42 protein-coding genes and 1 pseudogene are annotated in these 48,447 nt (G+C 73.6%); 24 read left to right on the forward strand and 19 right to left on the reverse strand.

All coding sequences use genetic code 11. The annotated features are described in order from the left end of the window. Nucleotides 1–418: 418 nt before the first annotated feature. Nucleotides 419–922, forward strand: a complete 504-nt coding sequence (locus ACIQF6_RS22925) for an AAA family ATPase (protein ID WP_400897848.1) — start codon at nt 419–421, stop codon at nt 920–922. On the opposite strand, the gene ACIQF6_RS22930 is transcribed toward ACIQF6_RS22925, so the two are convergent. The 7 genes from ACIQF6_RS22930 to ACIQF6_RS22960 form a co-directional block, all read right to left on the reverse strand. After that, nucleotides 903–2,024 carry an IS630 family transposase gene (locus tag ACIQF6_RS22930; RefSeq protein ID WP_400897850.1) on the reverse strand — a complete coding sequence of 374 codons (1,122 nt, stop codon included), beginning with the start codon at nt 2,022–2,024 and terminating at the stop codon, nt 903–905. The genes ACIQF6_RS22925 and ACIQF6_RS22930 overlap by 20 nt on opposite strands. A gap of 188 nt (nt 2,025–2,212) precedes the next feature. Further along, complete coding sequence (locus ACIQF6_RS22935; protein ID WP_400897852.1) at nt 2,213–3,061, reverse strand: LLM class F420-dependent oxidoreductase; 849 nt, start codon at nt 3,059–3,061, stop codon at nt 2,213–2,215. A 271-nt stretch (nt 3,062–3,332) separates the two neighbouring features. Continuing rightward, complete coding sequence (locus ACIQF6_RS22940) at nt 3,333–3,584, reverse strand: hypothetical protein (RefSeq protein WP_400897854.1); 252 nt, start codon at nt 3,582–3,584, stop codon at nt 3,333–3,335. A 396-nt stretch (nt 3,585–3,980) separates the two neighbouring features. Beyond that, nucleotides 3,981–4,208, reverse strand: a complete 228-nt coding sequence (locus ACIQF6_RS22945; RefSeq protein ID WP_400897856.1) for a DUF6213 family protein — start codon at nt 4,206–4,208, stop codon at nt 3,981–3,983. 206 nt (nt 4,209–4,414) lie between these two features. Then, a complete protein-coding gene (locus tag ACIQF6_RS22950; RefSeq protein WP_400897858.1) occupies nt 4,415–4,675 on the reverse strand; it encodes a hypothetical protein in 261 nt (86 codons plus the stop codon). Nucleotides 4,676–5,532: 857 nt separating this feature from the next. Further along, nucleotides 5,533–5,922, reverse strand: a complete 390-nt coding sequence (locus tag ACIQF6_RS22955) for a peptidase inhibitor family I36 protein (RefSeq protein ID WP_400897860.1) — start codon at nt 5,920–5,922, stop codon at nt 5,533–5,535. A gap of 217 nt (nt 5,923–6,139) precedes the next feature. Continuing rightward, nucleotides 6,140–6,559: a hypothetical protein gene (locus ACIQF6_RS22960; RefSeq protein ID WP_400897862.1), complete on the reverse strand. Its 420-nt coding sequence runs from the start codon at nt 6,557–6,559 to the stop codon at nt 6,140–6,142. A gap of 211 nt (nt 6,560–6,770) precedes the next feature. On the opposite strand from ACIQF6_RS22960, the pseudogene ACIQF6_RS22965 reads away from it, so the two are divergent. The 4 genes and pseudogenes from ACIQF6_RS22965 to ACIQF6_RS22980 form a co-directional block, all read left to right on the forward strand. After that, nucleotides 6,771–7,210 (forward strand): annotated as a pseudogene (locus tag ACIQF6_RS22965) (IS5/IS1182 family transposase); the annotation flags it as partial. 80 nt (nt 7,211–7,290) lie between these two features. Beyond that, nucleotides 7,291–8,283: a hypothetical protein gene (locus tag ACIQF6_RS22970; protein WP_400897864.1), complete on the forward strand. Its 993-nt coding sequence runs from the start codon at nt 7,291–7,293 to the stop codon at nt 8,281–8,283. Nucleotides 8,284–8,716: 433 nt separating this feature from the next. Continuing rightward, a complete protein-coding gene (locus tag ACIQF6_RS22975; protein ID WP_400897866.1) occupies nt 8,717–9,877 on the forward strand; it encodes an AI-2E family transporter in 1,161 nt (386 codons plus the stop codon). A gap of 106 nt (nt 9,878–9,983) precedes the next feature. Next, complete coding sequence (locus ACIQF6_RS22980) at nt 9,984–12,095, forward strand: HEAT repeat domain-containing protein (protein ID WP_400897868.1); 2,112 nt, start codon at nt 9,984–9,986, stop codon at nt 12,093–12,095. A 71-nt stretch (nt 12,096–12,166) separates the two neighbouring features. On the opposite strand, the gene ACIQF6_RS22985 is transcribed toward ACIQF6_RS22980, so the two are convergent. From ACIQF6_RS22985 to ACIQF6_RS22995, 3 genes are all read right to left on the reverse strand, one after another. Further along, nucleotides 12,167–12,445, reverse strand: coding sequence for a hypothetical protein (locus tag ACIQF6_RS22985; protein ID WP_400897870.1), 279 nt, complete (start codon nt 12,443–12,445; stop codon nt 12,167–12,169). A gap of 49 nt (nt 12,446–12,494) precedes the next feature. Then, nucleotides 12,495–12,884 (reverse strand): hypothetical protein, encoded by a 390-nt coding sequence (locus ACIQF6_RS22990; protein ID WP_400897872.1) that lies wholly within the window; start codon nt 12,882–12,884, stop codon nt 12,495–12,497. A 98-nt stretch (nt 12,885–12,982) separates the two neighbouring features. Further along, nucleotides 12,983–13,573, reverse strand: coding sequence for a TetR/AcrR family transcriptional regulator (locus tag ACIQF6_RS22995; RefSeq protein WP_400897874.1), 591 nt, complete (start codon nt 13,571–13,573; stop codon nt 12,983–12,985). 85 nt (nt 13,574–13,658) lie between these two features. Here ACIQF6_RS22995 and ACIQF6_RS23000 point away from each other — a divergent pair, with 85 nt between their 5' ends. From ACIQF6_RS23000 to ACIQF6_RS23035, 8 genes are all read left to right on the forward strand, one after another. Beyond that, on the forward strand, nt 13,659–14,561 hold the full coding sequence (locus tag ACIQF6_RS23000; protein WP_400897876.1) for an alpha/beta fold hydrolase: 903 nt from the start codon (nt 13,659–13,661) through the stop codon (nt 14,559–14,561). A gap of 962 nt (nt 14,562–15,523) precedes the next feature. Further along, entirely contained in the window at nt 15,524–16,519 is a 996-nt protein-coding gene (locus ACIQF6_RS23005; RefSeq protein ID WP_400898342.1) for a SigB/SigF/SigG family RNA polymerase sigma factor, read from the forward strand. Nucleotides 16,520–16,598: 79 nt separating this feature from the next. Next, a complete protein-coding gene (locus ACIQF6_RS23010; RefSeq protein ID WP_400897878.1) occupies nt 16,599–16,871 on the forward strand; it encodes a hypothetical protein in 273 nt (90 codons plus the stop codon). Nucleotides 16,872–16,882: 11 nt separating this feature from the next. After that, a complete protein-coding gene (locus tag ACIQF6_RS23015) occupies nt 16,883–17,389 on the forward strand; it encodes an ATP-binding protein (protein WP_400897880.1) in 507 nt (168 codons plus the stop codon). Nucleotides 17,390–17,609: 220 nt separating this feature from the next. Next, the gene (locus ACIQF6_RS23020) at nt 17,610–18,035 is read left to right on the forward strand and encodes an SRPBCC family protein (RefSeq protein WP_400897882.1); all 426 of its coding nucleotides are present in this window, start codon (nt 17,610–17,612) and stop codon (nt 18,033–18,035) included. A 66-nt stretch (nt 18,036–18,101) separates the two neighbouring features. Further along, entirely contained in the window at nt 18,102–18,971 is an 870-nt protein-coding gene (locus ACIQF6_RS23025) for a Rieske 2Fe-2S domain-containing protein (RefSeq protein ID WP_400897884.1), read from the forward strand. Continuing rightward, nucleotides 18,968–19,570, forward strand: coding sequence for an endonuclease (locus ACIQF6_RS23030; protein ID WP_400897886.1), 603 nt, complete (start codon nt 18,968–18,970; stop codon nt 19,568–19,570). Before ACIQF6_RS23025 ends, ACIQF6_RS23030 begins: the two co-directional genes overlap by 4 nt. Before the next feature lie 190 nt (nt 19,571–19,760). Next, complete coding sequence (locus ACIQF6_RS23035; RefSeq protein WP_400897888.1) at nt 19,761–21,227, forward strand: MFS transporter; 1,467 nt, start codon at nt 19,761–19,763, stop codon at nt 21,225–21,227. Between the two features lie 165 nt (nt 21,228–21,392). On the opposite strand, the gene ACIQF6_RS23040 is transcribed toward ACIQF6_RS23035, so the two are convergent. Continuing rightward, nucleotides 21,393–22,679: a ricin-type beta-trefoil lectin domain protein gene (locus tag ACIQF6_RS23040; protein WP_400897890.1), complete on the reverse strand. Its 1,287-nt coding sequence runs from the start codon at nt 22,677–22,679 to the stop codon at nt 21,393–21,395. A gap of 450 nt (nt 22,680–23,129) precedes the next feature. Between ACIQF6_RS23040 and ACIQF6_RS23045 the strand changes: the two genes are divergently transcribed. Next, on the forward strand, nt 23,130–24,491 hold the full coding sequence (locus ACIQF6_RS23045; protein WP_400897892.1) for an FAD-dependent oxidoreductase: 1,362 nt from the start codon (nt 23,130–23,132) through the stop codon (nt 24,489–24,491). 100 nt (nt 24,492–24,591) lie between these two features. Here ACIQF6_RS23045 and ACIQF6_RS23050 read toward each other — a convergent pair whose 3' ends face one another. Then, complete coding sequence (locus tag ACIQF6_RS23050) at nt 24,592–25,179, reverse strand: histidine phosphatase family protein (protein WP_400897894.1); 588 nt, start codon at nt 25,177–25,179, stop codon at nt 24,592–24,594. Nucleotides 25,180–25,509: 330 nt separating this feature from the next. Between ACIQF6_RS23050 and ACIQF6_RS23055 the strand changes: the two genes are divergently transcribed. Genes ACIQF6_RS23055 through ACIQF6_RS23065 form a run of 3 tightly spaced genes read left to right on the forward strand, consistent with a single transcriptional unit; the run spans nt 25,510 to nt 26,734 of the window. Next, complete coding sequence (locus ACIQF6_RS23055) at nt 25,510–26,349, forward strand: hypothetical protein (RefSeq protein ID WP_400897896.1); 840 nt, start codon at nt 25,510–25,512, stop codon at nt 26,347–26,349. 14 nt (nt 26,350–26,363) lie between these two features. Continuing rightward, on the forward strand, nt 26,364–26,534 hold the full coding sequence (locus ACIQF6_RS23060) for a hypothetical protein (RefSeq protein ID WP_400897898.1): 171 nt from the start codon (nt 26,364–26,366) through the stop codon (nt 26,532–26,534). Then, complete coding sequence (locus tag ACIQF6_RS23065) at nt 26,525–26,734, forward strand: hypothetical protein (protein WP_400897900.1); 210 nt, start codon at nt 26,525–26,527, stop codon at nt 26,732–26,734. The genes ACIQF6_RS23060 and ACIQF6_RS23065 overlap by 10 nt, the downstream gene beginning before the upstream one ends. A gap of 144 nt (nt 26,735–26,878) precedes the next feature. Here the strand turns inward: ACIQF6_RS23065 and ACIQF6_RS23070 are convergent, their stop codons facing one another. After that, nucleotides 26,879–27,277 carry a VOC family protein gene (locus ACIQF6_RS23070; protein WP_400897902.1) on the reverse strand — a complete coding sequence of 133 codons (399 nt, stop codon included), beginning with the start codon at nt 27,275–27,277 and terminating at the stop codon, nt 26,879–26,881. A 93-nt stretch (nt 27,278–27,370) separates the two neighbouring features. Here ACIQF6_RS23070 and ACIQF6_RS23075 point away from each other — a divergent pair, with 93 nt between their 5' ends. Further along, nucleotides 27,371–28,360: a helix-turn-helix transcriptional regulator gene (locus ACIQF6_RS23075; protein ID WP_400897904.1), complete on the forward strand. Its 990-nt coding sequence runs from the start codon at nt 27,371–27,373 to the stop codon at nt 28,358–28,360. Nucleotides 28,361–28,423: 63 nt separating this feature from the next. Beyond that, a complete protein-coding gene (locus ACIQF6_RS23080; RefSeq protein ID WP_400897906.1) occupies nt 28,424–29,620 on the forward strand; it encodes a helix-turn-helix transcriptional regulator in 1,197 nt (398 codons plus the stop codon). Here ACIQF6_RS23080 and ACIQF6_RS23085 read toward each other — a convergent pair. Continuing rightward, nucleotides 29,611–30,585: an SDR family oxidoreductase gene (locus ACIQF6_RS23085; RefSeq protein WP_400897908.1), complete on the reverse strand. Its 975-nt coding sequence runs from the start codon at nt 30,583–30,585 to the stop codon at nt 29,611–29,613. The genes ACIQF6_RS23080 and ACIQF6_RS23085 overlap by 10 nt on opposite strands. A 208-nt stretch (nt 30,586–30,793) precedes the next feature. On the opposite strand from ACIQF6_RS23085, the gene ACIQF6_RS23090 reads away from it, so the two are divergent. Then, a complete protein-coding gene (locus ACIQF6_RS23090; protein WP_400897910.1) occupies nt 30,794–31,510 on the forward strand; it encodes a DUF6338 family protein in 717 nt (238 codons plus the stop codon). After that, on the forward strand, nt 31,458–31,682 hold the full coding sequence (locus ACIQF6_RS23095) for a hypothetical protein (RefSeq protein ID WP_400897912.1): 225 nt from the start codon (nt 31,458–31,460) through the stop codon (nt 31,680–31,682). Before ACIQF6_RS23090 ends, ACIQF6_RS23095 begins: the two co-directional genes overlap by 53 nt. An 11-nt stretch (nt 31,683–31,693) precedes the next feature. Here the strand turns inward: ACIQF6_RS23095 and ACIQF6_RS23100 are convergent, their stop codons facing one another. After that, entirely contained in the window at nt 31,694–36,592 is a 4,899-nt protein-coding gene (locus tag ACIQF6_RS23100; RefSeq protein ID WP_400897914.1) for a CHAT domain-containing protein, read from the reverse strand. Then, the gene (locus ACIQF6_RS23105) at nt 36,589–40,110 is read right to left on the reverse strand and encodes a right-handed parallel beta-helix repeat-containing protein (protein ID WP_400897916.1); all 3,522 of its coding nucleotides are present in this window, start codon (nt 40,108–40,110) and stop codon (nt 36,589–36,591) included. The genes ACIQF6_RS23100 and ACIQF6_RS23105 overlap by 4 nt, the downstream gene beginning before the upstream one ends. Before the next feature lie 246 nt (nt 40,111–40,356). Here ACIQF6_RS23105 and ACIQF6_RS23110 point away from each other — a divergent pair, with 246 nt between their 5' ends. Further along, entirely contained in the window at nt 40,357–41,988 is a 1,632-nt protein-coding gene (locus ACIQF6_RS23110; RefSeq protein WP_400897918.1) for an AMP-binding protein, read from the forward strand. A gap of 85 nt (nt 41,989–42,073) precedes the next feature. Continuing rightward, the gene (locus ACIQF6_RS23115; RefSeq protein WP_400897920.1) at nt 42,074–42,940 is read left to right on the forward strand and encodes a DMT family transporter; all 867 of its coding nucleotides are present in this window, start codon (nt 42,074–42,076) and stop codon (nt 42,938–42,940) included. Between the two features lie 25 nt (nt 42,941–42,965). Here ACIQF6_RS23115 and ACIQF6_RS23120 read toward each other — a convergent pair whose 3' ends face one another. The 3 genes from ACIQF6_RS23120 to ACIQF6_RS23130 all read right to left on the reverse strand — a co-directional run bounded on the left by ACIQF6_RS23120 (nt 42,966) and on the right by ACIQF6_RS23130 (nt 47,372). Beyond that, nucleotides 42,966–45,167, reverse strand: a complete 2,202-nt coding sequence (locus ACIQF6_RS23120) for a M4 family metallopeptidase (RefSeq protein WP_400898344.1) — start codon at nt 45,165–45,167, stop codon at nt 42,966–42,968. Nucleotides 45,168–45,645: 478 nt separating this feature from the next. Further along, the gene (locus tag ACIQF6_RS23125) at nt 45,646–46,416 is read right to left on the reverse strand and encodes a sigma 54 modulation/S30EA ribosomal C-terminal domain-containing protein (RefSeq protein WP_400897922.1); all 771 of its coding nucleotides are present in this window, start codon (nt 46,414–46,416) and stop codon (nt 45,646–45,648) included. A 143-nt stretch (nt 46,417–46,559) separates the two neighbouring features. Further along, nucleotides 46,560–47,372, reverse strand: coding sequence for a DedA family protein (locus ACIQF6_RS23130; RefSeq protein ID WP_400897924.1), 813 nt, complete (start codon nt 47,370–47,372; stop codon nt 46,560–46,562). 125 nt (nt 47,373–47,497) lie between these two features. Here ACIQF6_RS23130 and ACIQF6_RS23135 point away from each other — a divergent pair. Next, nucleotides 47,498–48,447, forward strand: a 950-nt coding sequence (locus ACIQF6_RS23135) for a TerD family protein (protein ID WP_400897926.1), incomplete at its 3' end; no start/stop codon positions are given.

Consider the following 48,447-nt stretch of genomic DNA (forward strand, 5'->3'; position numbering starts at 1 on the left):
AGGGCATCAGGCCATGAGCCCGGCCGCGCTCCGGACCCGGTGATCGGTGCACGTTCGCCTGTACCAGGCTGCGCATCTTCATGCGTACGCCGACAGGCCTCGGCGCCGCCGAGGACAGGGCCGACCCTGATGGTTCTGCAGACACGGATAGCCTGGTTGACCACATGCGAGTGGCAAGCATGCCGCCGACTGCCCGCTACCCGCTACCAGTTACCGGTTACCGGTATGCCTGCGGCGGGCGGCCCTCACGGGCTGATTCGGGGCCAACGTTGCCTGACGCGGCACCAGTTGAGGCGGCCGGGCTCTCTAGTGCTGTGACCATGAAGGTTCGCCGGGTTGGTCGGGCTGCGGCGGGGACCGCTCCAGCGGACGCGCTTCTCGCCGCAGAGACTGCGTGTTTCGGCGCTAACGTGACTCCGTGACGCAGCGAACGAGCACGGTGGTGCTGATGTGTGGTCTTCCGGGAGCGGGCAAGACCACCTATGCGATGGAACTGGTGCGACGCGGTTACGCTCGGCTCTCGATCGACGAGGCGGTCTGGCAGCGGCTTGGGCAGCGCGACGCCGGCCTGGTGCTGGAGACGGAGGCGTTCGACCAGCTCAAGGAGGAGGTCCGCCGCCAGCAGCGGCAGGAACTGGTCGAGCTGATGTTGGCTGGGCGTGACGTGGTGGTGGACTACAGCTTCTGGAGTCGCGCCGCCCGCGATGATTACAAGGCACTGGTTGAGAGCCACGGTAGCCGTTGGGAACTGGTCCATCTCAAGGCCGACCGGACGACGCTGGAGCGTCGCCTCGCGGTCCGGAACGGTGAGGAGGGCGCCAACTCCGTCACTGTGGATGAGAAGCTGCTCAACCGCTACGTGGCCAACTTTGAAGAGCCGAATGGAGAGGGCGAGCGGGTCTTCATGCAATCTTGGAGTTGAGGACCTGAAGCTGTGCGGCGGGGAGGGGACGCCCGCCCCAGCGCAGGCCCTTCTCGCTGCGGATGCGGGCGCGCTCGCGGCGTTGGGCGGCGAGGACATCGGGGTGACGGGCGTTGGCGTTGCGCCAGCGCAGGTAGGTGTGCAGCGCCCGGGTCTGGACGGTGTGGTTGGAGTTCGCGAGGGTGAACTGCCGCAAGGGTCCGAAGTGTGCCTCGATCGGGTTGGCCCAGGAGGCGTTGGTCGGTGTGAAGCACAGGTGGACGTTGTTGTTCCTGGCCCATCGGAGGATCTTCTTGCCGTTGTGGGCGGAGAGGTTGTCCAGGATCACGTAGACCGGGGCACCGTCCGGGCGGGCGGCTCGGATTGACTTGAGCGCGGCCAGGGTGTTCGCGGTGCCCTTGCGGCGGCGGTTGACGCCCCACAGGGTGTCGTCGCCGATGGAGTAGCAGCCGTGGAAGTAGGTCACGCCGTGGGTGCGCTTGTAGGTCGCCGGGAGCCGGTCCGGCTTGCCCTGCTTGGCCCAGCAGGCGCCGGCGGTGGGACGGATGCCAAGCGGGCCGAACTCATCGAATGCGAATGTCCGGTCGGGGAAACGTCGAAGAACATCCTCGATCCGGTCGAGCTTGGCGTCGTAGTCGGGGTCGTTGGACTCCTTCCAGGTCTTGGTGCGTTGGAAGGTGATGCCTCGTCGGGTGAGCAGACAGCGCAGGGCCTCGCGGCCGATCCGGATCACCCGGCCATGGACCCGGCGGAGGTAGGCGAGCAGCTTGCGGATGGACCAGCGGGTGAAGGGCCGGCCGAGCTTGGCCGGTCGGGTGGTAGCCGTCTGGACGACGAAGTCCTCGTCATCAGGACTGAGTAGGCGGGGACGGCCTCCCGCCCAGCGAGGGTCCAGGCAGGCCAGACCGATCTCGTTGAACTTGTGGATCACGTCCCGCACTGTGTCCTCGTCGGCCTGGACCAGCTGGGCGATCACCGGTACTCGGTTGCCGCCGGCTGAGGCCAGCAGCATTATCGCCCGCCGGTAGCGCACCGTGTTCGTGCTGCCCCGGCGCACGATCCGCTGTAACTGCTGGCCCTCCTGATCGGTCAATCGACGCATATTGACCGGCTCCGCCGCCCCTGCCTCCCCCACCAGATCGGATGTCCGCTCACATCCAATCGGTTCAGGCGCTCCTGCCGCCAACCCGGTGAACCTTCTCGGTCACCGCACTAGGCCGTTGCCCGCTGGACACGGTAGTTCCAGCGGGCGAGTGACCTGACGGCGGTTTCGGCACCGATGGGGGTGGGTCAGCGGGGGAGGTCGGCGTGGTGCTGGAGGAAGGCCTCGACGTCGGCCGGGTCCTCCAGTGGCAGGGGGTAGAGGAGCAGGCGGTCGACGCCCAGGGCGGCGTAGTGTCGGGCGTCGTCCGGGGTCACCTCGACCGGGTCGATCTGCATGAAGTTGATCTCCAGTCGGCCCAGGTGGGCGGGGCGGGGCACCTCCGCCGCGGCCTTGCGGAGTCCGTCGAGGTGGCGGGTCAGATCCTGCGGGCTGTGGCCGTTGCCGATCCAGCCGTGGCCCCTGGCGACGGCCCGGCGGTAGGCGGCGGGACTGTGGCCGCCGATCATGACGCGCGGGCCGTCCGGCCGGACGGGGCGCGGGTGTGCGTCGACGTGGGTGAAGTCCGCGTAGCGGCCGTGGAATTCCGGCTCGGGCGCGCTCCACAGTTGGCGCATCGCGTCCAGGTACTCGTCGGTGCGTCCGCCGCGTTCGGAGACTCGCACGCCGACCGCGGCCATCTCCGGCTCCAGGTAGCCGGGGGCGACGCCGAGCAGCAGCCGGCCGCCGGACAGCACGTCGAGGCTGGCGGCCTGCTTGGCCAGCACCACCGGGTTGCGCTGCGGCAGGATCAGGATTCCGGTGCCCAGTTCCATCTGCTCGGTCAGCGCCGCCACGAATGACAGGTGCACCAGCGGATCGAGGATCGGGTCGGTGGGCGCCATCGGCGACTCTGGCACCCGCGGACTGGGCAGCACCACGTGGTCGCCGACCCACCACGACCGGTAGCCCCACTCCTCGGCCCGGCGCGCCAGCCGCGCCGTATCGGCCGGACCCAGCGTCGCCTTCGCGCTCAGCCCGTACACGCCCAGTTCCATGATCGACTGCCCTCCGTTCAGCCCCGGTGTGCGACCTGTGGCACCAGGGGCCGGTGTCTGCGCCCGGACTCCTCGAACGCTAGTCGAGCAGGTTCGTGCGTGTGGTTCGTTCGGGTGAGGACGGGAACTTACGGTCCGTCAACTGCCGGGTGGTTCATCGGAGGTCGGTAAGCGCTTTCCTGTTGGTGGCTGGGGCGGTGTGTGCAGCGCTGCGGCCGCCTCGCGGACGTGCCTCGGGGACGTCGTGGGGGCGAACGTGGGCTGATGTCGTTTACAGCCCGGGGTCGTCCGGCTCCGGGAGTTCCAGATCGTCGATGGGACGGGGGTGGGGGGAGCGGGGGAAGGGGCGGGGCAGGTCGGGGTTGGGCTCGGTCTTCGGGCGGTTTTCGGGGAGTTGATCGATCGACGGGTCGGGCAGGCCCTGCCTGCGGGCGCGGGCGCGGGCGCGGGCGCGGGCGCGGGCGTGGGCGTGGTTGCGGTTGCGGTTGGTGGGAGGGGGAGCGGGGATTGCGGGGTCGGCCATGGGGTCGGGTCCAAACCGGAGGGGGAGGGTCGACGACTGTCCCGGGCAGGGCAGTGGGGAAGGGCTGCACGGGACCGGTTGTCGGGCTTCGTCGGGGGACGGGTCGACCAGCGTCTGCACCGGAGTCGCGGGCACCAAACCCGAGGGTGCGGTGGGGTCGGCGGTTCGGTGGCGATCTCGGTGGCCAGGCGCGTTGCCGAAAACCGGTCCGATCAGCGCCGGCAGTCACCGCAGGAACAGGGTGGCCGAGCGTCGGACGGTGAACGCGCAGCACGGTACTTGCGGAAGAGGACCGAATGCGCGGCCGGGTCCCGCGCGGTGCGGAACCCGGCCGTCGGCCGGTCGTGTCCGGCCCGGTCATACCCGGTCATGCCCGGTCCGGGTCGGATTGGTCGTTCAGCGTGTGCTGGCGATCTCGATGCAGGCCAAATCGATCTGGTCGGCGAGCTGGCGGACCAGGTCGGCGAGCGCCGAGGTGGTCACCGGGTCGAGCACGTTGTCGTCGCGCTCCGCCCACTCCTGCCACTCTGCGGGCAGCGCCCGCAGCAGTTCGACCACCTGCTGGGCGGGTATGGCCAGATCGCCGGAGAGTCCGCAGATCACCGGAACGCTGAGCCGCCCCATGGTGTCCACCTCCTTCTGCCGTGCGCTTCTGCCTCTCTGCTCATCCGACTTCTGCCCGGGAACGGGTGGCGGAAACGGCTGCGCCGAAGGCGATGGTCCGGGGCGCGGAGGGGCGTGCCGACGGTGGCCGGCGTTGCACAGCAGGTAGCGGCGGTGGGGTGGTGGAGACGGTGACGCGGACGGGCGTGCCGGCGGTGGCAGCCGTTTTACAGCAGGTAGCGGCGGCGCGGGCACCGGTGCGGGTCCCGCCGAATCGCGGTCGTGTGGGCGCGCGAGCAGGTACCGGTCGGTGCCCAGGTGGGATGGCCCGCTTCCAGGTCGGCGACGTCGCGGAGGGTGAGGACGTGGTCGGGCGCGGGCGCGGCTACGCCGTCACCGAGGGGGTCGAGCAGGAACGCGCCGTGGTCGCCGTTCTCGGCCCGGCCGACCACCCGTCCGGCGAAGCGTGCCGCCGAGTCTGCCGGCACCGGTGCGCCCGTCGGCCTCGGACGCCGTCCCGCCCGGGTGGACGTGTCGACCCGGTCCCCGTATTCGCCGCCGAACAGTGCTGTCGGCACCCGCCCCGTGCCGTCCGGCGGCAGCACGTGTACAGCCGACGCTCGCGCCCCGGAATGCCACCGGAAGGTGCGGTTGGCAGGCGACGGCACGGCCGCACCGCGAACCGCGACGGGCGGATCGAGCGCTGCGACCCGAATCCGACCAGGTGTGACGGAGGGCGCCGGTGGCACTGCTCGGATCGGGGGCCCGGAAAATTGATCTCTCCGGACCGCCGGGTTCCGCTAGCCTCCGGGGGTGACTGGGACTGGTCGGTATCGGTGGCGCACTCGCGTGCGCGGGCGCCTGCCTTGGTGGCTTGTCAATCGGGGCTTCTTCGGCAAAGGCGCGCAAGACTGCGGATCGCACGAGTGGTACAACCACGACAACCGCGTTGCCCGGTGCTACCACTGCGAGGTCGGCGCGCGGCCCTGGGCGGTGACGTCCGACAAGTCGGCTCCTTCCCAGGACAGTTGATACGGCTGCGCTCCTAAACAAGCTCTCTCCGAGAGCGGATCTTGGAGGTGGCCGTGGCCCGCCGTCCGGGAGTGTCCGTCCGGCCGGTGAGCGTGGAGGGGGGCCGGCGGCTGCGGCGGATCGGACGGACCTCGAAGGGTCCGGTGGCGGAATGCTGGAGTGTTCGAGTTCCCGCTGGAGGACGCGATCGCCGGGGAGGCGTAGCGGGGCGAGGTGGATCTGTCGCTGGGATACGGATCCTGGATGTGCGTCGGCCCGCCGGGCGAACTGGCGGGCCGACGCGCATTCAGGATCGATGTCGACAATCCGCGGTTCAGCAAACGCGCATGGAGCCCAGGTTGTCCTTCGTCCCGCTGCCGAAGTCGAAGGACTGGGTGTCGGTGCCGGCGATCCAGCCGATCTGGTTGTTGTAGTCCGTGCCGCTGTAGAGGCACCAGTTCTTGCCGGTGCGGTTCCAGTACGACTGGTTGTTGTGGTAGACGCCGCCGCCGTCGTAGCTGTTGAAGTTCGAAACGTCCGACGTAATGCCGTAATAAGCGCCACGGGACAGCGTGATGGTCCAGATGCAGAACTTTCCGGATGAACACTGACCGGTGCTCTGCGGGTTTATCACGACGTCGGACGAATCCGCGGCGAACGCGGCGTTCGGGCTGATCAGCGCGGCGAACACTGCAGTTGCTGCGAGCATCGTCTTGACGCGCATCAGGACCCCCCTTGGGTTGTTGATTACCTTCCTTCAATCTAGCGACGGCGGCTCCCTGTGACATGACCATGCGTCAAATGTGATCATGGTCACCATGTGCTGGCGGCTGCGGCTGCGGCTGCGGCTGCGGCTGCGGCTGCGACGGGGTCGGGTACGACGTGGCTCCGGCCGCTGCTCTCCGGTGGGCCGTCCGATGGTTCTGCGGGCAATGTGCCGGTCAACCCAGTCGGCAGGGGGGAGTGGGAAGCGGGGGCACAGTGACCAGGAGCCAGCGTCCCTCCTTCTTGGTCAGGCCCCATACGGTGCAGCCTGCTTCAGCGTTGGGGTCGGTGCTGACGATCAGGGCGCGATCTGTCTCTCGTACCTCAACGGACTCCGGCGGGACGCTGCCAAGACTTGCCAGCCACGCCTCGGCGTAGTGATCGCCGGTAGTCTCCTTGGAGAAGTACTCCTGGAGTGCTTTGCTGTCGCCCGCCTTCACTGCGCGCATGACTTCTGCGGAGAGCTCGTTCTCGCTGGATGCGCCCGGGGGTGTGGTCGTGGAGATCGCCACCACGACGTAAGTCATCCAGGCGGCAACCACCGCCCCCAGAAGTATGAAGGGCAGTCGACCGGACGGCTTGGCAGCAACAGGCATGGTGATTCCTCCCTATGGGCCCCGGGATTCCGCAGGGCGGTTCTTCCGACGGGCTGTCAGGTGAGCGAGACCTGTCTTTGGCTACCGGGGGCTCCGATCGGTCGGCCCCCTGCTCCTGTCTCGGCCGACAGTGATTCTCCGGTCGGCCACTCTAGCGGGTCCCTTCCGGAGCGGGGGCGAGGTCTCGGGCCACAGTCCTGCTGGCGGAGGGAATCTGATGGTGCGACAGGTCGCGTCACTGTTCGGGATCTTGAAGTCCGCCGCGGACCGAGTGCTGGACGGCCTTGCGTCGCTGCTGGCGATCTCGCTCGCGCGGCGGCTGCGGCAAGGCGTCGTACTGATCGTGGACGGGGCCCTGGCGGCCACCCGCGGCAGGACGATCGCTGCCTCCGGCAAGAACCACCGGTAGTCGACCAACTGGCAGGGGGTGATCGACGCCAACGGCCGATCGGTCGTCGCCGTCGGCCTGTCCCTGCCCGGCAACCGCAACGCCCCCGCGCGCCTTCACGCATCGGTCGTCGACCGCGTCTGTCGGGCGCCCCGGTCCCGACGGGCGGCGGCTGTCGGGGAATCGGCGCCCTGACTCCGCACCGGCGCCGACGCGGACTGGAACACCTCACCCCTCGGCGCGAAGCCGACAACACCGGCCACGGGCTGTTGCCTTGAGGTGCCGTCAGGAGGACCCGCAACCCCGGGCTGAAGGGGGCCGTCCGGATCCGTATCATCTGCGCATGCCATCTGCCGCAACGCCGTCCGGGCCCGTTTACGACCTGTGTCGAGCTGTTCCCGAACTCCACCGACTGCGGGCCGCCGCACAGGCCGGGGACTGGGCAGCGATCCGCGCGGGTTTCACCGCACTGAAAGACCAGGATGACACTGCCGCAGCCGCGCGGATTGTCGCCGAAGTTCCCCAAGTGGACGCCATGTTGAAGGCGGCGATCAACGCGGCAGGTGACAGTCCGGACGGAATCCTGCCCCGCACTCTGCTGGCCTACCATCACATCCGGATCGGCTGGGCCATCCGAACCGGCTACCGTGCCAGATATGTCTCCGCCTCGAAGTTCGCGCGCTTCCATGAGCACCTGCGCCAGGCAGAGCGGCTACTCACCGACGTGCTCGTCCTGGACCAGCACTCCACCCTGGCCCGGCACCTGAGCCTGATGACAGCCCGCGGCCTGCAGCTCGGCCAGGCCGAGGCCCGGCACCGGTACGACCACATCGCCTCCGTGAGCCCCGGCCACTACTACGCGCAGAGCCAGTTGCTCCAGCAGCTTTGCCCGAAATGGAGCGGCAGTTGGGAGGCCGCGCACGCCTTCGCGGACGAGTGCCGAGAGGCTGCGGTTCCTGGCGGGCTCGGTGCCGTGATCACCGTGGAGGCGCACCTGGAGCACTGGATGGACATCAGCGGCGGCCGGCGCCTTCTGTACTGGCGACGGCCCGGCGTGCGAGACTCCCTGATCGCGGCAGCCGAGGCGTCCGTGCTGCACCCGGCACATCGGCCGAACTTCAGCCGGATAGCCGTGCACTCCGTGTTCGCCGCTGCCTTCAGCGTCGCCGGGCTCCGCTCGCGCGCCTTCCGCCACTTCGAGGAACTCGGCGAGTTCAGCGACCGGCAACCGTGGGGGAGCATGTTCACGCTGCCGGCCGACGAATGGCTCCGCCGCCGCGCCGCTGCCCGCCGGGCCGCCCGGCGGGCCGAAATCTTCGGCCGGCGCCCCCGCTGACCGCTGCCGTTCGGCGGCCCCCGGGGCGGCGCTGTGCAGTGCTCCGTGGGGCCGTAACGGGTGGCGTCGCGGGCGGGGCGGCGCGATGGTCGCGGGAGGGGGCGGGGCCTGGTGTGCCCGTACAAGTGGGGGGCGAACGACGAAGGACGGACAGGGCAGGAGGTGGAAACGGAATGTGCGCCGGCAGGCACAGAACGTGGCGTGGCGCGGCCCGGACGGGTGCGGGGCGCGGGTGCGGCCCGCACGGTTCGGGCCGGACCGGGCGTGGCGGGCGGGCGGTGGTGCCGGGCGGGCGGTCCGGGAGGCGGGGCGGTCGTACGGCGTGTCGGCAGGTCCGGCGCGGAGCGGGCGGCGGGCTGGGTCGGCGGAGCCGGACTGCGCCGTGTGCCGGGGTGGCGTCGGCCGGGCGGACGTGGCGGCGGGAGGGCGGACCGTGAAGCCCGGACGCGGGGACGGCAAGGTGCGTGCGCCGCTCGGCAGTCGGCAGGCCAGGACGCGGCGGCGGGCGGCGCTCGCGCGCGGCACCACGGTGCCCGTGCGGCGGACCGGGCTGGAGCGGCTGGCCGGCCGGGCCTGGCGGCTGCTCGCCGTCGCGGTCGCCGGTTACGCCGGGTACCTGATCGTCAGTCGGCTGCTGCTGCCGGTGGTGGCGGTGTTCGTCGCCCTGATCGTCACCGCGGTGCTGCGCCCGCCCGCCGACCTGCTGGCCCGGCGGATGCCGCGTGCGGTGGCGGTGCTGCTCACCGTGCTGGGCTCGTTGCTGCTGCTCGCGGGGCTGGGGACGCTGGTCGCGATGGTGATCCGCTCCCAGTCCGGGCAACTCGGCGGGCAGGTGCGTGGCGGCCTGGACCGGCTGGAGCACTGGCTGGAGGGCCCGCCGTTCCACGCCCGCGCGGGCACCCTCGGCGACCTGCAGCACCGGCTCGGCCAACTGCTCAGCACCCACCGGGAGACCGTGCTGTCCACGGCCGTCACCGGCGCGGGCTGGGTGGTCGAGGCGGCTGCCGGGGGCGCGCTGGCGCTGTTCTGCGCGGTGTTCTTCACGCACTCGGGCGAGCGGATGTGGGGCTGGGGGACGTCCCTGCTGCCCGCCCGCCCGGCCGGCGTGTGGCGGCGGGCCGGCCGCGCCGCGTGGCGCACGTTCGCGGGCTACACCCGGGGCCTGTTCCTGGTCGCGGGCACCAACGCCGTGGTGGTCGGCGTCGCACTGGCCGCGCTCGGCGTGCCGCTCGCCGTGCCACTGGCCTGCCTGGAGTTCGTGGCGGCGCTGATTCCGCTGATCGGCTCACCGATCGCCCTGGCCGTGGCCTCGCTGGTCGCGCTCGCCACCCGCGGGCCGGTGACCGCCCTGGTGGTGCTCGCCATGATCGTGCTGGTCGGCCAGCTGGAGGGCCACGTCCTGCAACCCCTGGTGATGGGCTGGGCGGTCCGCCTGCACCCCGTCGCGATCGCCCTGGCCGTCGCCGTCGGCGGCACCCTCGGCGGAATCGTCGGCGCGGCCGTCGCGGTGCCGGTGCTGTCGGTGGGATGGGCGGTGTTCCGTGAGCTGCGCCCACCGGCGGGCGAAGCACCGAGCGAGCCCGGGGGCGGATGAGGGGGGGGCAGGCGGGGCGCGGGCGAGGGGGCGTGTGCCCGGGTAGGACGGTCCGGTCGCAGGCGCGCGGTCTCGGCCGTCAGTGGCGGTGAGCAGAATGTCGATCATGTTCGACGGACTTCACGACATCGACTGGTCGCAGATGGAACACGCCTACGGCACCGCGGAGGAGGTGCCGGGGCTGCTGCTCGGGCTCGCCTCACCGGACGAGAAGGAGCGGCGCGAGGCGCTCGGCGAGTTCTACGGCGCCGTCCACCACCAGGGGGACGTCTACCGGTGCACGGCCGCCAGCGTCCCGTTCCTGTTCGAGCTGGCGGCGGACGTCGGTGCGCCGGGCCGGGCGGCGGTGATCGAACTGCTGGTCAGCATCGGCCGGATGGCCGTCGAGTCCGGCGCGACCGAGGAGGACGACGGCTGGGACGAGTCGGGCCACTACCGGGCCGCGGTGGCGATGCGGGAGCGGGCCGGGACGTTCGTCCGGTTCGTCGCGGATCCCGACCGGCTGGTGCGGCAGGCGGCGATACCCGCGCTCGGGCTGTTCGTCGACGACGCGGAGCGCGCCGTCGCGGTGCTGCGGGAGCGGCTTCCCGGCGAGCCGGGGGTGGTCGAGCGGCTGCTGCTGGTGGAGGCGATGGCCACGCTGGCCCTGCGCCGGCCCGAGGCGGTGGCGCCTGCGCGGGAATGGCTCGCCGCGCTCGCCGAGGACCGTGCCGTCGATCCGAGCACCCGACTGGCGGCGCTGGTCCAACACGCCAGGTGCACACCGGAGTTCCGCGCCGAGGAGACCACCCGCGCCGCGATCGCCCTGCTGCGGGAGAGCGTGGCCCCGGCCGACGACCGGTTCCGCGCCCCCGCGCCGGCCACCGCGGCGCCCGCGGCCGGGCAGGTCGGTGTGCCGGCCCACGTCATCGCCGCCTTCGAGGACCTCAAGCGGGAGTCCGAGGTCCACTCGCCGCTCACCGACCTGCTGCGCGCCTTCCACGAAGTCCTGGGGGACCGGGTCGCCGAGCGCACGATGCTGCTGACGGAGCAGCTGCGCAGCGGCGACCCGGGTGCCCGGCTGGACGCCCTGCGGATGAGCAGGACCGTTGTCGGGAACTGGCGCGGCGACCACGGCCCACTGGTCGCGCTGCTCGGCGACCGGCTCACCGACCCGCACCCGGAGGTCGTCGCCGAGGCCGCGGCCGTGCTCAACGCCTGCCATCCCGTCGCCGAGCCGGCCCGCCCGGCGCTGGCCGCGCTCGTCGCCGCCCAGCGGGCGCAGCACGGGCCGCAGGCGTGGGACCAGCCGCAGCCCGACCTGCGCCGGGCCCACCAGGAGGCCGTGCTCGCCCTGGCGCAGCTCGGCGACGAGCGGGCGCTGCCGGGTCTGCTGGCGGCGCTGGACGGGGGAGCCGATGCCTGGCGGGCGGTCCAGGTGGCGGGCTGCCTGCCCGGCGCGGCAGGGCAGTTGGCGCCCAGGGTGGCCGCGCGGCTGCTCGGCTTCGACCAGGAACAGGAGTGGATCGGGACGGAGGTGGGCGCGGCCCTCCGGGCACTGGGGAGCCTCGGCGGCCCGGCGGCGCTCGCGGCGGTCGGGGAGGTGCTCGACCGGGCGGTGTGGGGGAGGAAGTGGGACATCGTCTGTTCCGCGCTCGCGGCGTTGCAGCAGTTCGGCCCGGCGGCGGCGCCCGCGCTGCCGACGATCCGCCGGCTGGCGACGCTCGACGCGGCCGTGGACCTCCGGGTGGCGCCCGCCGCGGTGGCCGCGCTCCAGGCGGCCGGGGCGGACCCGGACGAGGTGCTGCCCCTGCTTCTCGACCTGCTGGACAGCGGCAGCTCGCACCGGGTCAACGCGGCCGTGGACGTCCTCGCCGCGGTCGGACCGGCGGCGACGGCCGCGCTGCCGCGCCTGCGCGAACTCCTGGACGACGACTCCGAATGGGTCCGGGTGCGCGGTGCGACCGCGCTCTGGGCGATCGGCGGCGAACCCGAGGCGCCCGCCGTCCTCGGCGTCCTCCTCCCGGCCTGGGAGAAGAACTCCGCCGTCGGCACGCATGTCGCGCGCTGCCTGGACCGGATGGGCCCCGCCGCCGCCCCGGCCGTTCCGGCGCTGCGCGCACAGCTGGACCGGCCCGCACGCAACGACCGCTGGTTCGGCGGTATCGAGGCGGACGAGACCCTTCAGCGCATCTGCCGCGCGGTGCTCGCCCGGCTCGCCTCACCCGGGACGGTGTGAGACCCCGGCTGCCAACGCCCTGAGCCCGGCCGTCGGCCTCGCCGGTGGCCACCGACCGACCGTCGTCGGCCTCACCGGCGGCCACCGCCCGGCCGCCGTCGGTCGCGCACCGGGCCGTGCGGCGGGGTGCGTGCCGGGCCGTGCAGCGGGGTGCGCAGCGCCGGCAGGCGGCACACGGCGGACAGCAGGGTTCGGCAGACCGGGCCGAGGGCGGTGCGGATCGGGTGGGAGCGCATGGTGCGCAGGCGCAGGTCGAGCTCGACGTCGACCCGCAACTCGGCCTCCAGGACGGCCAGCAGCTGCCGTTCCCTGGGTGAGAGAGCCGCACCGTCCACCGTTGTCACCGCCACTCGTCGGACTGTTCCGGGCCCGCCCCGGCCGTTCCGGCCGGTGTCGCGGTCAGTGCGTGAAGCGGTGGCGTGGCCGGCCGCGCGGCTGCCCGGCGGCGGTGGAGCCGCTCGGGCCGGTGGTGCCAGTGCCGGTGCCGGCGCCGGTGCCGGTGGTCGACGGGTCGGCGGCGGCCCGCTCGTGGTGGTGGTGCCGGTGGTGCCGGTGCGTGGCGGCACGTATCAGGAGCAGGCCGGCGCAGAAGATCAGGGTCAGCGCGATTCCGGCGAGGAACGCGCCCAGGGTGCTGATCGTGGCGATGTGGTTGCCGAGCACCGTCACGCTCGTCTCGGGTCCGCCGCCCAGATTGTCGGAGATCAGCAGGCCGACGAACGCGCCGGACGCGGCAAAGAGGAGGAATCCGAGCAGCAGCAGCATGGTCAGTCCTTTCGCTCGCTCCATTGCTCCGTTGCATGCGGCGTCTGCCCGGTGCGCCTCCGCCCAATCAGCGGCCTGCGGAATGGGGGCATTCCGGGCAGCCGCCGCGCGGACGTCCCGGCTCAGGGCGTCCGGAACAGACGGCCCAGGTGGTGGCGCAGGACGGCGGTGGCGGCGTCGGGGGTGCGCTGGGCGAGCAGGACGCTGAGGCCGAGGCCGGCGGAGAGGGAGAGCAGGACGACGGCCTCGTACCGGGGATCGGGGACGTCGGCGGCGGTGAGGTGGGCGACCAGGAAGGCCTCCATCTCGTTGGGGGCGGCCAGGAAGGGCTGGCCGGCGAGGGCCGGGTCGGTGACGGAGAGGACGGCGTACGCGGTGTAGACGAGGTGGAAGGTGCGGCTCTCCTCGTCGGTGGGGACGGCCTCCAGCAGGACCGCCTCGACGATGTCGCGCGGGGAGGGCGGCGCGGCCGAGGTCGCGGCCCGGACCCGGTCGCGGACGCGCTCGCCCATCCGGACCCCGAGGCGGGTGAGGGCGGCCAGCAGCAGCTGTTCCTTGGTGTCGAAGTAGTACTGCACCAGGCGGACCGAGATGCCCGCCTCCTGTGCGACGGAGCGCATCGTGACGGCGTGCAGCCCCGTCTGCGCGGCGGAGCGCAGCAGGGCGTCAATGATCAGGGCCCGCCGTTCCTCGTGGTCGACCAGCTTCGGCATCCCGGCCCCTTCGAACGTTTTTGTGGTACAACCATACCATCAAGGCCTGCTGCGATGCGGCCGCTGCGTCATCCGGGAGGGGCTCATGACCAGGACCAGCGTCGGACACTTCGTCAGCGAGGAGGCGCGTACGGCGTTCCTCGACACCTACGACCGGGCGATGGAGCTGTGGCCCGCCCCGCACCGCGCCCTCGACGTCGAGACCTCGTACGGCACCGTCCACGTCCACCGCTACGGGCCCGAGACCGGCGACCCCGTCGTCCTGCTGCACGGCCACGCCGGCCACCCCGCCAACTGGCACCCGCAGATCGCCGCACTCGGCGCCCAGCACCCCGTCTACGCGATCTCCACCCTCGACGACCCCGGCCGCAGCGTGCAGCGCGCCGTCGCCTCCGGGCCGGCCGAGAACGCCCAGTGGCTCGGCGAAGTCCTCGCCGGGCTCGACCTGGAACGCGTGCACCTGGTCGGCGTCTCGTACGGCGGCTGGCTGGCCCTCAACCAGGCGATCCATGCACCCGAACGGCTGGCCTCCGTCGCCCCGCTCGACCCGGGCGGCATCGAGAAAGTCCCGGCCCGGTTCTACGCCCACATGGTCGCCGGCCTGTTCGGCATGCTCGCCCCCCGCCGCCTGCGCCCCGCCCTCGCCCGCCTGCTCGCCAACCCCGCCCTGGTCGCCCCGCCCGAGATGCTCGCCCCCCTGATGCTCGCCATGCGCACCTGGAAGCCCGCCGCCCGCCCCGCCGCGCCCCCGTTCGCCGACGACGACCTGCGCCGCGTCGCGGTCCCCGCCCTCGTCCTGATCGGCGCCCGCAGCGCGCTGTTGCGCCCGAAGCGCGTCCTGGCCCGCGTCAACGCCCTGCTCCCGTCGGCACACGCCGAAATCGTCCCGGGCACCGGCCACGGCCTCACCCTGGAACGCCCGGAGCTGGTCAACGCCCGGCTGCTCGACTTCTTCGCGGCCACGAAGGCGGAGCACGCCGCGAGTTGACGCATACTCAGCCGGTCCGTCGGTCCGTCGGTCCGTCGGTCCGTCGGTCGGTCGATCCGTCCGGCCGCGGAGGGTTGGGCGACGAGGACGTTGCCGTGCGCGCAGGCGTCCAGACAGACCGCTCTGATCATCTGCTTTTCGCCTCGGCCCGGCCCCGTGTGCCGTCCACGGTGGCGGGTGTCCCGGCTACCCGCCGGGTGGGGGAGTGGCGGGTTCGGGTTCGGGTGTGGGCTCCGGCTCGGGGTGGCCGGGGTCGGGGCGGCCCGGGCTCGGGGGTTGCGGGGGCTGGGGCTCGTACGGGACGGGCGGGGAGATCGGCGGGTCCGGGTCCGGCGGGAGGGGGGAGGGGCCGAACGGGCCGGGCGGGTCGGTGGGGCGCGGGGGGCTGTCCGGCGGCTCGGGCGGCCTTACGTCCGGGTCGACGGGAATCGGCATCGTCATCGTGATCACCGCCCGAGGGCGTGCTCCAGCTGGTGCTCGTTCGTCTTCGGCCGGCCCCGGACGCCTCGTCGTGCAGTTGGTCCTCGGCCGGCCCCTGCGCCCCGCCGGCGCCACGCTTCAGCAGGCTCCACCCGAGGTGCTCGTCCCGGGGCTCCCGCGTGGGGGCTCGATCCGGCGGGCATGACTGCGCTCCTTTCGTTGCCGGGCGGTCACGTCGGCGCATACCCGGATGGATCGGAACGAATCGGGTCCGGTGCGATTCAAACGCGGCCGATCGGGTACGAGTGGGGCGTCGCACCGGGCGTACCGTCCGGCGCGGCCGACCCGCAAGGTCGCCAGCCACGGCAGGCGAGCCGCGTGCCGGGAGCCGCCACCTGGCTGAAGAGGCCGGGTGTCATGGTTCTCCGCCCGCCGCCCCGTACGGCCGCCGACGGTCGGATGCCGTTCGTCCGACGGGACGCCGGCCAGGGGTGTCGCAGCGGGCCTGCGCCGTCCCCGGGAGGTGACTCCCAGTGACCACCATGACCCAACGCCACCCGTCGGCCCGCCGCACCGGCGACCGACCGACCGACGAGCCCCCGCGCGCCACGACCGGCCGCGACATCAGCCCGACGCCCGACACCCCACCGGTGTACGAGATCGACCTGATGTACCGGCCGACCCGGCGCGAGATGCGCGCCATGGGCAAGTTCGAGGCCCGTGAACTCAGCGACGCACTGTTCCGTCGGCTGGCCGAACTGCCGCCCGAGGACCCGAAGTCCAGCTACGTGCGCGGCACCGTGATCGAACTCAACATGCCGCTGGTGCGATTCGTCGCCGCCCGGTTCCGGCACCGCCCCGAGGAACTCGACGACATCCTGCAGGTCGGCACGATCGGCCTGATCAAGGCGGTCGACGGGTTCGACCCGGACCGCGGCGTCGAGTTCGTCACCTACGCGATCCCGACCATCTCCGGCGAGATCAAGCGGTTCTTCCGCGACACCTCGTGGCCGGTGCGGGTCCCGCGCAGCGTGCAGGAACGCTACCTGGCCGCCGCCCGCGCCTCCGACCGGCTCGAACAGGACCTCGGCCGGCTGCCCGACACCGCCGAACTCGCCGAGGAACTGCACGTCTCCGAGGCCGAGGCGGCCGAAGGGCTGGACGCCGGACGGCTGTGCCGCTGCGACTCACTGGACTCGCTGCGCGACGAGGACTCCGACGACACCGGCAGCGCGCTGATCAACCGGCTCGGCGCCTGCGACCCGGAGCTCGAAATCGCCGAACTTCGAGTCGCCGCAAGGCCGTTCCTCAGCCGACTGCCCGAGCGGGAGCGCACCGTGCTGCTGCTGCGGTTCTGGGGCGGACTCACCCAGAGCGAGATCGCCCACGAGATCGGCGTCTCGCAGATGCACGTCTCGCGGATTCTCGCCGCCACCCTGACCGGGCTGCGCCAACAGATAGAGGGCGAGGCGGAGTTCGAGACGGACGCCGCCTCGGACCCGGAAGCGGACGCCGCCCCGGACACCGCGGGTGATTGAGCCTCGCCAGGCCGGGTAGCCGCGCGGACCGAGACCCACTGGTGGAGAGCCGCACCGCTCGGCAGGAGGTGTTCGTACCGTGGACCCGCAACCCGCCGCCGGTGCCGCCCCCACCGACCTGCCGCTGCTGCGCGTCCACGCCGCCGCCGAACAGGCAGGATTCCCAGGGCTGTTGGCCACCCCGGGCCGGACGGCGCGCCGGATGCCGGAGACCGCCGGCGCGGACGAGACGCCGACCGTCCGGGCGACCGGCGGGGATGCGGATGCCGGGAACGCAACCGTGCGACCGGATGCCATGCTCCCGGACGGGACGTTCCCGGGCGGTACGGAAGGGGCGGGCGAGCCGCGATGAGGAGCCGGCCCGTGCCAGGGCCCGTGGAAGGTCGCACCGAGCGTCGCCGCCTGCCGTTGGAGACCGAGTCCGGGGCGGTCGCGCGCAGTCGCGAGTTCACCCGCCTCGCCCTCCAGGCGTGGGGTTGGCTGCCCGCGCGCGACGCCGACGGGCGGGCGGCGGCCGACGACGTGTTGCTGATGACCAGCGAACTCGTCACCAACGCCTGCCAGCACGCGGTCGGCCCCTACGCGCTGGAACTGACCAGGTGCGGACCGCTGTTGCGGGTCTCGGTGCTCGACCGCGACGACCGGATGCCGGTGCTGGGCGCCCCGTACGCCCGCGCCCGGCCGGGCGGCCACGGGCTGCGGGTGGTGGACCGGCTGGCCGCGGCATGGGGCAGCGAACCGGTGCCCGGCGGCGGCAAACGCGTCTGGCTGGAGACGCTCCGCCCTCCGGCCGAACCCACGACGGGACGGCGCCACCGCGGACAATTGGGGCCCCTCCCCGTCCGTCGGCCCCGGTCCCGACCCCGCTGACCGGGGGCGAGGCGGTGGGCACGCGGACAGCGCACCCGACCCGGGTGTTTGCCCCCTTCCCCAACCGGTCAGACGCCCGGCAGGCCCGAACCGGGCCGCGCCCCGCTTCCTCGCCGGCCGCACCGGGAGCCGCTCCCGCCGGCCCCAGTGGCAACGCGGCGCAGCGAGATGACGAAGCGACGCGGCGAAGCGACGTGACGAGAGACGGAGGAGAGAACGCATGAGCATGATCCAGGAGACCGTCGAGGTGGACGTCCCGCTGCGCACCGCGTACGACCAGTGGGCGCAGTTCGAGGAGTTCCCCCAGTTCATGGACGGCGTCGAACAGGTGACCCGGATCGACGAGCGGCACAGCCACTGGCGCACCAGGATCTCCGGCGTCCAGCGCGAGTTCGACACCGAGATCGTCGACCGGCAGCCCGGTGAGAGGATCGCCTGGCAGACGGTCGGCGGAGACGTTCGGCAGAAGGGCGAGGTCAGCTTCGCCCGGCTGGACGACGGCCGCTGCGAGGTGCGGCTGGCGATGGACTACGACCCGCAGGGGATGGCCCACCACGCCGCCGACACCATGGACGTGATCGACCGGCGGGTCCGCGGCGACCTGGAGCGGTTCAAGTCCTTCGTCGAGGAGCGCGGCACCGGCTGATCCGGGTTCGAGCCCCTCCGCAACGGTCCGGGTTTGAGCCCTTCCGCAACGGACAGCCGCCCCCACATGGAACACCTTCACTCAGGCCCCGCCGACTGGCTGGACGTCCCCGGGCACTGGACGTTCCTCGACCCGGTCACGGAGCGCCTCGCCGACTTCATCCAGGCCCTGCCGCTCGGCCGTGCCCGCGACGTCCTGCACGGCGTCCCGCTGGGCCACCCGCTGCACCCCGCGCTCGTCCCGACCCCGATCGGCTGCTGGCTGGCCGCCGGACTGCTCGACCTCACCGGCGGTGACCAGCGGGCCGCCCGCCGGCTGACCGCGGCCGGGCTGGTCAGCCTGCCGCCCGCGCTGTGGGCCGGCTGGGTCGACTGGTCCCGGCTGCCGCCGCTCCAGCGCCGCACCGGACTGGTGCACGCCGCGAGCGCCGCCACCGGGGCCGTGCTGCACCTGTGCTCGCTGCGCGCCCGCCGCCGCGGCCACGGCGTGCGCGGCCGGCTGCTCGGCCTGAGCGGCACCACCGTCGTCGGTCTCGCCGCCGCGCTCGGCGGGCACCTGGCGTACCGTCAGGCCGCCGGCGCCGCCCACGCGGAGGCCGAGTTCCGGCTCGCCCCGTCCGACTGGCAGTCGCTCGGAGAGACCGCCGGCTTCCCTGCCGACGTGCCCGTGCGCGGCCGGCTCGGCGAGGTCGCCGTGCTCGTCGTGCACGGCTCCGACGGCAGCTGGACCGTCCTCGCCGACCGCTGCACCCACATGGCCGGCTCGCTCGCCGCGGGCGAACTGATCGACGGCTGCGTGCAGTGCCCGGTGCATCAGTCGCGCTTCCGGCTCGCCGACGGTCACCCCGTGCAGGGCCCCGCCACCGCTCCGCAGCCCCGCTTCGAGACCCGCATCCTGGACGGCCACCTGGAGGCCCGGCCGCCGCTCGGCCCATGACCGCCCTCGACGACCTCCTCGACCGCTGCGGCACCACCTACGCCGAACAGGCCGGCATCCGGCTGCGCGACACCCCCGCGCCGCTGTACCAGCTGCTGGTCCTCACCCAGCTGTGCGCCGTCCGGATCCGCGCCGACACCGCGGCCGCCGCCGCCCGCGAACTGTTCGCCGCCAAGTGGCGCACGCCGCGGGCGATGGCGGAGTCCGGCCGGCAGCAGCGGATCGACGCGCTCGACCGCGCCCAGTACGTCCGCTACGACGAGAGCACCGCCACCGCACTCGTCGAGGGCGCCGAACTCGTCCGGCAGCGCTGGCGCGGCGACCTGCGGCGGCTGCGCGCGGAAGCCGGACGCGACCCGGACGCCATCGGCCGGCTGCTGCGGGAAGTCCCCCGGATCGGCCTCGTCGGCGCCGACGTCTTCCGGCGCGAGGCCCAACTGCTCTGGCCCGAACTGCGCCCGTTCTTCGACCACCGCGCCCTGGACGCCGCCGCCCGGCTCGGCCTGCCCCGAACCCCCGACGCGCTCGCCGAACTGGTCCCCGCCCGCGACCTGGCCCGCCTCTCCGCCGCGCTCGTCCGCAGCTCGCGGACGGGTTGAGCCGATCGGCGGTTGCCCGTCCGCAGCGCGCGGACCGGTTGGGCCGATCGGCGGTTGCCCGTCCGCAGCGCGCGGACCGGTTGGGCCGATCGGCGGTCGGCCAGGTGTGCGCCACCTCCCGAGCTGGGCAGACGCGCTGACGGTGCGTTCGGAAACCGCCGGGTGCACGGCTCTTGCGACGGAGGCGAAGATGGCCGCACCGCAGCGCCCGGGGGGCACGACCGTGGAGACCGACGTCCCCGGCAGACTGGACCGGCTGCCGTGGTCGCCCTGGCACTGGCGGATCCTGATCGGCCTCGGCACCGTCTGGATCCTGGACGGCCTGGAAGTCACCATCGTCGGCAACCTGGCCACCCGGCTCGCCGAACCCGGCAGCGGCATCACGATCAGCACCGCCCAGGTCACCACCGTCGCCGCCGCGCTGTACGTGGCCGGCGCGTGCTGCGGTGCGCTGTTCTTCGGCTGGCTCACCGACCGGCTGGGCCGAAAGAAGCTGTTCATGGTCACCCTCGCGGTGTATCTCGCCGCGACCGCCGTCACCGCGCTCTCCTGGACCGCCTGGTTCTTCTTCCTGTGCCGGTTCTTCACCGGCTTCGGCATCGGCGGCGAGTACGCGGCGATCAACTCCGCCATCGACGAGCTGATCCCCGCCCGGGTCCGGGGCCGGATCGACCTGATCGTCAACGGCAGCTTCTGGATCGGCGCCGCGATCGGCGCGTTCGCCTCGATCGCGCTGCTCGACACCGCGCTGTTCGCCACCGACATCGGCTGGCGGCTGGCCTTCGGCATCGGCGTGGTGCTCGGCCTGGTCATCCTGCTGGTGCGCCGGCACGTCCCCGAGAGCCCGCGCTGGCTGTTCACCCACGGGCGCACCGAGGAGGCCGAGGAGATCGTCACCGAGGCCGAGCAGATCGTCGAACGGGAGACCGGCAAGCCCCTGCCGCCGGTCGACGGACCGCCGATCCGGATCCGCGAACGCGGCCCGATCGGCTTCGTCACCATCGCCCGCACCCTGGTCTCGCACTACCCGCGCCGGACGATCCTCGGCCTGGCGCTCTTCATCGGCCAGGCCTTCCTGTACAACTCCGTCACCTTCGGGTTCGCCGTGATCCTCACCAAGTTCTTCGACGTCCGCACCGGCGACACCGGCTACTACTTCGCGGTGATCGCCGTCGGCAACTTCCTCGGCCCGCTGCTGCTCGGCCACCTCTTCGACTCCGTCGGCCGCAAGCCGATGATCGCCGGCACGTACATCGGCTCGGGCGTCCTGCTGTTCGGCACCGCCTGGCTGTTCCACCGCGGCTCGCTGAACGCCACCACCATGACCGCCTGCTGGACGGTTGTGCTGTTCTTCGCCTCCGCCGGGGCCAGCGCCGCCTACCTCACCGTCAGCGAGATCTTCCCGCTGGAGACGAGGGCGCTGTGCATCGCCTTCTTCTACGCCGTCGGCACCGCCGCCGGCGGCATCTCCGGGCCCCTGCTCTTCAACGGCCTGGTCTCCAGCGGCCAGGTCGGCGACGCCACCCTGGCGTTCTGCATCGGTGCCACCCTGATGACCCTGGCCGGCCTGGTCGAGGCCCTGATCGGCGTCAAGGCGGAACGCCGCAGCCTGGAGTCGCTGGCCGCCCCGCTCAGCCAGATCCCGTCCGAGCCCTGACGGTGCGTCAACACTGCGCCAATTGGGGATACCCTGCGAGCGGCGGCTCCCTGACGGCGTTCCGGATCGGGACCGACGACCAGGCCTTCGACGACGCGAGCCTCGGCACCGCCGGTCGGCCGACCGTCGAGGTCACCCCGACGGGGTCGGTGATCCGGCGGATCGTCAGCCCAGCGTCCACTGCTGGGCGGGCGAGCCGTTGCAGGTCCACAGTTGGAGCCGGGTGCCGTCGGCGGACGAACCGTTCGGGGAGTCCAGGCACTTGGCGGAGCCGGTGTTCACGAAGGCGCGGTTGCTGCCGTACGACCACTGCTGGGCGTCCGTCCCGTTGCAGGTGTACAGCTGGATCACCGCGCCGTCGCTGTGCGAGGCGGCGTCCACGTCCAGGCACTTGCCGAGCGCGCGGACCGTCCCGTCGGCGCCGACCGTCCACTGCTGGGCGGCGTTGCCGGTGCAGTTGTGCAGCTGGATCGGGGTGCGGTCGGCGCTGGAGGCCCCCGCGACGTCCACGCACATGCCGCCCGGGCCGCTGATCTGCCCGGTGTACGGCACCGGCCCGCTGCCCGACGTGGTGACGTGCACGTAGTCGACCACCATGCTCTGCGGGAACGTCGACGACCCGTCGGGGCTCCCCGGCCAGTCGCCGCCGACGGCCAGGTTGAGGATCATGAAGAACGGGTGGTCGAACACCCAGCGGTTGCCGCCCAGATCGGCCGGGGTGCGGGTCTGGTAGGCGTGGCCGTCCACCGACCAGGTGATGGCGGACGGGCTCCAGTCGACGGCGAACACGTGGAAGTCGTCCGCGAAGGCCTGCCCGGCGGGCAGTGAGTACGGCGCGCCGAGGCCGCCCGCACCCGAGTAGCCCGGCCCGTGGATGGTGCCGTGCACCGTGCCCGGCTCCCGCCCGATGTTCTCCATCACGTCGATCTCGCCGCTGTTCGGCCAGCCCGCCGTGCCGATGTCGTTGCCGAGCATCCAGAACGCCGGCCAGATCCCCTGCCCGCGCGGGATCTTGATCCGCGACTCGAAGTGCCCGTACGCCTGGGCGAAGCTGCGGGAGGTGTTCAGCCGGGCCGAGGTGTACTGGCAGGTGCCGTACCAACACGCCAGCCCCGCATCGGAGTTGCGCCTGGCGGTGATCACCAGGTGCCCCTGCCCGTCCAGCGCGGCGTTCGCCGCCCCCGCCGTGTAGTACTGGAGCTCGTGGTTGCCGTTCCCCGAACCCCCGGTCTCCACCGTCCACTTGGCGGGGTCGACCGCCGCCCCGGCCGGTCCGTCGAAGTCGTCGCCCCAGCTCTGTGCGGCGGCGGGCTGCGTGGCGGTCGACTGCGTGGTGGCGGGCTGCGCGGCGGCCGACTGCGCGGCGGCCGGGGCGGCGCCGAACAGTGCGGCGGCCAGGAGGAGTGCGAGGCCGGCGAGGGGCCGACGGCGGGTGGGCGGGGCAGAAGTCATGGGCGAACCTGCTTCCTGCTGGCGCTCGTCGACGGCGATCCGCCGCCGGTAGGCCGATGGTACGAACGCGTACTCGCCATGGCAATGTCAAGGGAGGGCTTGTCGCGGCCCGGGGCGTTCGGTACGACCGGAGCACGGGCGGCGGGACGCGGTCCCGGGGCGGACCGGCGCCGAACCGGGAGCCGGCGGCAGGGATCCCGGGCGCGAGCGGGACGGCGGGCCGGGGGAGCGGCGGGCGGTGCGGCGCCCGGGCGCATTCCGCGCCGAGCCCGCCCCGGTCGCCAACTGCGCGCCGGTGGCTGCCGGGTGTGAGCGGTCCGGGTCGTGGGCACGGGCACCCTGGTGCGGTCGCACCGTCGAACTCGGACCTCGACCTGCCGTCGCGGCCGCAGGGAGCGGCGGGCGGCCACCTGTTCCCTCGCGGGGCTCTCTCGTAGAACGGATCCGACGGTGAACCTGGCACGCCGCAGTACGGAGACGGGCACCGGCCACGCCCTGGTGCTGGGCGCCGGCATCAGTGGCCTCTGCGCCGCCCGGGCCCTCTCCGAGGTGTTCGACCACGTCACCCTCGTCGAACGGGACACGCCGGCAGGCGACGGCGCGACCCGGCGGGGCGTTCCGCAGGGGGCGCACGTGCACTCGCTGACGGTCCGTGGGGCGAACGTCCTGGAGGGGTTCTTCCCGGGCTTCGTCGACGAGCTCGCCGCCGACGGCGCCACCCTCGTCAACGCGCTGAGCGAGGTCGAGATCGTGTTCTTCGGCTCCCTGCTGTGCAAAGTGCCGCTGGGCACGGTCCTCCAGGCCAGCCGCCCGTTCCTGGAGGACCGCCTGCGGGCGAAGGTCTGCGCGGCGCCCAACGTCACCCTGCTGGACGGCCGGGAAGCGACCGCCCCGCTCACCACGCCCGACCGCAGCAGGGTGACCGGAGCCCGGGTGGTGGTTCCGGGCGTGCCCGGAACCACCGAGGAGATCGACGCCGACCTCGTCGTGGACGCCATGGGCCGCGCCGGCCGGGGCGCGACCTGGCTCGGAACCCTCGGCTACGGCAAGCCCGTCGAGCAGCGCCTGCGGGTCGACGTGGCATACGCGAGCCGCCGCTACCGGCTCCCCCCGGGCGCGATCGGCGCGGACAAGGCACTCCTCGTCGGCGCGACCCCGACGCGCCCGCGCGGCCTGGTCCTCACCCGGCAGGAGAACGACATCTGGGTGCTCTCCCTGTACGGATTCGGCGGCGGCCACCACCCGCCGACCGATCCGGACGAATTCCTGCTCTTCGCCCAGGAGTTGGCCACCGTAGGCGGGTGGGAGGCCCTCCGGCGCGCCGAACCGGTCACCGACGTCGCCGCGTTCGCCTACCCCCACTCCGTACGCCGGCACTTCCATCGGCTGCGCCGCCTCCCCGACGGCCTGATCTCCATCGGCGACGCGATCTGCAGCCTCAACCCGATCTACGGAGCGGGCATGACCGTCGCCGCCCTCCAGGCCGCGGCCCTGCGCGGGTGCCTCGTCGGCGGCACCCGGAACCTCCCCCGGCGCTTCTACCGGTCCGCGGCGAAGTCCCTGCAACTCTCCTGGCTGTTCTCCACCCTCGCCGACAGGTCCATGCCGCAGGTCCCGGGCACCCGCCCCGCCCTCGCCGCCCTGCTCGCCACATCCTTCCGAGCCACCATGCGGGCCGCCGCCACCGACCCGGAGATCGCCGCCGCCGTCTGGAACGCCGTCAGCCTCACCGGCTCCCCGGCCGAACTCGCCCACCCCCGGGTCCTCGCCGGGACGCTGCGCAACTGGCCCCGCCGACGATCCGTCAGGTGACGGCGGCGGCCGGCGGCGCCGCCCCGCGCCGGGTTCCGGGTCGGGCGAAGGACGGCCGGCGGGCGGCGGGCCGGCTGGGCCGGTCGGGGTGGGGCGATGCCTACGGGACGTTCCAGGCGGAGAGCACCGGTCGGCCGTGCTCGGTCGCCAGGACGGCGAGGGTGCCGGGGTCGGGGTGGCCGAGCAGGCCTGCGGCGGACGGGTCGAGGCCGAGCCAGCGGACGGCGAGGATACGGGCCAGGTGGCCGTGCGCGACGACGGCGACGTCACCCTCGGCCAGCAGGGGGCGAATGCGGCCGAGCGCGGCGTCCGTCCGGTCGGCCACCTGCTGGAGCCGCTCGCCGGGGTGCGCCGCGTCGCCCGGGACGACGCCGTCGCGCCACAGGTCCCAGCCGGGTCGGGTCTGTTCGATCTGATCGGCCGTCAGGCCCTCGTAGCCGCCGTAGTCCCACTCCAGCAGGTCGGGATCGGGCGTGACGCCGGTCAGGCCCGCCAGCTCGGCCGTCCGCAGGGCCCGGCCGAGCGGGCTGCTGACGACGGCGACCGGGCGGCGGGCGGCGAGCCGCGGGGCGAGCGCCCGGGCGGCTGCCTCGCCGGCCGCGGTCAACGGGACGTCGGTGCGGCCCGCATGACGGCCCGACAGGCTCCACTCGGTCTGGCCGTGTCTGATCACTATCAGTTCACCCATGGCCGTGCAGGTTAGCCGATGAGATGCCCGGCGGCTGTGGCGCACCGGGCCGGTCCGGGTGCGGGCGGCGATTCCGTTCGATCGGGCCGGCACAAGGGCGGCGGAAATTCCTTTTGCCAACGGAGGCCGGGGGATCGGGCCGGTCCCGGGCCCGCTGGGCCGGCCTACGACCTTCGTCCCCGATCCGCTGCGGAGCGGATTTCCGAATGCCGCGGTGCGGCGGTCGACTCCCGTGCCAGGACTGGCGGATACGCGTCAACGGGGGTGTTCTCCGGCGGTGGGGGCATCGGGCTTTCCCTTGTCGGTGACGAACACTAGGGTCTGGGGGCTGTGACCACGAAAGAGCCCGGTGACGACCTGTGGGAAGAGTTCGTCAGGGAATTTGCGAAGAACAACGCCCCGCACGAGCCCAGTGCCGTCGAACGTGCTCAGCAACAGCAACAGCAACAGCAACAGCAGCAGCAGAACCGGGCGCGACGGCGGCCGGGGCGGTGGCTGGTGCTTCCGGCGGCGGCGGTTGTGCTGGCGGCGGTGGGCGGGGTGGCGTACCTGACGCGGCCGGCGGAGCGGGGGGCGGCCGTCGCGGCCGATCCGGTTCCGTCGGTGACGGTCTCGGCCCCGGTGTCGACGGGCCGTCCCTCGACGGGTACCCCCGCGGCGGCGGCGTCGGCGGGCGTGGTGGCCGGGGCGCCGACCGCCGCGATACCCCTGTCGGTCTTCCCGGAGAAGGTGCAGGGGTACGCGCTGGTGGCGAAGGCGGCGAACCCCAGCTGCACGGGCGACAACATCGTGGGGGCGACCCTCGCCGACCTGATCGCCCACGGGCACGGCTGCCTCGGAGTCGACCTGGCGCTGTACAAGGACGCCGACGGCAACCAGTACAACCTGGTGCTGTTCACCATGAAGGACCAGACCGATGCCGTCCTTCTGATGTCCGTGCTGGCCAGCAATGCCGACATCTACCAGGTCGCCGTCCAGCTCCCGCCCGACGACTCCGGCCTGCGTCCGCTCCCCGCCGACAGCGGGATGGTGCAGAACTTCGCGCTCGCCGGCCACGGCCTGCTGGTCGGCATGGCCCAGTGGTCCGACGGCCGCACCGCCGACTTCGACAAGCTGTCGGCCCGGCTCGCGCCGCTGACCGACGCCGTCATGCGAGACATTCCGGCCTGACGGGAGGGTGGGGCATGCGACCGGTCGGCGACCCCGAGTACCGCGAGATCGACGCCGAAGGCACGGCGGAGGAGCTCTCGGCGCCGGCGGCCGCGGTGGCGGCGAGGCAGGGGTGTCTCGGCGTCGAGGGAGGGCAGTTGGCCGGGGTCGAGGTGGTCGGGACGGACGGTCCGGGGTGCTGCTGAAGGTCGATGCCGGGCGGCGGGTGCCGGTGATAGGTGGGGACACGGCCGGGCGGGAGGCGCTGGCGGGGGAACTGCGCGCCATGGCGTCCATGGCGGACGGCGGCCACCTGCACCTCGACCACTACCCCGGGCACTGGCCGGCCGAGGGCTCGGTGGCGCTGGTGATCAACAGCCCGCACGGTGAAATGCCGCGGCGGTGACCGACCGTCAACTCGGCTGAACCGCAGGCCGGGTGGCGCCCCGCCAGGCCGCTTCACCGGGAGCCCCGGAGCCCCGGAGACGGGAAGACCCGGAGTTCCGGAGTTCCGCGGTTCCGGGCTTCCCGGTGAAGCCGTTGGGTGGCGTCAGCGGGCGAACTTTTCGACGGCCTCCGGGGTGACGGGGGTGAAGAAGTTGACGAGGTTGCCGTCGGGGTCGCGGAACAGCAGCGACCGGTTGCCCCAGGGCATCGTGGTGGGCTCGTTGACGAAGTCGGTGACGAATCCGGTCAGGTTCCGGTGGACGCGGTCCACGTCGTCGACGAGGAACTCGATGATCACGCTGTGGTTGTCCGCCGGGCGGGCGGAGCCGGGGGCGAACAGCGGGACGGTGCGGGTGCCGGCAATCGCGAGGGTCGCGCCCGCCGTGGTGAGTTCGGCGAAGTCCTCGGTGACCCGCTTCGCCGGTGTTCCGGTGGCGCGCTCGTAGAAGTCGACGAGGCGGGCGACGTCGCCGGTGATGATGCGGATCGAGACGAATTCCATGGAAATCTCCTTGGCCGTGCTGAAGGCGTGCACGTCGCAGGCTAGGAGAAATAGTGGACAGAATCGGTCCGGTATTCGAGTTAGGCTGCGGACATGTCCCGACCCACCGGCCGCGTGCTGACACTCCTGGAGCTGCTGCAGTCGGGCGGCACCCGCACGGTGGCCGAGCTCGCCGACCGCCTCGGCGTCGAAGGGCGCACCGTGCGGCGCTACGTGGACCAGTTGATCGACCTGGACGTGCCGGTGGAATCGGTGCGAGGCCGCTACGGCGGGTACCGGCTGGCGCCCGGGTACCGCCTGCCGCCGCTGATGCTCGGCGACGACGAAGCGCTGGCGGTGCTGCTCGGCCTGGTCGTGGGCCGCCGGGCGGGGCTCGCGGCGGCGGAGCGCACGGCGAGCGAGACGGCGTCGGCGAAGATCCGGCGGGTGCTGCCCAAGCACGTCGCCGGTCGGCTCGACGCGCTTCTGGAGACTCTCGCCTTCACGGACGGGCCCGGCGAGCCGGAGCACCCCGACGCCGGGATCCTGCTCACCGTCGCCGACGCGGTGCGCCACCGCCGACCGGTCTCGATCCGCTACACCGACCGTGACGGACGGCGCAGCGAACGCGTCCTGCACGCGTACGGGATCGTCGCCCACTCGGGCCGGTGGTACGTCACGGGCCGGGACGACGGGGCCGGCGAGGACCGGACCTTCCGGCTCGATCGCATCGCGGCCGCGAGGACCCTGCCCGGCTCGTTCGAAGCGCCGGCCGGGCCGGACCCGGTCCGGCGGGTGCTGTCGGGATTCGCCACCGCCGCGTACGGGCACGAGGTGACCTTGCGGATCCACGGCACGGCCGAGCAGATCCGCGCGCAGCTCCCCGCCGCCGTGGCGAGCCTGGCGGAGCACGAACCCGAAACCGGCCGGGACCTCGCGGCCGAGCGCTGGTGGCGGGTCGAGCTCCGGGTCCAGCAGCTCGACTGGCTGCCGCGGACGCTCGCCGCGCTGGACCGGCCGTTCGTCATCGAGCGCCCCGACGAACTCCGCGACCTCGTCGCCGCGCTCGCCGACCGCCTCGCGTCCTGCGCCCGCCGAGCCTGACGGCGAGGCATCAACGACTGCCCGCACGACCGGCCGGGCCGCGGATCGGCGATGCTGGTGCACATGCGTGCTGCCCGCCTGATCCGCATGGCCCTCCTGCTGCAGTCCACTCCTGGCCTGACCGCCGCCGAACTGGCCCGGGAGCTGGAGGTCTCCGAACGGACCGTCATCCGCGACGTCCAGGCGCTCCAGGAGGCCGGGATCCCGGTCCGGTCGGAACGCGGCCGGGCCGGCGGCTACCGGCTCGCCCCCGGGCATCGCACCCGCCTCACCACGCTGCACCCGACCGAGGCCGAGACCCTCTACTTGTCCGGCCTGCCCACCGCGCTGCGCGACCTCGGGCTCTCCTACGCGGCCGACACCGCCCGGCTGAAGCTCTCCGCGACCCTGCTGCCCTCGCTGCGGACAGCCGCCGAGTCCTCGGCCCGGCGCTTCCACCTGGACGCGCCGGCCTGGTTCCGCGAGCCGTCCACCCCCGAGCTGCTGCCGGAGCTGGCCCGCGCCCTCTGGGCGGACCGCGTGGTCGAGTTCGGCTACACCCGGCCCGGCCGCGAGCCCGGGGCGGCCCGCCGGGTGGAGCCGTACGGGCTGGTGCTGAAGGCGGGCGTCTGGTACCTGGTGGGCCGGATCCCCGACGCTGCGAGCACCGCCTTCCGGACCTACCGCGCCGACCGGATCACCGCACTGCGCACGCCTGCTGACGGCGCGTTCACCCGCGACGCGGCCTTCGACCTGGCGGCGTACTGGCAGGAGCACAGCGCCCGGTTCGCCCGCTCGCTGCTGCGTGCCACCGTGACGGTGCGGCTCACCCCGGCCGGCGTGCGCAGGCTGCCCGAGGTCACCGACCGGGGGGCGGCCGGGCGGGCGCTGGCCGCCGCCCCGCCGCCGGATCCGGACGGCCGCGTCACCCTCGAACTGGCCGTGGAGTCCGACGAGATCGCGTTCGCCGAACTGGCCTCGCTCGGCGCGGAGGCCGAGGTGCTGGCCCCGCCCGCGCTCCGCGCCCGCTTCGCCGGGCAGGCCCGGCGCCTGGCCGCGCTCTACTGCGACCCGGGGCCGGGCGCCGGGAACGTCGCCGAGAACGCCGTCGGGAACGTCGCCGAGAACGCCGTCGGGAACGTCGCCGAGAACGCCGTCGGGAACGTCGCCGAGAACGCCGTCGGGGCCGCTGTCGGGAACGCCGCCGGGAACGCCGTCGGAGTCCCGGACCGGGTTCCGGGCCGGGTTCCGGACGGCGGCCCCGGCGATCGTCAGCGGTAGTCCTCCGCCGAGACCGGATCCCCCTGCTCGCCCCGCTCGCCCACCGCGTCGAAGTACGCCCAGCCGTCCGGCCTGCTGCCGTCCACGTCCGTGATGCCGTAGACCCGGGCGAGTTCGCCGCTGGAGGTCGATTTCTGGTTCCACCGTTCGGCCCGCCGCGGGTCCGCGGCCAGCGCGGCCACCCCGCGGGCGAGGTACTGCGGCGATTCCGCGATCGCGAAGGTCGGCTCGACGGCGACGACGTCCCGCCAGTTCTCCTCCGTCACGCCGAAGTGCGCGAGCATCTGCTCGGAGCGCAGGAAGCCCGGCGTCACGCAGACCGCCGCACCGCCGTACTCCGCCAGCTCCTCGCCCAGCCCGAAGGCCATCCGGATCGGCGCGTTCTTCGCCAGGTCGTAGTAGAGGTTCTCCCGGTACCGGCGGTTGGTCACCGCCGTGCCGTCGGTGACCTCCACCAGCAGCGGCGCGGCCGACCGCACCAGGAGCGGCAGGCCGAGCGCCGCCGTGATCACGTGCGAGCGCACGCCCAGTTCCAGCAGCCGCAGCCCGTCGGCGAGCGGCGTCTCCCAGCTCTTCTTCCCGAAGATCGAGTCGATCGTCAGGCGCTCGCCGCCCCACAGGTCGTTGACCAGGACGTCGAGGTGCCCGTGCTCGTCCTCGATCCGCCCGAACAGCGCCCGCACCTGCCCCTCGTCCAGGTGGTCGGTGGGCACCGCGATCCCCACCCCGCCGGCCGCCGTCACCAGCTCCCCGGTCTCCTCGATCGTCTCGGTCGCCCGACCCACCTCACTCACCCGTTCGCGAGTCGTCCGCCCGGTCACGTAGACCGTCGCCCCGGCCCTGCCCAACTCCACCGCCAGTGCCCGGCCCGCACCCCTGGTCGCCCCTGCCACCAGGACGATCCGGCCCGCCAGCGGGCGGGCGGGCAGGCTGTCACGGGACGGGACCTCGTTCGTGTTCTCCATGCCTTCAACGATCGGCGCCAAAGATGACAGAACCCGTCACCTTTTATTCCTTCACGACTCGGACACGGAATCGACACCGGCGGCGGTGGCGTGCGGCGGGGTGTTGTCCCGGAGCCGGCCGGTCGTCAACTCGGCCGAACCACAGGCGTGGTGGCGTGCCGCTCGGCTAGGGTGAAGGCGCTGCGGGCAAGGGCGGGGAGGCGGCGCGGTGCTTCCGAGTACGGTTGAGCAGTTGGTCATCCTGGTGGCGCTGATGCTGCCCGGGATCTTCTACCAGGCCGTCTCCGACCGGCTGCGCGGGCCGCAGGCCTCCGAGCAGGAGCCGCAGAACCGCGCGCTGCGGGCGATCGCGATCAGCGGGCTGCTGGACGCGGTGTACGCGGTCGTCGCGGGGCCGTGGCTTGCGCGGCTGCTGAACGAGGGCGACGGCGGGCCGCTGGCCGGGGTGCTGCGGCATCCGCGGCAGGCCGGGCTGGCGGTGCTGCTGCTGGTCGTGCTGGTGCCGGCCGGGGCGGCCTGGGCAGCGGCGGCCGTGCGGCGGCGCCACGAGCGGGCGCGCTACGAGCCGACGCCGACGGCCTGGGACTTCCTGTTCGCCGACCGCGACCCGTGCTTCGTCCGGATCAGACTCAAGGGCGGCCTGTGGGTGGGGGGTTGGCTCGGCTCGCGGTCGGCGGTGTCGGCGTTTCCGCAGCCGCAGGACATCTTCCTGGAGTCGCAGTGGCGGCTGGGCAGCGACGGGACGTTCCTCGGCCGGGTGCCCGGCAGTGCCGGGGTCTACGTCAAGGGCAGCGAGGTCGAAGTACTGGAACTGCTGGCGCCGCCCGCACCGGGGGAGGCGCCGGTACCGGTCGCACGGAGGGGGCAGGGCGATGGCAGCGGCACGGGACGGTCGGAGCGACCCGAAGAAGCGCAGCAGGGATGACGAGCCGTCGGCGGAGAGCCTGATCGAGGAGTACGGCAGCCGGCGGATCTTCCGGATCGGCGCCGGCGCGGCCGAACCCGACCAGGGCCCCGAGGGCGCCTCGGGCACGGCGCAGAGCGACAAGCCGGAGGGCGGGAGGCCGGAGAGCGGCGGCGGCCCCGAGCCGTCCTGACGGCCCGCCCGCTACGGCCCGATGTGCATGTGCGCGGCCCACAAGTGCGGTGCGGGCAACAGGCGTTCGCGCAGCGACCGGACGGCGTGGTGCAGGGCCAGGGCCGGATCGAACGGCCGGTCCGGCCGCGGGCCGAGTGCCCGGCCCGGTGCGGCGTCCTCGTGCAGCGTGGCGTAGAAATCGGCGGTGACGCTCCGGGCGATCCGGTCGGAGACGCTCCACAGGGTGCCGATGACGTGGGTGAACCCGGCGAGCTGGAACGACGGCGCCAGGTGCACCGCCTCGTCCGGCAGGTCGAGGCCGCCCTGCGAGGTCGAACAGGCGGAGAGGAAGGCGAGTTCGGCGTCGGCGGGGCGGCGCGCGGAGAGGGCGAGGGCGCTCAGCCGGCCGTCGTGGAGGATCAGCCCGCTGTTCGACGGGCTGGCCGGGTCGCTGACGCCGTGACAGCAGAAGTGCACCCAGGAGTGCCGGTACAGCGCGTCGCGGACCCGTTCCACGGTGGCCTGCCCGCCGTCCAGCCGCAGCCCGGCGGGGAACAGTTCGGCCACCAGCGCCGCCTCCGGTTCGGCGCCGGGCAGCGGGGGGCCGCCCGGCGTCTGCGCGAGCGAGACCACCAGCGGGGCGGGGCGGCGGCGGGGCGGGCCGGCGGCGGAGCGGCGGCGGGCCCGCAGCAGGGAACGCAGGGTCGGCGTGTACGAGGACACCACCCGGTCCATCACCCAGGTGCCGGGAATCCCCCGGCCCTTGCCCGCGGCGTGCAGCGGCAGGAACGCCAGCCGGCCGGTCGGGCACCACCACAGCCGCGGCCACTCCTCCCCGTCCAGGGGAGTGCCGCGCAGGCCGAGCCGGTCCAGCACGGGCGCGGCCACGGCGTCCCACAGCCACTCCAGCAGGGAGCTGTGCAGGCTCATCGTGTGCCGGGCCGCCGCCACCCCCTCGTCCCCGTACGCGGCGTCGATCAGCCGCTCGGTGAAGGCCTGCGCGGCCACCGCGACCTCGACCGGGGTGACGTCCGGCAGCGGCAGGACGTCGATGCGAGGCCGGCCGCCCGCCGGGGCGAGCAGCACGAGCGCGTGCGAGCCGTACTCGCTGACGTTGACCACCACCACCGGGCCGCGCTCCGCCGTCGAGAGCAGCTGCGGGGTGGTCGGCGGGCGCAGGAAGTCGTCCAGTTCGGGCAACGCCCGGATCTCGTCCAGGAGTTGGTCCCAGCGGCGGGACAGGGCGTGGCGCTCCTCGGCGTCCCGCAGCGCCGCCGCTCCCGCTCCCGCCGCACCCGCTCCCGCGGCGCCCTGGGCGAAGAACGCGTCGGGCGCGTCCGGCGCGGCGAGGGGGTGCTCGCGGCTCAGCCGGTCCCGGATCCGTTCGAACTCGGCGGCGCGGGCCGGGTCGAGCTCGCGCAGCCGGGACAGGTCGCCCTGGTTGTCCAGGCCCTGCGCCAGCAGCACGCCCCGGCCCTGTTCGAGCAGGGCCAGCGCCCGGGCGGGGTCGCCGGCCCGGATCGCCAGGGCCGCCGCCGCACTGGCCAGGCCCCGGCCGGACGCCAGCCGGTCCTCCTGGTCCAGCCGGGCCAGATGACGGGGCGCCACCACCGGCAGCAGCGCCACCGCGTGGGAGAAACCCCGCAGCGCCTCCGCGGACCGCCCGGTGCGGGCGGCGATGCTGCCCCACAGCTGAGCCGCTTCGAGCCGGGTGTGCGACGGGAAGGCCGGATCCTCGGCGGTCCGCCGGATCAGCCGGACCGCCTCGGCCAGGTCGACCCGGTCGCCGTACGAGGCCCGCCGCAGCTGTGCCAGGGCCAGCGCCTGCCGGGCCAGGGCGCCGGCCGGGTCGGCGCCCGGCGGGTGGTCGGCGAGGGCCTCCCGGGCCGCGGCGGCGGCCCGCCGCAGGGCCGTCCGGGCGGCGCGCTCGGGGAGCAGGTTCGCGAGGTGGAGGCCAGCGTGGGCGAGCCGGGCCAGCGCCAGCGTGCGCAGCGGGTGCGGCGAGCCGAGGTCCGCGACCAGTTCGTCGAGCCGCCGGACCGCCTCGGTGGTGGCGTCGAGGTCCGAGTCCGCGCGGGCCAGCCCGTACCGCAGCCAGGCCAGGTTGAGCGCGGCCCGCTCCCGGGCCGGCGGCATGCCGGTGAGTGGGGCGGCGGCCTCCTCCAGCAGGGCGAGGGCCTGCTCGCGCAGGGCGGCCTCGCCGGTGGCGGCGGACAGGCCGATCAGTGCCATGGCGAGGTTGTTCAGCACCATCGGGCGCAGCGCCGAGGACGGGCCGGTCTGCTCCAGCGCGGCGCGGAAGACGGCCGCGGCCTGGAGCTGCCAGCTGCGGTCGCCCGTCCGGTTCGCCCGGTCGAACAGCGCGACGCCGAGGTTGGTGAGGGCCAGGCCGCGGTTGTTGTGGGTGTCCGACGGGACGGAGACGGCGGCCTTCAGCAGGTCGAGCGCGGCGTCCAGCTGCTCGGCCGAGCCGGACTCGGCGGCGGCCGACCACTCCAGGTAGCCGAGGTCGGCCTGCACCGGGGCCCGGTCCGGGCTGCCCTCCGGCAGCCGGTCCAGCGCGGCCCGGCAGCAGGCCGTCGCCTCGGCGCGCAGCCGCGGCTCCGGCCGGTAGCCGTGCAGGTTGGCGAGGCAGGTGGCGAGCCCGCTGAGGGTGACCGGGTCGGGGTCCGGCTCGGTCAGCGCGATCGCCTCGCGGTGGCACTCGACGCCGCGCTCCAGGTGCGCCGGGTCGCCGGTGAGGTGGAAGCGGAGCCGGAGGTTGCGGCCGAGGACGGTCAGGTGGTCGGCCCGATTCCCGTCGGGCGCGGACAGTGCCTCGGCGAGGAGGTCGGCGGCCCGGTCGAGTGCGGTGGTGTCCGAGCGCATCCAGGCGAGCGAGGAGAGCAGGCCGGCGAGCAGGTCGACCAGCTGCGGCCGCCGCGGGTCGCCGACCGGGACCAGGTCCAGGGCCTGTTCGAGCGGGCCGACCGCGCCGTCCACCAGCTGCTCCGATCCGCCGTCGTCGGCGAGGCCCAGCGCGGCGGCGCCCAGCGCCGAGCGGTGGAGCACCCGGTCGGCGGCGGGGCACGCCCGGTCGGCCGCCACGACGGCGGTCAGTACCCGGACGCCCTCCGCGCGCGCGGCCGGGTCGTGGGTGTCCTGTGCGTGCCGCAGCCAGTGGGCGCCGAGCCGGTACTCCAGGTCGATCCGCCGCGGGTCGCCCGCGGGCAGCAGCGTGATCGCCCGCCGCATGGACGCGACGGACCGCTGCCAGCCGTCCCCGTCCCCGCCTTCGTTCCCGTGCTCGCGGTCGCGCTCGGCCAGCCAGGCGCGGGCCGTCCCGAGGGAGAAGCGCACGTCCGCCTCGAAACCCGGTCCGGGGGACGGGAGTCGGAGGCACTCCCGGTAGTGGTCCAGCGCTTCGGCGGCGCGTTCGTCCCGCCCGTCCTGCCCGGCGGATTCGAGCAGGAGGTCGGCCAGGTGCCGCAGCGCCTGCGCGCGTTCGGCGGACGCGTCCGGCAGTTCCGCGACCAGTCGGCGCAGCAGCGTGAGGGCTTCGCCCGACGGGTCGTCACGGCCGGCGGCCGCGGCCTGCATTCCCCGCAGGTTCGCCAGGGTGGAGCCGCGTTCCGTCCGGACCGCCGGCATCGACGGCGGGGTCGCCTCGAAGCTCTCGGTGGCCCGGGCGACGGCCGCCGCCAGGTCCGCCGGCCGATGATCCGTCAGGTAGCGCCTGGTCAGGGCGAGGGCGAGCAGCAGCCGGGCGTTGCCGTACACGGCGTCGGTCGGCGCCGGGGCCAGCTCGGCCGCGTCCCGGGCGGCGGCCAGCGCGAGCGCGGTGGCGTCGGCGTCGTCCACGGGCGCGGACCGGAGCAGGACCAGGCACAGGTTGGACAGGTACTGGGCCCGCAGGCCGTCGACGGGTGCGGCGGCGACGGCCTGCCGGCACAGTGCGACGCCCTCCGTGCGCAGCGCGGACCCGGATTCTGCCGCGGTGCCCGTCGGGGCCTGCGCGATCAGCACCACGCCGAGGTAGCAGAGCCGTTCCGCGTACCCGAGGCGGTCCGCGAGCCCGGTGGCGGCGGGGTCGGCGGCGCGGAGCGACTCGCGGAGCAGCTCGACGGCCTCCGGCAGGGCGGTGTGGTCGCCGAACAGGACGGACGCCTGGGCCAGCGACAGCCCGAGTTCGTTGCGGTGGCCGGCGAGTCGGGGATCGTCCGGCGGGCACAGGCGCAGCGCGGTGCGGATCTCCGAGACGGCCTCCCGGAGCGGGCCGTCGGCGAGGGTGGCGTCGGACCAGAACCGCAGCGCGGTGGCCAGGGCGGCGTGGCGGCGGGCCTGTTCGCCGGGCCCGTCCGGGACGGCGGCGACGGCGGCGCGGCCGACCCGGACGGCTTCGGCGAGCGAGGGCAGGTGGACGCGGTCGACGTGGTCGTTCAGCAGGGCGACGCCGAGCGCGGACAGCACCTCGCCCCGCAACGGCGCGTCCGGCGGGCACCCGGCCGCCGCGCGGCGCAGCAGCCGGACCGCCAGGGCGGGCACGCCGGGGTGCCGCCACCGGTGGAACGCGACCATCATCGCGGCCCCGGCCGCGTGCGCCCGGCCGACGCCGGGCCCGGCGTCGGCGGCGACCTGCTCCCCGTCGGCGACCGCCAGGACCTCGGCGAACTCGGGTGCGACCCGCTCGGGCGCCCCGCGCCGGACCGCCAGCAGGCAGAGCAGTCCCTCGCCGAGGAGCGACGGGTCGCGCTCGCCGCCGCCCCAGAAGGCGAACAGGTCGCTGTAGCCGAGGACGAGGGCGTGGTCGAGGGGGAGGTCCGCCGCCGGGGGCACCCCGGCGGCGCGGAGCACGGCCGCCGCCGCGTGCGCCTCGGGGGTGTCGAACCATTCGGCCTCCGCCGGGTCGAGCCGGTCGGCGAGCAGGGCGAGGGCCTCGTCGGTGTTCACAGCCGGCCGCTCTCCTCGGGGATGTCGTCGGCGACCAGCAGCACCAGGTCCTCCCGGGTCGGCGCGGCGGACCCGGCCAGGCGGCGGGCCTGGCGTTCGACCATCTCCTCCAGCAGCGTGCGGGCGTCGCGGGCGTTGGCGGGGTCGCCGCGCAGCTCGCGGCGGGTGAAGCGTTCGACGAGGCGGTCCGGGATGTCGGGGGCGAGGCGGTAGGTGTGGCGTTCGGCCTCGCGGTCGACGATCTCGGCGAGTTCGGACGGGTCGTAGGGGTCGAACTCGAGGATGCGGGAGAACCGGGAGCGCAGGCCGGGGTTGGAGTCGAGGAAGGCCCGCATCTCCTCGGTGTAGCCGGCGGCGATGACCACGACGTCGTCCCGGTGGTCCTCCATCAGTTTGGTGAGGACGTCGATGGCCTCCTGGCCGAAGTCGCTGTTGGCGCCGAACCGCCGGGCCAGGCTGTACGCCTCGTCGATGAACAGCACGCCCCCGGAGGCGCGTTCGAAGGCCTGACGGGTCTTCTGCGCGGTGTGCCCGAGGTACTCGCCGACCAGGTCGCCGCGGGCGACCTCCACCAGGTGACCCTTCTTCAGGGCACCGAGCGCGGCCAGGATCTGGCCGTACAGCCGGGCCACGGTGGTCTTGCCGGTGCCGGGCGGGCCGGAGAAGACCAGGTGGTGGGCCCGGGGCGGCGGCGGGAGGTCGGCGTCGGAGCGCCACCTGGTCAGCCGGAGCAGGTCGATCTGGACGTCGACCTGCCGTTTGGCCTCGGCGAGGCCGATCATGCGCTGCAGTTCGGCGACCGGGCCGGCCTCGGGCTGGAGGATGTCCTGCGCGGTGGCGCCGGTGCGGACGTTCTCCAGCAGCACCCGGTCGTTGGAGACCACCGCTTCGCCGGTGCAGCCGGTGACCTCGCAGTCCGTCAGGCTGCCGTACACGTTGTCCTCCAGGCAGATGCCGTCACCGCCGGCGCCGTGCACCCGGACCCGGGTGAGGACCACCTGGCTGTTGTTGCGCGCCCGGACGGCCCTGCCCCGGGTGCCGGAGATCTCCAGGCGGTCGATCTCCACGGTGGTGCTGGTGAGGGCCAGCAGCCCGACCTCGCCGGCCTTCGTGACGGTGCAGTCGTGGGCGGTCAGCCGGGAGTCGTCGCGGCAGTTCAGGCCGAACAGGCCGGGGCGTTCGACGACGAGCTGTTCGGCGGTGGCGCGTGCGGTGTTCTCCAGCAGCAGCCCGGAGCCGGCCGCGTCCGAGATGACGGCGCCGACCAGCCGGACCGTCACGCCGGTGCCGACGCCGCGCACGCCGTACTGGCAGCGCTCCAGGCGCAGTTCGGCGAGGTCCACCACCGAGCCCTCCTGGATCTCGACGGCGCTGTCGGAGTGGTCGTGCACCCGCAGCCGGGTGAAGTTGCCGCGTGCCTTGTGCACCTGGACGCCGGTGGCGCCGAACGCCACCGCGCAGTCGTCGACGGTGGGGACGCCGCCGGAGGCGACACCGATGCCGTGCCGGCCGGCGTTCTCGATCCGGCACCTCTCCAGGCGCCCGCGCCCCTGGTCCTCGACCAGCACCCCGGTGTCCCGGCAGTGCGCGAACAGGCAGTCGCGGACCTTCGGGTCGGCGCCCCGCGCGAGGTACAGGCCGACGGTGGCACCGCTGACGGTGGTGTCCTGGACGGTGCCGTGCGCCTGGTGGTCGAAGGCGATGCCGGTGGCGTGCGCCTCGTCGATCCGGGAGCCGAGGATCTGCACCGCGGAGTGGTCGCCCACGGCGACGGCGGTGTCGCCGGTGCCCCGGAACTCGCAGCCGCGGATCTCCGCCGTCGAGCCGGTCACGTCGATGCCGCGGCCCCGGCTGTCGGTGACCGTGCAGTCGGTGACGGCGGCCTTCGCGCGGTCCTTCAGCACCAGCGCGTGGCCCCGGGCGGAGCGGAACGCGGTGCGCTCCAACGTGCCGGTGGCGCCGGCGAGTTCGGTCCGGCCGGCGAGGATTTCGCAGTCCCGCACGATCAGTTCGGCGCCCTGCCCGGCGAGCAGCGCGTGCTCGCCGGGCCCGTCGATCCGGCAGTGCCGCAGCTCCAGCCGGCCGGTGACGGCGACGGCGGCCGGGCCGCGGCCCTCTACCGTCAGGGAGTCGAACGTGACATCGCCCGCGCACTCCACGGCCGACTGCTCGGGGGCCTCGATCACCACCTGGCCGTCGCCGGCCGCCCCCACCAGCTCCACGGTGCCGGACAGCACCAGCGGCCCCGCCTCCCGGTACCGGCCCGGCTCGATCAGCAGGCGCAGCGGCCGGTCCGACGGCGCGGCCCGCAGCGCCGACGCGAGCGTGCGGTGCGCCGCGCCGCGGCCCTGGCCGACCCGGACGGTGACGGCCTCGCCCGCGACGGACTCGGCCCGCCGGGTGTGCCCGGTGAGCAGGTTCGCGCCGTACGGGGTCAGCGCGTTCACCAACTGGGCCGGGAAGACGGCGAGTCCGTGCATCTGGTTGAGGACCGGCGAAGTCAGCGGCAGGAGCCGGACGGCCTGCCCGTCGGCGCGGAACGGCCAGTGCGGCAGCGGCGCCGGAGCGTCCGCCCCCGGGTTGAGCCGGGCGAGCACCGACGTCACCGCGAACCGCTGCCCGGCGCGCGAGACGGTGTGCTGCCCGGTCTCCAGCGAGGCGATGTCGGACCACGGCACGGCCCGCTCCCGGCCGCCGACGGCCACCACGACGCCCCGGCTCTCCACCCGCAACTCGCAGCTCCGGGACAACCGCAGGACCAGCCACCGGGTGCCGATCGTGCCGAACACCACCAGGGTGAGCAGCACCAGGACCGGCTGGAACGGGGCGAAGTCGCCGAGCCGGCCCATGGCGAGGAGGACACCGACGATCACCGCCATCAGCACCAGCCGGAAACCGCGCAGCAGCGCCCGGCCCGGCCAGGACAGCAGCGCACCGGCCGCGAACACCGACGCCCCGCCGGGGCCGTCCGGCAGCCGGGTCGTCCCGCCCCACCGGTCGGACAGCCGCGGGACGAACAGCTCGTCGAGGCGCTCCACCGGCACCGCCAGCGGCGCCAGGTCCAGCAGCACGCCCTGCCACGGCGCCGACCAGCGCGGCGAGCCGCGCCCCGACAGCCCGGCCGGGCTGCCCAGCGAAGTCCGCACCAGCAGCGAGCCCCGGAAGTGCGGGGCCTGGTAGGCGGCCACGAACCCGCGGACCGGCAGCACGCACACCCCGTCCACCGCGTCCCACGGCAGCCGCACCTTCCGCAGCCCGCCGCGGAGTTCGAGATACCCGGGATCGAGCACCACCGTGACGGGCGCCCACACCCGCACCGCCTGCCGGACCAGCACCACCGCCCACACCGCGGCCGCCAGGGCGTCGACCAGCAGCGCCTCCGGCCGCACCGTCGCCCCGGCGAACACCGGCAGCCCGCAGCCGACGAACCCGCCGACCGCGACCAGCGCCACCGCCACCCGCCGACTCCGGTACTGCGACGAAGGCCGCAGCCGCACCTGCTCACTCTCCTGCGCCATCGCGCCCCCCGGGAACCGCCGACCGTCCTCCCGGTCCATCAAATCAGCGAACTCCGGCCGGTCGACGCCGATTTGGCGATTCCGCCCGAGCCGGGGGCCGGCGGCGGCCGAGGGATGCCCCGCTTTCTGGTCGGGCGTCAACACCGCCCGCACCACCCCCACTTGGAGACTGGTCAACGGCCGCCCCGGTGGCCAGCATGGGTACGCGCAACGCCCGAGTCGTCCCGCACCGCCCAGGAGGCCCCCTTGTCGCACGCCCCGAGCCGGCCGAGCCAGTCCTCCGGCCCGACCGGCACCCCGCTGCTCGGCGACACCGTCGGAGCGAACCTCGCCCGCGCCGTCCGGGCCTTCCCGGAGCGCGAGGCACTGGTCGAGTGCGCCACCGGACGGCGCTGGACGTACGCCGAATTCGCCGCCGACGTCGACGCGGTGGCGCTCGGGCTGCGCGCCAGGGGCGTCGGCCGGGGCGACCGGGTCGGCATCTGGGCGCCCAACCGCGCCGAATGGACGCTCACCCAGTACGCCACCGCGAGACTCGGCGCGATCCTGGTCACCGTCAACCCCGCCTACCGCTCGCACGAACTGGAGTACGTGCTCAACCAGGCGGGCGTGCGGCTGCTGGTCGCCGCCCGGCAGTTCAAGAGCTCCGACTACGCGGCCATGGTCGACGAGGTCCGGCCGCGCTGCGCCGCGCTGACCGACGTGGTGCTGCTGGACGGGCCGGACTGGGACGGGCTGCTGCTGACCGGCCGTCAGGAGGACCCGGCGGTGCTGGCCGGGATCGAGCAGGAGCTGGCCGCCGACGACCCGATCAACGTCCAGTACACCTCGGGCACCACCGGCTTCCCCAAGGGCGCCACCCTCTCGCACCGCAACATCCTCAACAACGGTTACTTCGTCGGCGAGTTGTGCGGCTACACCGAGCAGGACCGGATCTGCCTCCCGGTGCCGTTCTACCACTGCTTCGGCATGGTGATGGGCAACCTCGCCGCGACCTCGCACGGCGCCTGCATGGTGATCCCCGCGCCGGCGTTCGACGCCGGCGCCACCCTGGCCGCGGTCGCCGCCGAGTCCTGCACCTCGCTGTACGGCGTGCCCACCATGTTCATCGCCGAGCTCGCCGACCCGCACTTCGACAGCTACGACCTGAGCAGCCTGCGCACCGGCATCATGGCCGGCGCGCCCTGTCCGATCGAGGTGATGAAGGACGTCATCGGCCGGATGGGCATGACCGAGGTGTCGATCTGCTACGGCATGACCGAGACCTCCCCGGTCTCCACCCAGACCCGCGCCGACGACTCGATCGAGCGCCGGGTCTCCACCGTCGGCCGGGTCGGGCCGCACCTGGAGGTCAAGGTCGTCGACCCGGCCACCGGCAGCACCGTGCCGCGCGGCACGACCGGCGAACTGTGCACCCGCGGCTACTCGGTGATGCTCGGCTACTGGGGCGAGCCGGAGCGGACCGCGGAGGTGATCGACCCCAACGGCTGGATGCACACCGGCGACCTCGCCGTGATGGACGAGGACGGCTACCTGAGCATCACCGGCCGCAGCAAGGACATGGTGATCCGCGGCGGCGAGAACCTCTACCCCCGGGAGATCGAGGAGTTCCTGTACACCCACCCCGACGTGCTCGACGTCCAGGTGATCGGCGTCCCCGACGCCCGCTACGGCGAGGAGCTGATGGCCTGGGTGCGGATGCGCGAGGGCGCCCGCCCGCTCACCGCCGAGGCGGTGCGCGAGTACTGCACCGGCCGGCTCGCCCACTTCAAGATCCCGCGCTACGTGCACGTGGTCGACGAGTTCCCGATGACCGTCACCGGCAAGATCCGCAAGGTGGAGATGCGCGAGCAGGCGGCGCGGATGCTGGAGGACTGAGGGCCGGGGCCTGACGGGTCGTCGGGGCGCGCGTCCGTCCGGCGCAATCCGCGGCGATGGCGGCACGGCGGGGGACGATGGGGGAGTGCCCGCTCTCGCCGTCCTGCTCGCCGTGCTCGGCGCGGCCTCCAACGCCGCCGGCACCGCGTTCCAGCGCAAGGCCGCCGCCGCGGTCCGCACCGGCGGGGGCTTGCGGTTCCTGCTCAGGCTGGCGCACGACCCGGCCTGGCTGGCCGGCATCGCCGGGGTGTGCGGGGCCGCCCTGTTCCAGGCGCTGGCGCTGACCTTCGGTCCGCTCGCCCTGGTGCAGCCGGTGTTCGTGCTGGAGCTGCCGTTCGCGCTGCTGATCGCCGCCCCGCTGCTGCACCGCCGGCTGCCCCCGGCCGGCTGGGCCGGGGTCGGCGCCGTGGTCGGCGGCCTCGCCCTGTTCCTCGGCAGCGCCGCGCCCTCCGGCGCCACCGACCAGGCCCCGATGACCCGCTGGGTGCCGGTGCTGATCGGCTGCCTCGGCCTGATGGCGCTCGCCGTCCTGGCCGCCCGCCGCCGGCGCTCCCCGCTGTTCCGGGCCGCCGCGCTGGGCAGCGCGGCGGCCGTCGGCAACGCGCTGACGGCCGCCCTGCTGAAGTCCGCCACCGGCGCCTTCGCCGACCACGGACCCGCCGCGTTCTTCACCGCCTGGCAGACCTACGGCTTCGCGCTCACCGGGATCGCCGCCGTCCTGCTGCTGGAGAACGCCTTGCAGGCCGGCTCGCTGGCCGCCTCGCAGCCCGCCCTCACCATCGGCGACGCCGGCCTCAGCCTGCTGCTCGGCGTGGTGCTGTTCGACGAGACCGTGCGCACCGGCTGGTGGCTGCTGCCCGAACTGGTCGCGCTGGCGGTGGTGGTGGGCGGCGTGCTCACCCTGGTCCGGGCCGTCCCGCACGTGCACGAGGTGATCCGGTCGAAGAAGTGAGCCCGCCGCCCGAGGTGACGTCCGGTCAGAAGACCAGCTTCCAGCCGTCGAGGTAACCCGAGTCGCCGCGGTACATGTCCTGGACCTTCAGCTGCCAGGTGCCGCTGGCGGGCTGGGCGGAGGCGTCGACCGTGTAGGTCTCCAGGACGTTGGCGGCCGAGTCGCCGATGTTGGCCTTCTTCAGCGAGTACACCTGGCCGTTCGGGCCGACCAGGTCGATGGCCAGGTCACCGCGCCAGGTGTGCTTGATGTCCACCGACACCTTGAGGTCGCTCGGCGCCTGGCCGGCCAGCCCGGTGACGGCGATGTCCGAGAAGATCGCCGGGCCCGCGTCCGGGATCGGCGTCTTCGTGTTGTTCGCGACGACCGCCCGGGCGACCTTCCAGGTGAACGTCGTCGTGGTGCGCCCGTTGTGGGAGCCGATGGCGGTCACGGTGACGGTGTAGGTGCCCGGCGTGGTCGGGGTGCCGGTGATCTTGCCGGTGACCGGGTGCAGCTTCAGGCCGTCGGGGAGGCCGGTCGCGTGCAGGGTGACCTGGCCGGGGTTGAAGTTGGTGGCCTGGATCTGGAGCTCGGCGGGCACGTCGACCGCGGTGACCTGGTCGGCGACCGGGGTCAGCATGATGCCGCCGACGACGCGCGGGCCGACGTTGATCCCGGCCCAGGCGTTGGCGGTGTTCATGTACGTGGCGCTGGTGGGCCCGTACAGGTCGGCGGCGGCCTTCAGGGTGGCGGTGCGGGCGGCCGCGTAGTTGGTGGACGAGGTCATGTAGGTGGTGAGCGCCCGGTACCAGATCTTCGCGGCGGCGTCCCGGCCGACCCCGGTGACCGGCAGGCCGTCGGCGGTCGGCGAGTCGTAGTTCACGCCGTTGATGGTCTTGGCGCCGCTGCCCTCGGCCAGCAGGTAGAACAGGTGGTTGGCCGGGCCGGAGGAGTAGTGGACGTCGATGGAGCCGAGGTCCGGGGACCAGTAGTCCCGGGACTTGCCGTCCTTGGAGGGCTTGTCCATGTAGCGCAGCGGGGTGCCGTTGCTGTTGATGTCGATCTTCTCGCCGACCAGGTAGTTGCCCGGGTTGTTGGGGTTGTTCGCCCAGAACTCGATGGCGGCGGCCATGATGTCGGAGGTCGCCTCGTTCAGGCCGCCGGACTCGCCGCTGTAGATCAGGTTCGCGGTGTTCGAGGTGACGCCGTGGGTCATCTCGTGCGCGCCGACGTCGATCGAGGTCAGCGGCTTGACGTTGCCCGCGCCGTCGCCGTAGGTCATGCAGAAGCAGCTGTCGGACCAGAACGCGTTGACGTAGTTGCTGCCGTAGTGGACCCGGCTGTACGCGCCGACACCGTCGTTGCGGATGCCGTTGCGGCCGTGGACGCTCTTGTAGTAGTCCCAGGTGAGTTGGGCGCCGTAGGCGGCGTCCACGGCAGCGGTCTGCCGGTTGGCGACGGTGCCGTCGCCCCAGGTGTCGGTCGGGTTGGTGAACAGCTTGATGGTGGAGCTGGTGCCGTTCAGGTCGTACGTGCTGTGGCCGCCGCGAGTCGGGTCGGTCATCGCGAAGCCGCCGCCGGCCGCCGCCGAGGTGCCGATGGTGACCTGGCCGGAGTACTTGCTGTTGCCGATGCCGGTCTCGATGCCCTGGTACTCGGTGATCTTCTTGCCGGTGTTCGCGTCGGTGATGACGTGCAGCTCGGACGGCGTGCCGTCCTCCTGCGTGCCGGTGACGACGGTCTCCCAGGCCAGCGTCGGGGCGCCGGACCGGGCCCAGACCACCTTGCGGGTGTCGTCGGCCGAGGGCTCCGCGACCTTCTCGGTCCCGGCGCTCTCCAGCGCCAGGCCCTTCGCCACGTCGGCGCTCGCCTTCTCGCCGGTGTCGACGGCGATGTCCGCCTCGGTCGCCTTGTCGACGCCCGCGGTGGAGCCGTCCGGGGCGGTGTGCACCACCAGGTCGCCGCCGAGCACCGGCAGCCCGGCGTAGGTGCGCTCGTAGCGGGTGTGCACAGTGCCGTCGGCGTCCTTCAGCACGGACTTGACGACCAGTGCCTCCTGCGACCCCAGGCCCAGCGCGCGGGCGGTCTCCGCCCGGGACGCGTCGGCGGTGGCCAGCAGCTCGCCGCGCTCCGCGGCCGACAGGTCCACCGGCAGCGCGCCGGCGATGGCCTGAACCTCGGCGGGAGCCTGGGCCGGGGTGTCCTCGGCGACGGCGACACCGGACGTCAGGGCGGCCGCGACCATCGCGGCGCCGGCGATCAACGCGCCTGCGGTGGTGGACTTTCGGGTCGATCGAGTCACACTGAACTCCTTCTGCGACGGCCGCGTGGGTACGGCCGGAGTCAGCCGGGCGGGCAGGGATGGAGCCGCTCGGTAGAGCTGGTGGTTCGAGTGGGTGGAACGGTCTGCGACGTGCTCGCCGCACGGGTGGTGCGCATGCGTCTGTGAAGGGCGTGTGCGGCGATGGGACGGTAGAGTGCCAGCTTTGTTGAGGACGCGTCACCCGTGCGGCAACAAGTTGGCCGAAACGATTCGTTGTCGACGTAATGTCGAGGTAATCCGCCGCCGGAAGACAGGCAAAGCGGAAGAAAACAGACGGGAGCCGGGGACGGCCCCACACCGTCCCCGGCTCCTCTTCCCGCGCTCCCGGACGGGCCCCACACCCACCGAGAGCTCTTTCCCGCCTCCGGACGGACCCCCACGCCCGCCGAAGGCTCTACCGCTACGCGGCGGGCGTGATCAGCCCGTAGTGCCCGTCGTAACGGTGGTACATGACGTTGCCGCGGCCGGTCGCGGCATCGGTGTAGAACACGAACGGCATCCCGCTCAGGTCCAGCCGGGCCCGGGCCTGCGCGCCCGTCAGGCAGGGCACCGTCAGCCGGCTGACCACCAGCCCCGGCACCGGGTGCGGCAGCGGCCCGGTCGAGGCCAGCCGGTAGCCGCCCGCCGCGCCCCGGTACACCAGGCTGTCGAAACCGCTCTCGGCGTCCGTGAACAGCTGGAAGTCGTAGTCCATCGCCTCCAGTTCGAACACCGCGTCCAGCGCGCCCAACCGCGCCCCGCTGTAACTGCGGTGCCGCACCAGCCGACGGTCCTCCGGCTCACGGTGCCGACGCTGCGGACGGTGCTCCGGGTCCAGGCCGTCCGCCCAGCCGAGCGGCGTCCGGGCCGGGCGACGGTGGTGACGCAGCCGGGCGATCCGCGACACCAGCCGGTCCTGGAGCAGGTCGATCGCCTCACGCATGGTCGCCGCCGCGACGTGCGCCCGCACCGGACGCCCGTTGACGTCCACGGTGGCCTGGGCGAGCGACGGCCGGGCCATCGCATGGTTGGGCTCCTGCACCAGCCGCACCCGAACTCCGAGCACCGGCTCGTCCAGCCGGCCCAGCACGGCCGTGATCTTCACCCGCGCATAGTCGGGGGCGCCGGCCGAAACCTCGCCGCGGGTCTCCACCAGCACCTCGGCGACACTACGGGTCTGCAGACGGTTCATCAGAAACTCCTTTCCCGATGACTCCAGCCTGCTCCCTCGCCCGCGCCGCGCAGAGGGCCGAACGGTCCACCTCCGGGAGCCGACGGGCCCTGCCGGGGGCAGGACGGTCGGCCGCCGAGCGCGGCCCGTCGCCTGACGAGGCGTCAGTCGCCGGTCGGGTCCTGGTCGTCACGGGCTTCCTTCCCGGCTCGGCGCTCGGCTTCGCGTTCGGCTTCGTGTTCGGCTTCGTGCTGGGATCTGCTCCCGGTTCGGTGCTTCGTCTCGTGCCCGGGCTTGTTTCCGGTTCGGTGCTTCGTGTCGTGCTCGGGCTTGTTTCCGGCTCGGTGCTCCGCCTCGTGTTCGGACTCGCGGCGGGTTTCGCGGTGGTGTGCGCGCACCCGCCACGCCAGCAGGGCCACGACCACCACCACCGCCACCGCGATCGCCAGCGAACGGCCCACCGTGCCCTCCACCCGGGAGTACGCCGAACCCGCGAAATACCCGAGCAGCGTGAAACCCACCCCCCAGAGCACCCCGCCGATCGCGTTGAACAGCAGGAACCGGGGATACGGCATCCGCGACACCCCCGCCAGCGCCGGCATCAACGCCCGGAAGAACGCGACGAACCGCCCCAGCAGCACCGCCACCGGACCCCGACGGCGAATCAGATCCTGCGCTCCCTCGACCCGGTCCGCATGCTTGCGCAGCGTCTTCGTCCGCAGCACCGACGGGCCGAGCCGGCGCCCCACCTCGTACCCCGTCGAGTCGCCGAGGATCGCGGCGGCCACCACCACCAGCACCATCCAGCCCAGCGACACCTTGCCCTGATGCGCCAACAGGCCGCCCAGCACCGCGGCCGTCTCGCCCGGCAGCACGAACCCGAAGAACAACGCGTCCTCGGCGAACACCAGGGCCCCCACCACCGCGTACACCACCGGACCGGACAGCCCGCGCAGCCAGTCGGTGACCGCGTGCACCCGGACCACCTCGCTCCCGGCTCGCCCACGGTCCGGCCCCCACCGTAGCGCCGGGCCCGCCACCCGCCGCAGAACCTGCCTCCCGGGGGGCGCGTCGCATGCCCCCGATGGGCGAGACTGGGGCGGTGACCGCGAGATCCCTGGCCAAAGGCAGCAACCTCCCGATCGACGTGCCCGCCGTGCACGCCGACCTCAGCTGGACACCCGCACCCGGCGTCCCCGAGCTGACCGCCGCGGCGCTGCTGCTCACCGCCGACGGACAGGCCCGCGACGCAGGCGATCTGATCCTCCGTCATCGACCGCCGCACCGATCGGGGGCCGTCCTGCACCGCGGCCGCACCGACACCTCCGTCGAACGGATCGAGGCCGACCTCCACGCACTCGACGCCCGCGACACCGACGTCCACCGCGTCCTGCTGCTCGCCACCACCGACGGCGACGCCACCTTCGCCAAGGTCCCCGACCTGACCCTGCTGATCTCCGACGCCCGCACCGGCCTCCCCCTCGCCCGCTTCACCATCGACGCAGGCCGGGAAACCACCCTCATCGCCGGCGAGCTCTACCGCCACAACGGCCGATGGAAGTTCCGCGCCGTGGCCCAGGGCTGGGCCAACGGCCTCACCGGCCTGGCCACCGCGTACGGGTTCACGCTGCCGACGGGGACGGGGACGGGGATGGAGGCGGCCGGTGGTCGCGGGCCGTCCGAGGTGCAGGTGGGGACGGAACCGGGACGGGAGCCGGGGTTGCGGCCGGAGCTGGCCGACGGGCCCGGGCTGGCGGCGGGTCAGGTGCCTGGGTCCGCCTCGGAGGTGAGTGGGCCGGAGCGGGTGCGGGCAGTCGGGCCTGGGGCGGTGCCGGGGTCGGGTGCCACCGGCGGTCTCACGGTGCCGCGCGAGGCGGCGGTTCCGCTGTCCGGGCCTGCCTCGAAGGTTGAGTCCGGGCCTGCGGTGGGTGGGCCGGAGCGGGTGCGGGCAGTTGGGCCCGGGCCGGTGTCGGAGCCGACGGGCGCCACCGGCGGTCTTACGGTGCCGCGCCCGGCGGCGGGCCCGGTGCCTGGGTCTGCCTCGGAGGTGGG

Source organism: Kitasatospora sp. NPDC092948 (assembly GCF_044754805.1).
In the GTDB taxonomy this organism is placed as follows: Bacteria; Actinomycetota; Actinomycetes; order Streptomycetales; family Streptomycetaceae; genus Kitasatospora.

What these genes read in the sequence shown, in the direction of transcription:
- ACIQF6_RS22930 (WP_400897850.1), bottom strand. Translation starts at nt 2,024, where the DNA reads ATGCGTCGATTGACCGATCAGGAGGGCCAGCAGTTACAGCGGATCGTG.
- ACIQF6_RS22935 (WP_400897852.1), bottom strand. Translation starts at nt 3,061, where the DNA reads ATGGAACTGGGCGTGTACGGGCTGAGCGCGAAGGCGACGCTGGGTCCG.
- ACIQF6_RS22940 (WP_400897854.1), bottom strand. Translation starts at nt 3,584, where the DNA reads ATGGCCGACCCCGCAATCCCCGCTCCCCCTCCCACCAACCGCAACCGC.
- ACIQF6_RS22945 (WP_400897856.1), bottom strand. Translation starts at nt 4,208, where the DNA reads ATGGGGCGGCTCAGCGTTCCGGTGATCTGCGGACTCTCCGGCGATCTG.
- ACIQF6_RS22955 (WP_400897860.1), bottom strand. Translation starts at nt 5,922, where the DNA reads ATGCGCGTCAAGACGATGCTCGCAGCAACTGCAGTGTTCGCCGCGCTG.
- ACIQF6_RS22960 (WP_400897862.1), bottom strand. Translation starts at nt 6,559, where the DNA reads ATGCCTGTTGCTGCCAAGCCGTCCGGTCGACTGCCCTTCATACTTCTG.
- ACIQF6_RS22970 (WP_400897864.1), top strand. Translation starts at nt 7,291, where the DNA reads ATGCCATCTGCCGCAACGCCGTCCGGGCCCGTTTACGACCTGTGTCGA.
- ACIQF6_RS22980 (WP_400897868.1), top strand. Translation starts at nt 9,984, where the DNA reads ATGTTCGACGGACTTCACGACATCGACTGGTCGCAGATGGAACACGCC.
- ACIQF6_RS22990 (WP_400897872.1), bottom strand. Translation starts at nt 12,884, where the DNA reads ATGGAGCGAGCGAAAGGACTGACCATGCTGCTGCTGCTCGGATTCCTC.
- ACIQF6_RS22995 (WP_400897874.1), bottom strand. Translation starts at nt 13,573, where the DNA reads ATGCCGAAGCTGGTCGACCACGAGGAACGGCGGGCCCTGATCATTGAC.
- ACIQF6_RS23000 (WP_400897876.1), top strand. Translation starts at nt 13,659, where the DNA reads ATGACCAGGACCAGCGTCGGACACTTCGTCAGCGAGGAGGCGCGTACG.
- ACIQF6_RS23005 (WP_400898342.1), top strand. Translation starts at nt 15,524, where the DNA reads ATGACCCAACGCCACCCGTCGGCCCGCCGCACCGGCGACCGACCGACC.
- ACIQF6_RS23020 (WP_400897882.1), top strand. Translation starts at nt 17,610, where the DNA reads ATGAGCATGATCCAGGAGACCGTCGAGGTGGACGTCCCGCTGCGCACC.
- ACIQF6_RS23025 (WP_400897884.1), top strand. Translation starts at nt 18,102, where the DNA reads ATGGAACACCTTCACTCAGGCCCCGCCGACTGGCTGGACGTCCCCGGG.
- ACIQF6_RS23030 (WP_400897886.1), top strand. Translation starts at nt 18,968, where the DNA reads ATGACCGCCCTCGACGACCTCCTCGACCGCTGCGGCACCACCTACGCC.
- ACIQF6_RS23035 (WP_400897888.1), top strand. Translation starts at nt 19,761, where the DNA reads ATGGCCGCACCGCAGCGCCCGGGGGGCACGACCGTGGAGACCGACGTC.
- ACIQF6_RS23040 (WP_400897890.1), bottom strand. Translation starts at nt 22,679, where the DNA reads ATGACTTCTGCCCCGCCCACCCGCCGTCGGCCCCTCGCCGGCCTCGCA.
- ACIQF6_RS23050 (WP_400897894.1), bottom strand. Translation starts at nt 25,179, where the DNA reads ATGGGTGAACTGATAGTGATCAGACACGGCCAGACCGAGTGGAGCCTG.
- ACIQF6_RS23060 (WP_400897898.1), top strand. Translation starts at nt 26,364, where the DNA reads ATGCGACCGGTCGGCGACCCCGAGTACCGCGAGATCGACGCCGAAGGC.
- ACIQF6_RS23070 (WP_400897902.1), bottom strand. Translation starts at nt 27,277, where the DNA reads ATGGAATTCGTCTCGATCCGCATCATCACCGGCGACGTCGCCCGCCTC.
- ACIQF6_RS23075 (WP_400897904.1), top strand. Translation starts at nt 27,371, where the DNA reads ATGTCCCGACCCACCGGCCGCGTGCTGACACTCCTGGAGCTGCTGCAG.
- ACIQF6_RS23080 (WP_400897906.1), top strand. Translation starts at nt 28,424, where the DNA reads ATGCGTGCTGCCCGCCTGATCCGCATGGCCCTCCTGCTGCAGTCCACT.
- ACIQF6_RS23085 (WP_400897908.1), bottom strand. Translation starts at nt 30,585, where the DNA reads ATGGAGAACACGAACGAGGTCCCGTCCCGTGACAGCCTGCCCGCCCGC.
- ACIQF6_RS23095 (WP_400897912.1), top strand. Translation starts at nt 31,458, where the DNA reads ATGGCAGCGGCACGGGACGGTCGGAGCGACCCGAAGAAGCGCAGCAGG.
- ACIQF6_RS23105 (WP_400897916.1), bottom strand. Translation starts at nt 40,110, where the DNA reads ATGGCGCAGGAGAGTGAGCAGGTGCGGCTGCGGCCTTCGTCGCAGTAC.
- ACIQF6_RS23120 (WP_400898344.1), bottom strand. Translation starts at nt 45,167, where the DNA reads ATGGTCGCGGCCGCCCTGACGTCCGGTGTCGCCGTCGCCGAGGACACC.
- ACIQF6_RS23125 (WP_400897922.1), bottom strand. Translation starts at nt 46,416, where the DNA reads ATGAACCGTCTGCAGACCCGTAGTGTCGCCGAGGTGCTGGTGGAGACC.